The sequence below is a fragment of the Mycobacterium sp. 1274756.6 genome (assembly GCF_001668625.1).
In the GTDB taxonomy this organism is placed as follows: Bacteria; Actinomycetota; Actinomycetes; order Mycobacteriales; family Mycobacteriaceae; genus Mycobacterium.
Genome location: NZ_LZLJ01000027.1, coordinates 1 through 56,005, shown reverse-complemented (window position 1 = coordinate 56,005; position 56,005 = coordinate 1). Strand labels below are relative to the sequence as shown.

At 71.4% G+C, this 56,005-nt stretch carries 48 protein-coding genes and 2 riboswitches; of the genes, 25 read left to right on the top strand and 23 right to left on the bottom strand.

Annotated elements, in window-relative coordinates:
* The first annotated feature begins 496 nt into the window (after window positions 1-496).
* The 3 genes from groES to A5643_RS03950 all read left to right on the top strand — a co-directional run bounded on the left by groES (window position 497) and on the right by A5643_RS03950 (window position 3,762).
* Entirely contained in the window at window positions 497-799 is a 303-nt protein-coding gene (gene groES, locus A5643_RS03960) for a co-chaperone GroES (RefSeq protein WP_066852167.1), read from the top strand.
* Window positions 800-874: 75 nt separating this feature from the next.
* Window positions 875-2,491, top strand: a complete 1,617-nt coding sequence (groL, locus tag A5643_RS03955; RefSeq protein ID WP_066852164.1) for a chaperonin GroEL — start codon at window positions 875-877, stop codon at window positions 2,489-2,491.
* Window positions 2,492-2,661: 170 nt separating this feature from the next.
* Entirely contained in the window at window positions 2,662-3,762 is a 1,101-nt protein-coding gene (locus tag A5643_RS03950; protein ID WP_066852163.1) for a ferritin-like domain-containing protein, read from the top strand.
* Window positions 3,763-3,847: 85 nt separating this feature from the next.
* On the opposite strand, the gene A5643_RS03945 is transcribed toward A5643_RS03950, so the two are convergent.
* Together A5643_RS03945 and A5643_RS03940 are read right to left on the bottom strand one after the other, a co-directional pair.
* The gene (locus tag A5643_RS03945; protein WP_066852161.1) at window positions 3,848-4,207 is read right to left on the bottom strand and encodes a hypothetical protein; all 360 of its coding nucleotides are present in this window, start codon (window positions 4,205-4,207) and stop codon (window positions 3,848-3,850) included.
* Window positions 4,208-4,263: 56 nt separating this feature from the next.
* Complete coding sequence (locus tag A5643_RS03940) at window positions 4,264-4,560, bottom strand: WhiB family transcriptional regulator (RefSeq protein ID WP_066852159.1); 297 nt, start codon at window positions 4,558-4,560, stop codon at window positions 4,264-4,266.
* 301 nt (window positions 4,561-4,861) lie between these two features.
* On the opposite strand from A5643_RS03940, the gene A5643_RS03935 reads away from it, so the two are divergent.
* The 3 genes from A5643_RS03935 (at window position 4,862) to A5643_RS03925 (ending at window position 7,362) form a co-directional block, all read left to right on the top strand.
* On the top strand, window positions 4,862-5,644 hold the full coding sequence (locus tag A5643_RS03935; RefSeq protein WP_066852182.1) for a hypothetical protein: 783 nt from the start codon (window positions 4,862-4,864) through the stop codon (window positions 5,642-5,644).
* Window positions 5,645-5,726: 82 nt separating this feature from the next.
* Window positions 5,727-6,308, top strand: a complete 582-nt coding sequence (locus A5643_RS03930; protein ID WP_066852175.1) for a sigma-70 family RNA polymerase sigma factor — start codon at window positions 5,727-5,729, stop codon at window positions 6,306-6,308.
* Window positions 6,301-7,362 (top strand): anti-sigma-D factor RsdA, encoded by a 1,062-nt coding sequence (locus A5643_RS03925; RefSeq protein WP_156628506.1) that lies wholly within the window; start codon window positions 6,301-6,303, stop codon window positions 7,360-7,362. The genes A5643_RS03930 and A5643_RS03925 overlap by 8 nt, the downstream gene beginning before the upstream one ends.
* A gap of 7 nt (window positions 7,363-7,369) precedes the next feature.
* On the opposite strand, the gene A5643_RS03920 is transcribed toward A5643_RS03925, so the two are convergent.
* Window positions 7,370-7,774, bottom strand: a complete 405-nt coding sequence (locus A5643_RS03920) for a DUF5319 domain-containing protein (protein WP_066852156.1) — start codon at window positions 7,772-7,774, stop codon at window positions 7,370-7,372.
* A 134-nt stretch (window positions 7,775-7,908) separates the two neighbouring features.
* On the opposite strand from A5643_RS03920, the gene guaB reads away from it, so the two are divergent.
* From guaB to A5643_RS03905, 3 genes are all read left to right on the top strand, one after another.
* Entirely contained in the window at window positions 7,909-9,468 is a 1,560-nt protein-coding gene (guaB, locus tag A5643_RS03915) for an IMP dehydrogenase (RefSeq protein WP_066852150.1), read from the top strand.
* Between the two features lie 96 nt (window positions 9,469-9,564).
* Window positions 9,565-10,692, top strand: coding sequence for a GuaB3 family IMP dehydrogenase-related protein (locus tag A5643_RS03910; protein ID WP_197497636.1), 1,128 nt, complete (start codon window positions 9,565-9,567; stop codon window positions 10,690-10,692).
* Between the two features lie 178 nt (window positions 10,693-10,870).
* Window positions 10,871-12,598 (top strand): GMC family oxidoreductase, encoded by a 1,728-nt coding sequence (locus A5643_RS03905; protein ID WP_066852147.1) that lies wholly within the window; start codon window positions 10,871-10,873, stop codon window positions 12,596-12,598.
* On the opposite strand, the gene A5643_RS03900 is transcribed toward A5643_RS03905, so the two are convergent.
* Window positions 12,582-14,966 (bottom strand): glycoside hydrolase family 65 protein, encoded by a 2,385-nt coding sequence (locus tag A5643_RS03900; RefSeq protein ID WP_066852145.1) that lies wholly within the window; start codon window positions 14,964-14,966, stop codon window positions 12,582-12,584. The two genes, A5643_RS03905 and A5643_RS03900, sit on opposite strands and share 17 nt — an antisense overlap.
* Window positions 14,963-15,715, bottom strand: a complete 753-nt coding sequence (locus tag A5643_RS03895; RefSeq protein ID WP_066852143.1) for a beta-phosphoglucomutase family hydrolase — start codon at window positions 15,713-15,715, stop codon at window positions 14,963-14,965. Before A5643_RS03895 ends, A5643_RS03900 begins: the two co-directional genes overlap by 4 nt.
* A 94-nt stretch (window positions 15,716-15,809) precedes the next feature.
* On the opposite strand from A5643_RS03895, the gene guaA reads away from it, so the two are divergent.
* The 3 genes from guaA (at window position 15,810) to A5643_RS03880 (ending at window position 19,900) form a co-directional block, all read left to right on the top strand.
* On the top strand, window positions 15,810-17,366 hold the full coding sequence (guaA, locus tag A5643_RS03890; protein WP_066852141.1) for a glutamine-hydrolyzing GMP synthase: 1,557 nt from the start codon (window positions 15,810-15,812) through the stop codon (window positions 17,364-17,366).
* Between the two features lie 250 nt (window positions 17,367-17,616).
* Window positions 17,617-18,324, top strand: coding sequence for a DnaE2-dependent mutagenesis accessory factor ImuA' (imuA', locus tag A5643_RS03885; RefSeq protein WP_066852140.1), 708 nt, complete (start codon window positions 17,617-17,619; stop codon window positions 18,322-18,324).
* A 49-nt stretch (window positions 18,325-18,373) separates the two neighbouring features.
* Window positions 18,374-19,900 carry a DNA polymerase Y family protein gene (locus A5643_RS03880; RefSeq protein WP_066852138.1) on the top strand — a complete coding sequence of 509 codons (1,527 nt, stop codon included), beginning with the start codon at window positions 18,374-18,376 and terminating at the stop codon, window positions 19,898-19,900.
* On the opposite strand, the gene A5643_RS03875 is transcribed toward A5643_RS03880, so the two are convergent.
* From A5643_RS03875 to A5643_RS03860, 4 genes are read right to left on the bottom strand one after another with little or no spacing between them, the layout of a single operon-like run.
* Complete coding sequence (locus A5643_RS03875; protein WP_286143631.1) at window positions 19,891-20,868, bottom strand: nucleoside hydrolase; 978 nt, start codon at window positions 20,866-20,868, stop codon at window positions 19,891-19,893. The genes A5643_RS03880 and A5643_RS03875 overlap by 10 nt on opposite strands.
* Window positions 20,855-21,610: a YggS family pyridoxal phosphate-dependent enzyme gene (locus A5643_RS03870; RefSeq protein ID WP_066852136.1), complete on the bottom strand. Its 756-nt coding sequence runs from the start codon at window positions 21,608-21,610 to the stop codon at window positions 20,855-20,857. Before A5643_RS03870 ends, A5643_RS03875 begins: the two co-directional genes overlap by 14 nt.
* A gap of 16 nt (window positions 21,611-21,626) precedes the next feature.
* A complete protein-coding gene (locus A5643_RS03865; protein WP_066852134.1) occupies window positions 21,627-23,657 on the bottom strand; it encodes an SDR family oxidoreductase in 2,031 nt (676 codons plus the stop codon).
* A gap of 38 nt (window positions 23,658-23,695) precedes the next feature.
* Window positions 23,696-24,403, bottom strand: coding sequence for a histidine phosphatase family protein (locus tag A5643_RS03860; RefSeq protein ID WP_066852132.1), 708 nt, complete (start codon window positions 24,401-24,403; stop codon window positions 23,696-23,698).
* A gap of 86 nt (window positions 24,404-24,489) precedes the next feature.
* On the opposite strand from A5643_RS03860, the gene A5643_RS03855 reads away from it, so the two are divergent.
* The 3 genes from A5643_RS03855 to brnA all read left to right on the top strand — a co-directional run bounded on the left by A5643_RS03855 (window position 24,490) and on the right by brnA (window position 25,938).
* Window positions 24,490-25,359, top strand: a complete 870-nt coding sequence (locus tag A5643_RS03855) for a MaoC/PaaZ C-terminal domain-containing protein (protein WP_066852129.1) — start codon at window positions 24,490-24,492, stop codon at window positions 25,357-25,359.
* Window positions 25,360-25,447: 88 nt separating this feature from the next.
* On the top strand, window positions 25,448-25,705 hold the full coding sequence (locus A5643_RS17635) for a BrnT family toxin (RefSeq protein WP_197497634.1): 258 nt from the start codon (window positions 25,448-25,450) through the stop codon (window positions 25,703-25,705).
* On the top strand, window positions 25,702-25,938 hold the full coding sequence (gene brnA, locus A5643_RS03850; protein WP_066852128.1) for a type II toxin-antitoxin system BrnA family antitoxin: 237 nt from the start codon (window positions 25,702-25,704) through the stop codon (window positions 25,936-25,938). The genes A5643_RS17635 and brnA overlap by 4 nt, the downstream gene beginning before the upstream one ends.
* A 48-nt stretch (window positions 25,939-25,986) precedes the next feature.
* Here brnA and A5643_RS03845 read toward each other — a convergent pair whose 3' ends face one another.
* Together A5643_RS03845 and A5643_RS03840 are read right to left on the bottom strand one after the other, a co-directional pair.
* Window positions 25,987-28,035, bottom strand: a complete 2,049-nt coding sequence (locus A5643_RS03845) for a CocE/NonD family hydrolase (RefSeq protein WP_066852127.1) — start codon at window positions 28,033-28,035, stop codon at window positions 25,987-25,989.
* A 39-nt stretch (window positions 28,036-28,074) separates the two neighbouring features.
* A complete protein-coding gene (locus tag A5643_RS03840; protein WP_066852125.1) occupies window positions 28,075-29,379 on the bottom strand; it encodes an ATP-grasp domain-containing protein in 1,305 nt (434 codons plus the stop codon).
* Window positions 29,380-29,457: 78 nt separating this feature from the next.
* On the opposite strand from A5643_RS03840, the gene A5643_RS03835 reads away from it, so the two are divergent.
* A complete protein-coding gene (locus tag A5643_RS03835) occupies window positions 29,458-30,363 on the top strand; it encodes an alpha/beta hydrolase fold domain-containing protein (RefSeq protein ID WP_066852123.1) in 906 nt (301 codons plus the stop codon).
* Window positions 30,364-30,379: 16 nt separating this feature from the next.
* Here the strand turns inward: A5643_RS03835 and A5643_RS03830 are convergent, their stop codons facing one another.
* Window positions 30,380-30,586, bottom strand: coding sequence for a hypothetical protein (locus A5643_RS03830; RefSeq protein WP_066852122.1), 207 nt, complete (start codon window positions 30,584-30,586; stop codon window positions 30,380-30,382).
* An 84-nt stretch (window positions 30,587-30,670) separates the two neighbouring features.
* Window positions 30,671-31,882: a trehalose-phosphatase gene (otsB, locus tag A5643_RS03825; protein ID WP_066852171.1), complete on the bottom strand. Its 1,212-nt coding sequence runs from the start codon at window positions 31,880-31,882 to the stop codon at window positions 30,671-30,673.
* Window positions 31,883-32,021: 139 nt separating this feature from the next.
* Here otsB and A5643_RS03820 point away from each other — a divergent pair, with 139 nt between their 5' ends.
* Window positions 32,022-32,909 carry a universal stress protein gene (locus A5643_RS03820; RefSeq protein ID WP_066852120.1) on the top strand — a complete coding sequence of 296 codons (888 nt, stop codon included), beginning with the start codon at window positions 32,022-32,024 and terminating at the stop codon, window positions 32,907-32,909.
* Between the two features lie 13 nt (window positions 32,910-32,922).
* Here the strand turns inward: A5643_RS03820 and A5643_RS03815 are convergent, their stop codons facing one another.
* Entirely contained in the window at window positions 32,923-34,212 is a 1,290-nt protein-coding gene (locus A5643_RS03815) for a D-arabinono-1,4-lactone oxidase (protein ID WP_066852118.1), read from the bottom strand.
* The gene (locus A5643_RS03810; protein WP_066852116.1) at window positions 34,209-35,429 is read right to left on the bottom strand and encodes an amino acid deaminase/aldolase; all 1,221 of its coding nucleotides are present in this window, start codon (window positions 35,427-35,429) and stop codon (window positions 34,209-34,211) included. Before A5643_RS03810 ends, A5643_RS03815 begins: the two co-directional genes overlap by 4 nt.
* A 69-nt stretch (window positions 35,430-35,498) precedes the next feature.
* On the opposite strand from A5643_RS03810, the gene A5643_RS03805 reads away from it, so the two are divergent.
* Both A5643_RS03805 and A5643_RS03800 read left to right on the top strand, forming a co-directional pair.
* On the top strand, window positions 35,499-38,756 hold the full coding sequence (locus tag A5643_RS03805; protein WP_066852114.1) for an error-prone DNA polymerase: 3,258 nt from the start codon (window positions 35,499-35,501) through the stop codon (window positions 38,754-38,756).
* Between the two features lie 159 nt (window positions 38,757-38,915).
* The gene (locus tag A5643_RS03800; protein WP_066852112.1) at window positions 38,916-39,563 is read left to right on the top strand and encodes a nitroreductase family protein; all 648 of its coding nucleotides are present in this window, start codon (window positions 38,916-38,918) and stop codon (window positions 39,561-39,563) included.
* Between the two features lie 4 nt (window positions 39,564-39,567).
* On the opposite strand, the gene A5643_RS03795 is transcribed toward A5643_RS03800, so the two are convergent.
* Window positions 39,568-40,032, bottom strand: coding sequence for a tRNA (cytidine(34)-2'-O)-methyltransferase (locus A5643_RS03795; RefSeq protein WP_502686203.1), 465 nt, complete (start codon window positions 40,030-40,032; stop codon window positions 39,568-39,570).
* Between the two features lie 106 nt (window positions 40,033-40,138).
* Here A5643_RS03795 and A5643_RS03790 point away from each other — a divergent pair, with 106 nt between their 5' ends.
* The gene (locus A5643_RS03790) at window positions 40,139-40,744 is read left to right on the top strand and encodes a class I SAM-dependent methyltransferase (protein ID WP_066852108.1); all 606 of its coding nucleotides are present in this window, start codon (window positions 40,139-40,141) and stop codon (window positions 40,742-40,744) included.
* 39 nt (window positions 40,745-40,783) lie between these two features.
* Here the strand turns inward: A5643_RS03790 and A5643_RS03785 are convergent, their stop codons facing one another.
* Both A5643_RS03785 and A5643_RS03780 read right to left on the bottom strand, forming a co-directional pair.
* Window positions 40,784-43,501, bottom strand: coding sequence for an ATP-binding cassette domain-containing protein (locus A5643_RS03785; RefSeq protein WP_066852106.1), 2,718 nt, complete (start codon window positions 43,499-43,501; stop codon window positions 40,784-40,786).
* A 39-nt stretch (window positions 43,502-43,540) separates the two neighbouring features.
* Window positions 43,541-44,722, bottom strand: a complete 1,182-nt coding sequence (locus A5643_RS03780; RefSeq protein ID WP_066852105.1) for an NADH:flavin oxidoreductase — start codon at window positions 44,720-44,722, stop codon at window positions 43,541-43,543.
* A 48-nt stretch (window positions 44,723-44,770) separates the two neighbouring features.
* Here A5643_RS03780 and A5643_RS03775 point away from each other — a divergent pair, with 48 nt between their 5' ends.
* Together A5643_RS03775 and A5643_RS03770 are read left to right on the top strand one after the other, a co-directional pair.
* Complete coding sequence (locus tag A5643_RS03775; protein WP_066852104.1) at window positions 44,771-45,619, top strand: bifunctional methylenetetrahydrofolate dehydrogenase/methenyltetrahydrofolate cyclohydrolase; 849 nt, start codon at window positions 44,771-44,773, stop codon at window positions 45,617-45,619.
* Window positions 45,616-45,897, top strand: a complete 282-nt coding sequence (locus A5643_RS03770) for a DUF3017 domain-containing protein (RefSeq protein ID WP_066852102.1) — start codon at window positions 45,616-45,618, stop codon at window positions 45,895-45,897. The genes A5643_RS03775 and A5643_RS03770 overlap by 4 nt, the downstream gene beginning before the upstream one ends.
* A gap of 6 nt (window positions 45,898-45,903) precedes the next feature.
* Here A5643_RS03770 and A5643_RS03765 read toward each other — a convergent pair whose 3' ends face one another.
* Genes A5643_RS03765 through A5643_RS03750 form a run of 4 tightly spaced genes read right to left on the bottom strand, consistent with a single transcriptional unit; the run spans window position 45,904 to window position 49,568 of the window.
* Entirely contained in the window at window positions 45,904-46,296 is a 393-nt protein-coding gene (locus A5643_RS03765; RefSeq protein ID WP_066852100.1) for a DUF732 domain-containing protein, read from the bottom strand.
* A gap of 46 nt (window positions 46,297-46,342) precedes the next feature.
* Window positions 46,343-47,095, bottom strand: coding sequence for a class I SAM-dependent methyltransferase (locus A5643_RS03760; RefSeq protein WP_066852098.1), 753 nt, complete (start codon window positions 47,093-47,095; stop codon window positions 46,343-46,345).
* Complete coding sequence (gene metX / locus A5643_RS03755) at window positions 47,092-48,231, bottom strand: homoserine O-acetyltransferase MetX (protein ID WP_066852096.1); 1,140 nt, start codon at window positions 48,229-48,231, stop codon at window positions 47,092-47,094. Before metX ends, A5643_RS03760 begins: the two co-directional genes overlap by 4 nt.
* An 11-nt stretch (window positions 48,232-48,242) precedes the next feature.
* The gene (locus A5643_RS03750) at window positions 48,243-49,568 is read right to left on the bottom strand and encodes a bifunctional o-acetylhomoserine/o-acetylserine sulfhydrylase (RefSeq protein ID WP_066852094.1); all 1,326 of its coding nucleotides are present in this window, start codon (window positions 49,566-49,568) and stop codon (window positions 48,243-48,245) included.
* Between the two features lie 174 nt (window positions 49,569-49,742).
* Window positions 49,743-49,861, bottom strand: a riboswitch (SAM riboswitch).
* Between the two features lie 175 nt (window positions 49,862-50,036).
* Between A5643_RS03750 and A5643_RS03745 the strand changes: the two genes are divergently transcribed.
* Window positions 50,037-52,271, top strand: a complete 2,235-nt coding sequence (locus A5643_RS03745; protein WP_066852092.1) for an NADP-dependent isocitrate dehydrogenase — start codon at window positions 50,037-50,039, stop codon at window positions 52,269-52,271.
* A gap of 147 nt (window positions 52,272-52,418) precedes the next feature.
* Complete coding sequence (locus A5643_RS03740) at window positions 52,419-53,651, top strand: NADP-dependent isocitrate dehydrogenase (RefSeq protein ID WP_066852089.1); 1,233 nt, start codon at window positions 52,419-52,421, stop codon at window positions 53,649-53,651.
* Window positions 53,652-53,802: 151 nt separating this feature from the next.
* Here A5643_RS03740 and ephH read toward each other — a convergent pair whose 3' ends face one another.
* Window positions 53,803-54,645, bottom strand: coding sequence for an epoxide hydrolase EphH (gene ephH / locus A5643_RS03735; RefSeq protein ID WP_231995440.1), 843 nt, complete (start codon window positions 54,643-54,645; stop codon window positions 53,803-53,805).
* A 59-nt stretch (window positions 54,646-54,704) separates the two neighbouring features.
* Window positions 54,705-54,897, top strand: a riboswitch (cobalamin riboswitch).
* Between the two features lie 93 nt (window positions 54,898-54,990).
* Here ephH and A5643_RS03730 point away from each other — a divergent pair.
* Window positions 54,991-56,005 (top strand): PPE family protein (locus A5643_RS03730; RefSeq protein ID WP_156628502.1); only part of this gene is annotated, 1,015 nt, incomplete at its 3' end.

The following is a 56,005-nucleotide window of genomic DNA, read 5'->3' as shown; positions in this document are numbered from 1 at the left end:
CCACCCCACCTCGACCGCGGCCAACCCCGCACCAACCGCTACCACCACCCCGAAAAACTCCTCCACGAAACCGGCGGCGGCGACAACAACGACAACAACGACAACGAAGACGGCAACGGCGACGGCGGGGACGACGGTCCCTGATCCCGAAGCCTCTTCGGTGACCCCGCGGCAATCGGGTGGCCGCTAGCCGTACTGGTCGACATGTCAGCGTCGGGGAGGAGCGCTGCGCCGGCAGCTCGGATATCGGTCCCGGCTGAATCGCGCTGGAGCAATCGCGCCAGAGCAATCCCGCTGGAGCAATCCCGGTAAAGCACGGCCCTCTCTTGAGTGCTAGCACTCTCATGTATAGAGTGCTAGGTGGCAGTCGAACGGTTTCTGTGCCGGCACCCGCGACGACGGTGTGGGGACCCGGACGAATGCCGCAACACCTAATTCCGACGGGTGCGGGGATCCGCCTCGCACCCACACGCTGATCAAGTGGAGGGCTCCAATCGTGGCGAGCGTGAACATCAAGCCACTCGAGGACAAGATCCTCGTTCAGGCCAACGAGGCCGAGACCACGACCGCGTCCGGTCTGGTCATCCCGGACACGGCCAAGGAGAAGCCGCAGGAAGGCACCGTCGTCGCCGTCGGCCCCGGCCGCTGGGACGAGAACGGCGCCAAGCGGATTCCGCTGGACGTCTCCGAGGGCGATGTCGTCATCTACAGCAAGTACGGCGGCACCGAGATCAAGTACAACAACGAGGAGTACCTGATCCTGTCGGCCCGCGACGTGCTGGCTGTCGTCTCCAAGTAAAACCGTGCTCCGCCCCGGCGATCCCCGCGCACGCGCGGGTGATTTCCGGGGCGGACCGCGTTAAAGGAAAAGGCCATGAGCAAGCTAATTGAGTACGACGAAACCGCACGCCGTGCCCTGGAGGCCGGCGTCGACCAACTCGCCGACGCGGTCCGGGTCACCCTGGGTCCGCGGGGGCGGTTCGTGGTGTTGGACAAGGCGTTCGGTGGCCCGACGGTCACCAACGACGGTGTGACCATCGCCCGCGAGATCGATCTGGAGGACCCCTTCGAGGACTTGGGCGCCCAGTTGCTCAAGTCGGTGGCCACTAAGACCAACGACGTCACCGGGGACGGCACCACCACCGCCACGGTGCTGGCGCAGGCGCTGGTCAAGGCCGGGCTGCGCAACGTCGCGGCCGGCGCCAACCCGATCGCGCTGGGCACCGGCATCGCCAAGGGCGCCGAAGCGGTCTCCGAGGCGCTGCTGGCCGCGGCCACGCCGGTCTCGGAGAAGGCCGGGATCGCCGAGGTCGCCACGGTGTCCTCGCGGGACGCCGAGGTCGGCCGGCTGGTCGGCGAGGCGATGAGCAAGGTCGGCGGCGACGGGGTGGTCAGCGTGGAGGAGTCCTCGACGCTGCAGACCGAGCTGGAGATCACCGACGGGGTCGGCTTCGACAAGGGCTACCTGTCGGCCTACTTCGTCACCGACTTCGACCTGCAGGAAGCCGTTCTCGAGGACGCCCTGATCCTGCTGCACCGCGACAAGATCAGCTCGCTGCCCGACCTGCTGCCGCTGCTGGAGAAGGTCGCCGAAGCCGGCAAACCGCTGCTGATCATCGCCGAGGACGTCGAGGGTGAGGCGCTGTCGACCCTGGTCGTCAACTCCATCCGCAAGACCCTCAAGGCCGTCGCGGTCAAGGCCCCCTACTTCGGGGACCGGCGCAAGGCCTTCCTGGAGGACCTCGCGGTGGTCACCGGCGCCCAGGTGGTCAACCCGGACGTCGGGTTGCTGCTGCGGGAGGTCGGCCTGGAGGTGCTCGGCAGTGCCCGCCGGGTCGTGGTCGGCAAGGACGACACGGTCATCGTCGACGGCGGCGGCAGCGACGAGGCGGTCGCCGACCGCGCCAAGCAGCTGCGCGCCGAGATCGAGGCCACCGACTCCGACTGGGACCGCGAGAAGCTCGAAGAGCGGCTGGCCAAGCTGGCCGGCGGTGTCGCGGTCATCAAGGTCGGTGCGGCGACCGAAACTGAGCTGAAGGCCAAGAAGGCTGCTGTCGACGACGCCGTCGCCGCCGCCAAGGCCGCGGTCGAGGAGGGCATCATCGCCGGTGGCGGTGCGGCCCTGCTGCAGACCCGTTCGGCGCTGGAGAAAGTTCGTGCCGAACTCTCCGGCGACGAAGCGCTCGGCGTCGACATCGTCTCGGCCGCGCTGGCCGCGCCGCTGCACTGGATCGCCACCAACGCCGGTCTGGACGGCCAGGTGGTGACCGCCAAGGTCGTGGAGCTGCCGGTCGGGCAGGGCTTCAACGCCGCGACGCTGGAGTACGGCGACCTTGCCGGCGCGGGCATCATCGACCCGGTCAAGGTGACCCGCTCGGCGCTGGAGAACGCCGCCTCGGTGGCGCGGATGGTGCTGACCACCGAGACCGCGGTGGTCGACAAACCCGCCGAGGAGGACGACGGGCACGGGCATCACGGTCACGCGCACTGAGCGATTCCGTCGGAAAGCACCCCTCGGACCTCCCGGCCGGGGGGTGCTTTTCTTGTCCGCCTCCCCGCTGAGTCGACGCGGAATCGTCACCATCTCAGGGTTGACACCGCCGCCTGACCGGCGGAGATTGACAGCAGACCACCTGGTCACACCGCAGAGAGGCGGCCGCTATGACCACGAGGGACAAGTACACCGAGGTGCCCGCGCCCTACTCGTGGCAGGTCCCCTGCACCGGTGACGCCCACTTCACCTGGGAGTACGACGAGGGGCGCGCCCGGCTCCTGTCGCTGTATCAGAAGGGCAAGGACAAGCAGTGGGATGCGCAGTCGCGGATCGACTGGACCCAAGACGTCGACCCGATGAACCCGATCGGGTTGCCCGACGAGATGCATCCGCTGTTCGGCAGCCCGATCTGGGAGGCCGCCGACGATGCCCGCCGCGCCGAGATGCGGCAGCACTCGCAGGCCTGGCAATTCTCCCAGTTTCTGCACGGCGAACAGGGCGCGATGGTCTGCGCGGCCAAGATCGTCGAGGTGGTGCCGGATCTGGACGCGAAGTTCTACGCGGCCACCCAGACCATGGACGAAGCCCGGCACGTCGAGACCTTCGCGCGGTTCCTGCAGGAGAAGGTCGGCCTGGTCTACCCGATCAACACCAACCTGACGGCGCTGCTCGATGACACCCTGCGCGACTCCCGCTGGGACATGCCTTATTTGGGCATGCAGGTCCTCATCGAAGGGCTCGCCCTGGCGGCCTTCGGGGTGCTGCGCGACCTGGCGCCGCCGGGCTCGCTGGCCAAGCAGGTGCTCGCCTACGTCATGCAGGACGAGGCGCGCCACGTCGCATTCGGCCGGATCTCGCTGAAGGACTACTACGCCGCGCTGACCGACACCGAGCGCGCCGAGCGCGAAGAGTTCGTCGTCGACGCCTGCTACCTGATGCGCGACCGGTTCCGCGGCGAGGAGGTGTTCGAGACCCTCGACCTCGACGTGAAAACGTGCGCGGAGTGGGTCGACAACTCGCCGGTGATGGGCCAGTTCCGGTCCCACCTGTTCAGCCGCATCGTGCCGATCGTCAAGGACATCGGATTGTGGGGCGACAAGGTCCGCCGGGCCTTCACCGACATGGGCGTGCTCGACCTGGCCGGCGCCGACATCGAGGCGCTGATGAAAGCCGACGAGGAACAGGCCGAGGCGCTGGACCAGAACCGGTCGGAGCTGGCCGACCGTGCCTCGGAGGTGGACCAGGTGATCGCGGCCGGCGCAAGCTGAGCCGCGGGTGGGGTCTAGCTCGAAGACCGCTGCTACCGGTGGACCTGGAATCACCACGGCGCGGCGCCCGCGGCCTCCCGCCCACTCAGGCGTGCACGTCGCGCAGACCGACCGCGAACCGCAGGCCCGAGCAGTTGTAGCAGCCCACACAGCCCAGGCACCCGGTGCAGCCGAAGCAGCCCAGGCAGGCCACGCAGCGTCGGCAGAGCGCACAGCCGACGCACCCGATGCTTCCGGCGATCGCCGCCGAGGCCGCGGTGAGGATGCTACCGGCGACTCCCGCGCTGCCAGCGGTGGCGATCGATCCGGCGACTCCCGCGCTGCCGGCGGTGGCGATCGATCCGGCCACTCCCGCGCTGGTCGAGGTGGCCACCGACCCGGCGACGCCGGCGCTGGCTACCGTCGCACGCGAGGCGACCACCGTGGTTCCCACGGCGCTCATCATGCCCCGGCCCGGGGCGGGTGTCTCGGCACCGGCGTGATTCGCCGGCGCCGGCTCGCTCAGGCGGTGCGCCGCCGGCGATCCACGCGCCGCAGCATCTGCGCGCGCTCCGATTCCGACAGCCCGCCCCAGATGCCGTAGGGCTCACCCACGCGCAGGGCGTGCGCCCGGCATTCGGTCAGCACGGGGCAGGACCGGCACATCGCCTTGGCGCGTTGCTCGCGCAGCAGCCGCTCGGTGCCCCGCTCGCCGTCGGGGTGGAAGAACACCGACGAGTCGAGGCCGCGGCACGCGCCGTGCAGCTGCCAATCCCACAGGTCGGTGTAGGGGTTGAGATGCGGTTCCGGCACAGCCATGAAAACCCCTTTCGCTCGTCGAATCGAACGTCGAATTGAACGTAGACAGCACGCCGGAAAAGAGTCAATTTCCGGCAAGAGTGTGGGGTTAACAGCGATGACGAAACAATTCACCGTCCGTTCATTTGCCATCCGGCCGACCCGGGCGTAGATGCCGGACCAAAGTCCAGTTCCCCCAGAGGATTTGTCGCCGTACCGCCCGCATGTTGCGGAGCGGGAAACGTCGGGAGAAAATCCGCACCCGGCGCTTAACGCGGCCGTAACACGGCGACCACAAACAATTTACTAAAGTATGGCGGCGATGAGCGTGGACACATTGACCGCCGCCGCATTCGGCGCGGACCCCGGCCGCTGGCCGTTGCCCGCGGCGGCCACCGAGCATCAACTGTGGCTGCGCGCCGTCGCCGCCGGCGGGCAGGGTCGCTACGCCAGCGCGCACGCCGACCTGCTGGCGCTGCACCGCGCCGCGCCGCCCGGACCCTTGGCGTCACTCGCCCTGAGCACCGCGGCGTCGTACTGGCGGCAACTCGGCTGGCACACCCGCGCCCGCGGCTACGACGGTCGCGCCCTGCTGCACGCCGGCGAGGACCCGGAAGCGGCCGCCGACGCGTTGGTCGGGCTGGCCGCCGACGCCCTCGGCGTGGGCCGCTTCGCCGCCGCGGCCGCCCTGTTGGCCCGCGCCGACCGGCTGCCCGCCGCGCCGGTGGCCCGCCTGCCGGTCCGGCGGGCCTGGGTGGGCGCGGAGCTGGCGATGGCCACCGGCGACGGCGCGGCCGCGATAAGGCTGGCCCGACGCGCCCAGGACCTCGTCGCCGACACCGACCTGGCCCGGCACCGTGTCAAAAGCGACCTGGTGGCCGCGGCCGCGCTGTGCACCGCCGGGCGACTCGACGAGGCCCGGCGCTCCGCCGACACCGCCCTGGACGCCGCCGACGCGCTGGGGCTGATGCCGCTGCGGTGGGCGGCGGGGTGCCTGCTCGCCGAGATCGGCAGCGGGTCGCGATCCCGGCAGCAGGTGCGTGACCTGCGCGACCACGCCGCCGAGCGGGTGCGGCACGGCGGCGGGGTGTGGCGCAACCACTGATCACCGGTACCGGCTCGTTATCGTGGACAGTTGCCACCCGCCCGGCATCCGCCGGTCCGTAACGTTGGAGATGCCGCCGTCGATGACTCTTCATGGAGACCATCTCGACGCTGCCGTGGCTGCGGCCGTGGCCGGCGATCGGGATGCGCTCCGGGAAGTATTGGAGACCATCCGCCCCCTGGTGGTGCGGTACTGCCGAGCCCGCGTCGGGGCCGGGGAGCGGAGCGGTCTGTCGGCTGACGACGTGGCACAGGAGGTCTGCTTGGCCACCATAACCGCGTTGCCCCGGTACCGGGACCAGGGACGGCCTTTCCTGGCCTTCGTCTACGGGATAGCGGCGCACAAGGTCGCCGACGCTCACCGCGCCGGAGCGCGCAACCGCGCGTACGCCACCGAGACGGTGCCGGAGCTGGCGGCACCGGCTACGGCCGGGCCCGAACAGCGGGCGATCGACGCCGACGCCACCGAGCGGATGAACCGGCTGCTGCAGGTGCTGCCGGACAAGCAGCGGGAGATCCTGATCCTGCGGGTCGTGGTCGGGCTGAGCGCCGAGGAGACCGCGACCGCGGTCGGCAGCACGCCCGGCGCGGTCCGGGTGGCCCAACACCGCGCGCTGACCCGGTTGCGCTCGGAGATCGTGGCGACCGGAGGTGCGCATGGCTGACGACGGCCGCGCCCCCGACCTGGATGCGGTGGCCCGCAGCGACCGACTGCTCGACGCGCTCGGCGCCGGCCAGCCGCCGCCGCCCGGCGACCCCGCCGACCGGGCGCTGGCCGACCTGCTGGCCGGGTGGCGCGACGAGACCCGCTGGCCACCGGCGACCGGGCTGGTCGCGGAGAACCAGGCCGTCGCCGCCCTGGAACGCGGCCGCCGCCACCCGCCGCACGTGCCGCGTTCGCGGCGCGGGCTGACCCTGGTCGGCACGGTGGCCGCCACCGTCCTGGGGCTGGGCGGCTTCGGCGCCGTGCTGGCGACCGCCCAGCCCGGCGATGCGCTCTACGGCCTGCGCAGCACGCTGTTCGGCGAGCCGCAGCAGGTGCGCGACGACCGGGTCGCGCTGGTCGCGCAGACCGAGTTCGCCAAGGTCCAGCAGATGATCGTCGACGGTCAGTGGGATCTGGCCAAGGACAAGCTCGCCGAGGTCAGCGACACCGTCCAAAACGTCAACGACGCCGGCCGCAAACAGGAACTGCTCGACCAGTGGAACGAGCTCAACGTCAAGGTCGAGCACCGCGACCCCGAGGCGACCGTGCCCCCGGCTCCGGAGTCGGACCCGGCCGTGCCGCCGGGGGAGGCGACCACCTCGGTGACGCTGTCCACCACACCCGGCGCGGAGACCACGTCGCCCGCGGAGCCGTCGGAAACCTCGGAAACCGCCGCGCCCACCGAGCCGTCGGAGACCACCGACGCCCCGACGACCACCCCGACTTCCCCGCCGGCCACCACTCCGGCCCCGACCACGACGGCGCCCACGGCCTCCGCACCGGCTACCACCCACCCGGCGACCGGGCGTGAGACCGAGACGCCCGAGACCCCCGACACCGGGGCGGCTCAAACCCCGCGAGCGGAAAACCCGGCCACGACGGCTCCGGCGAGGAGAGCCCCGGCCACCACGGCCGCGGAGGTCGAGGAGCAGCAGGAGCAGAAGGCCCCGCCGGAAACCGGCGAGCACGCCGCGACCCGGACCGAGTCGACCGACGCCGGCGCGGAGAGCTGAAACCTAGCTAGCGGTAACCCTCGGTTTCCGAGGCCGCCTCGTTGAGCGAGGCGTCGGCGTAGCCGCGGCAGTAATCCCAGGTGACGTAGGCGTCGGGCTCCGGGTCGTACGCCGGCTCGTGCGGGCGCACCGTGCCGTCGACCAGCAACTGCAGCAGGTTCGCGCGCAGCATGTCCCAGTCGTGGTAGTGGTCCTCGTGGCAGTCGTCGCAGCAGACGACCAGGCCGCGGATGCCCTTCGGGGCCAGCAGCGCCTCGTAGACCGCCAGATCGGCGAGATCGGCTTCGACCGCCGTCCGCTCGTGCGGGTCCAGGGGCTGGCCCGGCTCGATGTCGTCCAACGCGGCGGACGGATCATACGGGTCGTCAGCAAACGGGTCCGGCGGCAGACCCGGAGGCAGATGATCACGCACGCCTACACCCTACGCAGCGGGCAGACGGGAAGCCAGCGGCCACAGAATCGCAGCCCGCGGACGGGCCCGCGGAAAACGCATCGCGGGCGCATTAGGATGGCGGTCTCACCCCGCACGGTTATGGAGGCCCATCGATGACCAGTGGCTCGTCCCGACTGACCGATGCCGGCACACCGGTGCCCACCGGCGGCGACGATCCGAACAAGGTCGCGACCCTCGGGCTCACCTTCGACGACGTGCTGCTGCTGCCCGCCGCGTCGGATGTGATCCCCGCGGCCGCCGACACCTCCAGCCAGCTGACCCGCAAGATCCGGCTGAAGGTTCCGCTGGTCAGCTCGGCGATGGACACCGTCACCGAATCCCGGATGGCGATCGCGATGGCCCGCGCCGGCGGCATGGGGGTGCTGCACCGCAACCTGCCGGTGGACGCCCAGGCCGCCCAGGTCGAGACGGTGAAGCGCTCGGAGGCCGGGATGGTCACCGACCCGGTCACCTGCCGCCCGCACAACACGCTGGCCGAGGTCGACGCGCTGTGCGCCCGCTTCCACATCTCCGGGCTGCCGGTGGTCGACGAGGACGGCGCCCTGGTCGGCATCATCACCAACCGCGACATGCGCTTCGAGGTCGACCAGAACACACCGGTCGCCGAGGTGATGACCAAGGCGCCGCTGATCACCGCGCAGGAGGGCGTCACCGCCGACGCGGCGCTGGGACTGCTGCGCCGGCACAAGATCGAGAAGCTGCCGATCGTCGACGGGCACGGCAAGCTGACCGGCCTGATCACGGTGAAGGACTTCGTCAAAACCGAGCAGCACCCGGACGCCACCAAGGACAGCGACGGCCGGCTGCTGGTCGGGGCGGCCATCGGTGTCGGCGACGACGCCTGGGTGCGGGCGATGACCCTGACCGACGCCGGGGTCGACGTGCTGGTGGTCGACACCGCCCACGCCCACAACCGCCGCGTGCTGGACATGGTCGGCAAGCTCAAAGCCGAGGTCGGCGAGCGGGTCGAGGTCGTCGGCGGCAACATCGCCACCCGCGCCGCGGCCGCCGCGCTGGTCGCGGCCGGCGCCGACGCGGTGAAGGTCGGGGTGGGCCCCGGCTCGATCTGCACCACCCGGGTGGTGGCCGGGGTGGGCGCCCCGCAGATCACCGCGATCCTGGAAGCCGTCGCCGCCTGCGGCCCGGCCGGGGTTCCGGTCATCGCCGACGGCGGGCTGCAGTACTCCGGCGATGTCGCCAAGGCGCTGGCCGCCGGGGCCTCCACCGCCATGCTGGGCTCGCTGCTGGCCGGCACCTCCGAGTCGCCCGGCGAGCTGATCCTGGTCAACGGCAAGCAGTTCAAAAGCTACCGCGGCATGGGTTCGCTCGGGGCGATGCAGGGCCGCGGCTCGGGCGGCGCGGCGGCCAAGTCCTACTCCAAGGACCGCTATTTCCAGGACGACGTGCTCTCGGAGGACAAGCTGGTCCCCGAGGGCATCGAGGGCCGGGTGCCCTACCGCGGGCCGCTGTCCACCGTCGTGCACCAGCTCACCGGCGGTCTGCGCGCCGCCATGGGCTACACCGGGGCGTCGACGATCGAGCAGCTGCAGCGCGCCCAGTTCGTGCAGATCACCGCGGCCGGGCTCAAGGAGAGCCACCCGCACGACATCACCATGACCGTCGAAGCGCCGAACTACTACGCGCGCGGATAGGCGCGACACCGTCCGATCCGTGAAGCCGATCCGTCCAAGCCGTAATACTCCGTAGTACAAAGATCCGTAATACAAAGGGGACCTCGCATGCGTGACCTGGTTGAAATCGGCCTGGGCCGTGACGCGCGGCGCACCTACGAACTCGCCGACGTCAACATCGTGCCGTCCCGGCGCACCCGGTCCTCCCAGGACGTCTCCACGGCCTGGCAGCTCGACGCCTACCGCTTCGAGATCCCGGTGCTCACCCACCCCACCGACGCCCTGGTCTCCCCGGAGTTCGCCATCGAACTGGGCCGGCTCGGCGGGCTCGGCGTGCTCAACGGGGAGGGGCTGATCGGCAGGCACGCCGACGTGGAAGCCAAGATCGCCCAGCTGCTGGAGGTCGCGGCCAAAGAGCCCGAACCCACCGCCGCGGTGCGGCTGCTGCAGCAGTTGCACGCCGCCCCGCTGAACCCCGACCTGCTGGGCGCGGCGGTGGCCCGGATCCGGGAGGCCGGGGTGACCACCGCGGTGCGGGTCAGCCCGCAGAACGCCGCTGCGCTCACCCCGGCGCTGGTCGCCGCCGGGGTGGAGCTGCTGGTCATCCAGGGCACGCTGATCTCCGCGGAGCGGGTGGCCAACAACGGCGAGCCGCTCAACCTCAAGACCTTCATCTCCGAACTGGACATCCCGGTGGTCGCCGGCGGGGTGCTCGACCACCGCACCGCCCTGCACCTGATGCGCACCGGGGCGGCCGGGGTGATCGTCGGCTACGGCTCCACCGCCGGGGCGACCACCTCCGATGAGGTGCTGGGCATCAGCGTGCCGATGGCGACCGCGATCGCCGACGCCGCCGCCGCGCGCCGCGAGTACCTCGACGAAACCGGCGGGCGGTATGTGCACGTGATCGCCGACGGCGACATCCACACCTCCGGCGACCTGGCCAAAGCCATCGCCTGCGGCGCCGACGCGGTCATGCTCGGCACCCCGCTGGCGGCATCCCAGGAGGCGCTCGGCGGCGGCTGGTACTGGCCGTCGGCGGCCGCGCACCCGTCGCTGCCGCGCGGGGCGCTGCTGCAGATCGCGCTCGGTGAGCGCCCCGCCCTCGACCAGGTGCTCTCCGGCCCCTCCGACGACCCGTTCGGGTCGCTGAACCTGGTCGGTGGGCTGCGCCGGGCGATGGCCAAGGCCGGCTACTGCGATCTCAAGGAATTCCAGAAGGTCGGGCTGACCGTCGGATCCTGACCGACACCCCGCCCGAAGAGCCATAGCCCCTGAAATCGACGTCCGGATGGCCCTATCGGCCGAAAAATCGGCCTATGAGACCGATTGAACGTCGATATCAGGGACCGCCGGCCGCGCCCCGCGGGTCGGCCCGCACCAACCGGCAGAGTTTCGCCGTACTGGTCAGTAAGCTGAGGCGATGCAGCCTGATTACGACGTGCTCATCATCGGCTCGGGTTTCGGTGGCAGTGTCAGCGCCTTGCGGCTCACCGAGAAGGGGTACCGGGTCGGGATCCTGGAAGCCGGCCGCCGCTTCGCCGACCACGAGTTCGCCAAGAACTCCTGGCACCTGCGCGAGTTCCTGTGGGCGCCCAAACTGGGCTGTTACGGCATCCAGCGCATCCACCTGCTCGACAACGTCATGGTGCTCGCCGGGGCGGGCGTCGGCGGGGGATCGCTGAACTACGCCAACACCCTCTACGTCCCGCCGGAGCCGTTCTTCGCCGACCCGCAGTGGCGCGATATCACCGACTGGCGTGCCGAACTGTCCCCGCACTACGAGCAGGCGGAGCGGATGCTCGGGGTGGTGCGGAACCCGACCTTCACCGACGCCGACCGCATCGTCAAGGAGGTCGCCGACGACATGGGCGTCGGCGAGACCTTCGTGCCGACCCCGGTCGGGGTGTTCTTCGGCCCCGACGGGGAGAAGACCCCGGGCAAGACGGTGCCCGACCCCTACTTCGGCGGGGCCGGCCCGGCCCGCACCGGCTGCATCGAATGCGGCGAATGCATGACCGGCTGCCGCCACGGCGCCAAGAACACCCTGGTGAAGAACTACCTCGGGCTGGCCGAATCGGCCGGCGCGCAGGTGCACCCGATGACCACCGTGACCGGGTTCGAGCAGCGCCCCGACGGGCTGTGGGAGGTCACCACGGTGCGCACCGGGTCCTGGCTCCGGCGCCGCAAGCGCACTTACACCGCCACCTATCTGATCCTGGCCGCCGGCACCTACAACACCCAGCGGTTGCTGTTCAAGATGCGCGACACCGGCAGGTTGACCAAGCTGTCCGACAAGCTCGGCGTGCTGACCCGCACCAACTCCGAATCCATCGTCGGCGCAGCGACATTGAACGTCAACCCGGAACTGGACCTGACCCACGGGGTGGCGATCACCTCGTCGATCCACCCCACCGCCGACACCCACGTCGAGCCGGTCCGCTACGGCAAGGGCTCCAACGCGATGGGCCTGCTGCAGACGCTGATGACCGACGGGGCCGGCCCGCAGGGCACCGACGTGCCGCGCTGGCGGCAGCTGATCGACCAGGCCCGGGAGGACCCGAAGCACATCCTGCGGCTGCTCAACCCGAAACAGTGGAGCGAGCGGACCGTGATCGCGCTGGTCATGCAGCACCTGGACAACTCGATCACCACGTTCACCCGGCGCGGCCGGCTCGGCGGGCGCCGGTATTCCAGCAAGCAGGGCCACGGCGAGCCCAACCCCAGCTGGATCCCGGTCGGCAACGAGGTCACCCGCCGCATCGCCGCCAAGATCGACGGGGTGGCCGGCGGCACCTGGGGCGAGCTGTTCAACATCCCGCTGACCGCGCACTTCCTCGGCGGGGCGGTGATCGGCAAGGACGCCGACCACGGCGTCATCGACCCCTACCACCGGGTGTACAACTACCCGACCCTGTACGTCGTCGACGGCACGTCGATCTCGGCGAACCTCGGGGTGAACCCGTCGCTGTCGATCACCGCGCAGGCCGAGCGGGCCGCGGCGCTGTGGCCGAACAAGGGCGAGGCGGATCTGCGGCCCACGCAGGGGGAGCCGTACCGGCGGCTGCACCCGGTCGCGCCGAACCACCCGGTGGTGCCGGCCTCGGCGCCCGGCGGGCTGCGGTGGCTGCCGATCACCCCGACGGGCTGACCGCGTCGCCGCCGCGCCGGATATGGCGGCGAAGCGGTTGACGGCCCGGCGGCTGGGTCGGCGTGGGCAATAGCGGCTCGCACGGCTCGATCGGCAGCGTCGTCGGCTCGGCGGTCGACAGTTCCACCTCGGATCCGGCGTGCCGGATCACCAACGGCCCGTCGGAGCCGTCGCGCAGCGTGTAGGTCACCTCGTCGTGGGTGATGGCGACGCTGAGCCGAAAGTTGCGCCAGCGCAACCCGAACCGCAGTCCGGCGATGCCGTCGGGCAGGTGCGGGTTGAGGGTGAGGACGCCTTCGTCGTCGCGCAGGCCGCCGAAGCCGGCCACCAGCGCGGTCCACGCCCCGGCCAGCGACGCCATGTGCAGCCCGTCGCGGGTGTTGTCGTGCAGATCCCGCAGGTCGATCAGCGCGGCCTCGAAGGCGTAGTCGTGCGCCAACTCCAGATGCCCGACGTGGGCGCACATCACCGCCTGGGTCGCCGCCGACAGCGACGAGTCGCGCACCGTGCGCCGCTCGTAATAGTCGACGTTGCGGGCGATCTGCTCGTCGGTGAAGGCGTGGCTCTGCCACTGCATCGCCAGCACCAGGTCGGCCTGCTTGACCACCTGCGCCGGATACAGCCGCACGTAGGGCGCGTGCAGCAGCAGCGGATAGCGGTGGTAGGTCTCGAAATCCCACTCCGCCAGCGTGGTGAAGCCCTCGGATTGCTGGTGGACGCCCAGCTCCTCGTCGTAGGGCAGATAGACCGCGTCCGCCGCGTCGCGCCAGGCGGCCGCCTCCTCGGTGCTGACACCCAGCTCGTGGGCGGCCTGCGGATGGCGGTTGCACGCCTCGGCGGCGGTCCGCAGGCCGTGGGCGGCCATCAGGTTGGTGAAGATGTTGTCGCGCACCACCGCGGTGTACTCGTCGGGGCCGGTGACCCCGTTGAGATGCCACACCCCGTGCCGGTCGTGGTGTCCCAGCGACAGCCACAGCCGCGCGGTCTCCACCAGCACGGTCAGCCCGCATTCGGCCTCCAGCGACCCATCGCCGGTGACCACCCGGTAGCGCTCGAAGGCGGCGGCGATGTCGGCGTTGATGTGCCAGGCCGCGGTGCCGGCCGGCCAGTAGGCCGAACACTCCTGACCGCGGATGGTCCGCCACGGAAAGGCGGCGCCGCGCAACCCCAGCTCGCGGGCGCGCTGGCGCGCCGGCTCGAGCGTGGCCGCCCGCCACCGCAGCGCGTCGGCGGCGGCGCGCGGAGCGGTGTAGGTCAGCACCGGCAGCACGAATCCTTCGCTGTCCCAGAAGGTGTGGCCGTCATAGCCGGTCCCGGTCAGCCCCTTGCTGGGAATCGCGCGGCGTTCCGCGCGGGCGCTGGCCTGCAGCACGTGGAACAGCCCGAACCGCACCGCCTGCTGGATGGCCGAGTCGCCGTCGATCTCGACGTCCGCGCAGTCCCAGAAGTCGGCCAGGAAGTCGCGCTGGGAGGCCAGCAGGCCGCCCCAGCCGCAGTAGCGGGCGCCGGTCAGGGCGGCGGCGACCTGGTCGCGCAGGGCGGGCCGGGAGCGCAGGCTCGACCAGCCGTAGGCGATATATTTGACGATGCGCAGCCGCTGCCCCGGCCGCAGACCGCAGACGATGCTGGTGCGGGCCAGATCCTCCCGGGCGACCGTGGCGACCTCGACCCGGCCGGGCACCTCCACGTCGTGATCCATCTCGGCGGCCATCATCAGCCCGCTGGCGCGGGTGCGGTGCATCAGCAGCGCGCGGTGGTCCTCGGCCTCCCATTCCACCGCTTCCAACGGCTTGTCCAGGATCGCCGAAACCCGCGGGTCACCGGAGGTCTGCGGCTGATCCTCGTTGGCGACCAGCTCGGATTGCACGGTGATCCGGGCGAACTCGTCGACGGCCTCCACGACGTACTCGATGGCGGCGATGCTGCGCTGCACCAGCGACACCAGCCGCGTCGAGGTGAGCTTGACCTGCCTGCCGGCCGGGGACCGCCAGTGGGCGTGGCGGGTCAGTGTCCCGGCGCGCAGGTCGAGTACCCGCTCGTGTTCGAGCAGCGCGCCGTAGCGGATGTCGAACGGCTCGTCGTCGACGGTCAGGCGCATCAGTTTGCCGTTGGTGACGTCCACGACCGTCTGGCCGGCCTCGGGGTAGCCGTAGCCGGCTTCGGCGTAGGGCAGCGGCCGCACCTCGTAGAAGGAGTTCAGGTAGGTGCCGGGCAGGCCGTGCGGTTCGCCCTCGTCGAGGTTGCCGCGCAGCCCGATATGGCCGTTGGACAGCGCGAACAGCGACTCGGATTGGGCCAGCAGGTTCAGGTCCAGGGCGGTCTCCCGCACATGCCAGGGCTCGATCGGAAACGTCTCCTCGCTGATCACCGGCGGACCTCGCACAGGTCGGCGAGGTCGCTGACGACGACGTCGGCGCCGTTGTGCAGCAGGTCCTCGGCGTGGGCCGCGCCGCCGCGGTTGACCCCGACCACGTAGCCGAACCGGCCGGCCCGCCCCGCGGCCACCCCGGAGAGCGCATCCTCGAACACCGCCGCGGCGGCGGGGTCGACGCCGAGCAGTTCGGCGGCCCGCAGGAACGAATCCGGCGCCGGTTTGCCGGCCAGCTTCTCCTCGCGCAGGGTCACCCCGTCGACGCGGGCGGCGACGAAGCGGTCCAGCCCGGTGAGCGCGAGCACCTCGCGGGTGTTGGCGCTGGAGGAGACCACCGCCACCGCGAGCCCGGCGTCGGCGACAGCCTGCAGGTAGCGCCGGGAACCGTCGAACACCTTCACCCCCTCGGACTGCAGGGTCTGCTGGAACGCGGCGTTCTTGCGGTTGCCCAGCCCGTAGACGGTCGCGGCGTCGGGCGGGTCGTCGGGGTCGCCGTCGGGCAGGGTGATGCCGCGGCTGGCCAGAAACGACGCCACCCCGTCGTGGCGCCGCTTGCCGTCGACGTAGCGCAGGTAGTCGTCGACCGGGTCGAACGGCACGAACTGTTCGCCGCGTTCGGTGGCGCGTTGCTTCAGGTAGGCGTCGAACATCGCCGTCCACGCCTTGGTGTGCACGCTGGCGGTGTCGGTCAGCACGCCGTCGAGATCGAACAGCACGGCGCGCACCGCATCAGGTAGTCCCAGCACGGCGGACCTCCTCGGGTTTTCTGCTCACCTCACCGGGGTAACCACCGCGACGGCGGTCGAACCACAGCGACGCGCGCCGTTAGACTTCGTGTCCGTGACAGCCTCCTCGCCGCGCCCGGTCCTGGTCGTCGATTTCGGCGCCCAATACGCCCAGTTGATCGCCCGGCGGATCCGGGAGGCCCGGGTGTTCTCCGAGGTGATCGCCCATTCCACCCCGGTCGAGGAGATCAAGGCCCGCGACCCGCGGGCGATCGTGCTCTCCGGCGGGCCGGCCAGCGTCTACTCCGAGGGGGCGCCGCAACTGGACCCGGCGCTGTTCGAGTTGGGGGTGCCGGTATTCGGCATCTGTTACGGCTTCCAGGCGATGGCCCGGGCGCTGGGCGGCACCGTCGAGCGCACCGGCGGCAGCGAATACGGGCGCACCGAGATGCGGGTGCTCGGCGGCGAGCTGCACTCGGGCCTCACCGAGATCCAGCAGGTGTGGATGAGCCACGGCGACGCGGTCACCGCCGCTCCGGCCGGGTTCGAGGTGGTGGCCGCCACCGCCGGCGCCCCGGTGGCCGCGTTCGAGGACCGCGCCCGGCGGCTGGCCGGGGTGCAGTACCACCCGGAGGTGCTGCACACCCCGCACGGCCAGCAGGTGCTCAGCCGGTTCCTGCACGACTTCGCCGGGATCGGCGCGGAGTGGACCACCGCCAACATCGTGGAGGGGCTGGTCGAGCAGGTGCGGACCCAGGTCGGGGACGGCCACGCCATCTGCGGGCTCTCCGGCGGGGTGGACTCCGCGGTGGCCGCCGCGCTGGTGCAGCGGGCCATCGGCGACCGGTTGACCTGCGTGTTCGTCGACCACGGGCTGTTGCGTTCCGGTGAGCGCGACCAGGTGCAACGCGATTTCGTCGCCGCCACCGGGGCGCGGCTGGTCACCGTCGACGCGGCGGAGACGTTTCTGACGGCGCTGAGCGGGGTGACCAACCCGGAGGGCAAGCGCAAGATCATCGGCCGCCAGTTCATCCGGGCCTTCGAGCGGGCGGTGCGCGAGGCGCTCGCCGGGGGCGCCGAGATCGAGTTCCTGGTGCAGGGCACGCTGTACCCCGACGTGGTGGAGTCCGGCGGCGGCGCGGGCACCGCCAACATCAAAAGCCACCACAACGTCGGGGGGTTGCCCGACGACCTGGCGTTCACGCTGGTCGAGCCGTTGCGGCTGCTGTTCAAAGACGAGGTGCGCGCGGTCGGGCGGGAGTTGGGGCTGCCCGAGGAGATCGTGGCCCGCCAACCCTTCCCGGGGCCTGGGCTGGGCATCCGGATCGTCGGGGAGGTCACCGCGGAGCGGCTGGACACCCTGCGGCGCGCCGATGTGATCGCCCGGGAGGAACTGACCGCGGCCGGGCTGGATCAGCAGATCTGGCAGTGCCCGGTGGTGCTGCTGGCCGACGTGCGGTCGGTGGGGGTGCAGGGCGACAGCCGCACCTACGGGCATCCGGTCGTGCTGCGGCCGGTCTCCAGCGAGGACGCGATGACCGCCGATTGGGTCCGGGTGCCCTACGAGGTGCTCGAACGGATCTCCACCCGGATCACCAACGAGGTGCCCGAGGTCAACCGGGTGGTGCTGGACGTCACCAGCAAGCCGCCCGGCACCATCGAATGGGAATGAGCCGCAGCGCCCCGCCCGGGCCGGCGCGAGCCCGCTGACGGGTGCGGTAGCGCCGCCGGACCGGTGGCGCGGAGCGGCGCTACCGGTGCGTTTTCCGGGAGCAAATTTCCCGCTTTTTTCGAAACTCGTGGGGCCGCTGAGTCGGGTGATACGGCAGCGAAAGCATCGGGTTGACGGTGTCGGTGGGCCGGTGTTTACTCGCCTGTATCGAACACACATTCGATTGATTTGAGTGCTCTGGAGGTGGGGGATGACGGCGGCGGCTGCCCTGAACCGACACCAGCCAACCCGCGCTGACCAGCTCCGCGAGCTGCGCCAACGGATGGCCGCGATCACCGGCAAGGCGACCGGCGGCCGGGCCGGCGCCGCGCCGCAGGCGGAGGTGCTGCCGGCCTCGGGGGGCGTGCTGGCGGTGCCGGAACTGCTGGCCGAGACACTGCCCGCCGGGCTGCCGCGCGGGGTGGTGGCGGTGCTGGGCGGGGCGCGGTCGTTGCCGGTGAGCATGGTGGCCGCGGCGACGGCCGCCGGTGCGCACGCGGCCATCGTCGGCCAGCCGGACATCGGGCTGCTGGCGGCCGCGGAGATGGGAGCGGATCTGAGCCGGCTGGCGGTGATCCCCGACCCCGGCGCCGATCCGGTGGAGATCGCCGCGGTGCTCATCGACGGCATGGACCTGGTGGTGCTCGGCCTGGGCGGGGTCACCGTGCCCCCGGCCCGGGCGCGGGTGGTGGCCGCCCGGGCCCGCAGCCGCGGTTGCACCCTGCTGGTCAGCGGCGGGGACTGGCCGGAGGCGACGCTGCGGCTGACCGCCCGGGTCTGCGGCTACGACACCGCCGGGGCGGGGGAGCGGGCCCGGCCCGGCTGCGGGCGCATCGGCGCGGTGCGCCTCGCGGTTCGGGGCGCGGGCCGCGGCCGCACCGGTGCGGGGATCGGCGTGGCCACCGCCGCGGCGGGCTGAGGTCTGTGGGGGAGGCGACGTGGGTTCGCGGGTACTGGCGTTGTGGTGCATGGATTGGCCGGCGGTCGCGGCCGCCGCCGCGGCGGGGCTGGCCGCGGCCGCGCCGGTCGCGGTCACCCTGGCCAACCGGGTGATCGTCTGTTCGGCGGCGGCCCGCGCCGCCGGGGTGCGCCGCGGCCTGCGCCGCCGGGAGGCCTCGGCGCGGTGCCCGGCGCTGCACGTGGTGGCCGCCGACACCGACCGCGACGCCCGCCACTTCGAGGCGGTGATCGCGGCGGTCGACGATCTGGTGCCCCGCGCCGAACTGTTGCGGCCGGGCTTGCTGGTGCTGCCGGTGCGCGGCGCCGCCCGGTTCTTCGGCTCCGAGCAGCAGGCCGGTGAGCGGCTGGTCGACGCGGTGGCCGCCGCCGGGGTGGAATGCCAGGTCGGCATCGCCGATCAGTTGGCGACCGCCGTCTTCGCCGCCCGGACCGGTGCGGTGGTGGCAGCGGGTGGCGACGCGGAGTTCCTGGCCGGGTTGTCGATCCGGCAGCTGAGCGCCGAACCCAGCCTGGCCGGCGCGGGCCGCGACCAGCTGGTGGACCTGTTGTGGCGGATGGGGATTCGCACCATCGGGCGGTTCGCCGCGGTCTCGCGCACCGACGTGGCCTCCCGGTTCGGCGCCGACGCGATCACCGCCCACCGGTTCGCCTGCGGCGAGCCGCAGCGCGGCCCGGCCGGACGCGAACCGCCACCGGAACTCGACGCCGTGCTGGACTGCGACCCGCCGCTGGAGCGGGTCGACGCCGCCGCCTTCGCCGGGCGCTCCCTGGCCGCCGCCCTGCACCGGGCGCTGGCCGGGGCCGGGGTGGGCTGCACCAGGCTGGAGATCCGGGCCCGCACCGCCGACGGGGACGAGCTGAGCCGGGTCTGGCGCTGCGCCGACCCGCTGACCGAGGACGCCACCGCCGACCGGGTGCGCTGGCAGCTCGACGGCTGGCTGACCAGACGGCGGGTGGCGCCGGTGACCCAGCTGCGCCTGCAGCCGGTCGAGGTGATCTCCGCCGAGGCGCTGCAGCTGCCGCTGTGGGGCGGGGTCGGGGAGGAGGACCGGCTGCGCGCCTGCCGGGCGCTGGTGCGGGTCCAGGGGCTGCTCGGCCCGGAGGCGGTGCAGGTGCCGGTGCTCTCCGGGGGCCGCGGGCCGGGCGAGCGCATCACGCTGACCCCGCTGGGCGATGAGCCGGTGCCGCACGCCGACCCCGGCCAGCCCTGGCCCGGCCGGCTGCCCGAGCCGGCGCCGACGGTGCTGCTCGACGACCCGGTGGAGCTGGTCGACCGCCACGGCAACCCGGTGCGGGTGACCAGCCGGGGCCTGTTCTCCGCCGACCCGGCCCGGCTGATCGCCCGCGGCCGCGACGACCCGCTGCGCTGGTGGGCCGGGCCGTGGCCGGTGGACGAACGCTGGTGGGACCCGCAGCGCAGCGCCGGGCGCACCGCCCGCGCCCAGGTGCTGCTGGAGCGCCGCGCGGAGCCGGGTCCCGCGCTGCTGCTCTGCTACCGGCAGCGCCGCTGGTATCTGGAGGGGAGCTATGAGTAGGTCAGCCGGGCGGCGAACTCCCCGACCCGGCGCACGAACCGGGCGAAGAACACCGTCGGATCGACCTGCACCCCGATCCGGGCGTTGGCGGCGCGGCCGCACCGCCCGGACCAGTCGACCGCCGTGACCCCGCGCCGCTCGGTGTCGGCCAGCTCGACGGCCACCGTCGCCGGCCGGGTGACGATCAGCGCCGGATCCAGCGCCACCGCCGCAGCCAGCGGGTCGTGCAGGTGGGCCAGATAGCCGTACCCGCGGTCGCGGTGGGCCTCGAAGTAGAACCGCATGGCGTCCTCGAGCACCGCCAACAGCGGGTTGGTCGGCGCGCCGGCCACCTCGGCCAGCTGGGCGAAATGCGCTGGCGTCATGGTGATCTGCGCGGTCAACTCCAGCCCGCACAGGATCGGCGGGGCCACCGGCGCCCACGCGGCGAGCACCTCGTCGGCCGCCTCCGGGTCCACGCTGAGGTTCCACTCGGCCGCCGCGGGCGGCTCGCCGGGACGGCCGTAGGCCCCGCCCATGACGACCAGCCGGTGCAGCAGACGCGGCAGCTCGGGTTCGGCGCGCACCGCCAGCGCCAGGTTGGTCAGCGGGCCGGTGACCACCCCGATCAGCCGGCCCGGATGGGTGTGGGCGGCGCGCACCCAGGCGGTGGCGGCGTCGTGGCCGGTGAGCGGTGTCGCCGCGGCCGGCAGGCGCGCATAGCCCAGCCCGCTCGCGCCGTGGGCCGCGCCGGTGGGCAACGGCCCGGCCAGCGGACCCTGCGCGCCGCGGGACACCGGGACGTCCGCCCCGCAGAACGCCAGCAGGTCGAGGTTGTTGCGGCACACCTGATCCACCGCCACGTTGCCCGCGGTGGCGGCGACCCCGACCAGGTCGGCTTCCGCGCTGGCCAGCAGGTACACCAGCGCCATCGCGTCGTCGACGCCGGTGTCGGCGTCGAGGAACACCGGCTGGCTACCCGCGGGCACCGCCGCGTTCCGGCCAGTAGTAGGAGTCCGGGTACGGGCGCGGCCCGAAGATCGCGGTGCCGATGCGCACCTGGGTGGCGCCTTCGGCGATCGCCAGCGGGAAGTCCCCGCTCATGCCCATCGACAGCTCGGGCAGGTCGTGACCGTCGGCGGCCGCGCGGTCGCGCAACTCGCGCAGCCGGCGGAAACAGGCCCGCACGGTGTCGGGATCGGCGGTGTGCACCGCCAACGTCATCAAGCCGCGCACCCGCAGACTGGGGTACTCGCCGAGCTGCTCGAGGAAGGCCGGCAGCTGCTCGGGCGGCAGCCCGTACTTGCTGGGCTCGTCGGAGGTCTTCACCTGCACCAGCACGTCGATGGCGCGGCCCTCCCGCTGCAGCCGACGATCCAGTGCCGCAGCCAGTTTCGGCCGATCCAACGACTGCACCTCGCTGGCCAGCCGGGCCACCAGGTTGGCCTTGTTGGTCTGCAGGTGCCCGATCATCACCCAGTCGATGGCGCAGTCGGCCAGCGGTTCGGCCTTCTCCCGGATCTCCTGAACCTTGTTCTCGCCGAAGCGGTGCAGCCCCAGCGCCACCGCGTCGCGGATCACCGGCGGACCGAAGGTCTTGCTCACCGGCAGGATTCGCACCTCGGCCGGGTCGCGGCCGGCAGACCGGCAGGCCTCGGCGACCCGGTCACGGACCCGGTTCCAGCGCTGCTCCAGTGTCTCGTCGGTGTCGTGCTCCGCCGACCGCGCCATTCGATCGCCTCCCGGCTCACCAATGTACGCCGGGCACCATCCGCACCACCTGCTTGACCGGTCGCGGTGCGCGCATCCGGGAGACCGCCCGCACCGGCCGTTTCGGGCGCCGGCGCACCGGCGGGCGCGGCGGGTCGACCGGTCGCGGTTCCTCCCCGCGGGCCGCCGGCGAATCGGGGTAGCCCAGGTAGAGCTGGTGGAGGATCCGCCGGGTCAGCCGCGGGGTGAAGTAGTGGCCGAGTTCGGCCAGCGTCCCCGACGGGGTGTCGATCCGGGCGGGCTTGTCGACCAGCGCGCGCACCACCATCGCGGCCGCGTGCTCCGCGCTGATCGGGGGCACCGGGTTGAGCCGGCGCGACGGGGCGATCATCGGGGTGGCCACCAGCGGCATGTGGATGTTGGTGAACGTGATGTGGTCGGAGAGCGTCTCGGTCGAGACCACCTCGGCGAACGCGTCCAGCGCCGCCTTGCTCGGCAGGTAGGCACTGTATTTGGGGCTGCGGGCCAACACCCCGGCGCTGGAGACGTTGACCACGTGGCCGAATCGCCGCTCCCGCCAGTGCGGCAGCAGCGCCAGGGTCATGCGCACCGCGCCGAAGTAGTTCACCGCCATCACCCGCTCGTAGTCGTGCATGCGGTCGGTGGCATTGACCACCGAGCGGCGGATCGAACGCCCGGCGTTGTTGACCAGATAGTCGACGTGGTCGAAGCGGCCCAGGATGTCTTTGATCGTGGTCTCCACCGAGGCGGCGTCGGTGACATCGCAGCTGAACGCATGCGCCCGGCCGCCGGCCGCGCGGATCTCGCCGACCAGCTCGTCGAGCGCCGCGCCGTCGCGGGCCAGGGCGAACACGGTGGCGCCGCGCTCGGCGACCGCGATCGCCGCGGCGCGCCCGATGCCGCTGGAGGCGCCGGTGATGATCACGTGCCGGCCCACCAGCGGCCCGCCGGGGTCGTCGCGGCGCGCCCGGTCGGGGTTGAGATGGGCGGCCCAGTACCGCCACAGCGCCGGTGCGTAGTCACCGAACGCCGGGACCGTCAGGTCGGCGTGCCCGGCCCGGCGCAGCGCGGCCCGGGTCGCCTCGGCGATGAAGGTCGGCCGCAGGCTGACCACGTCGAGCACCTCCGGCGGGATGCCCAGCTGGGTGGCGACCATGTTGCGCCACACCTTGGCCCGGCCGCGCACCTGCAGCACCGGTGCGGCCACCACCGCGGGCAGCCGGCCGCGCAGCGGCGGCAGCCCGGCCGCCTTGGCCACCCCGCGGTAGATGTCACGCAGACTCACCGTCGCCGGCGCGGTCAGGTGGAAGGTCCGCCCGTCCCAGGAGTCCGGGCCGTCGCGCAGCAACGCGACCAGAGCGTCGACGACGTAGTCGACCGGCACGATGTTGGTGCGCCCGACATCGGGCAGCAGCACCGGGGTCAGCGTGGGCAGCGCGGCCAGCCGGGCCAGCATCGGGAAGAAGTAGTAGGGCCCGTCGATCTTGTCCATCTCACCGGTGCGCGAGTCGCCGACCACCACCGCGGGGCGGTAGATGCGGTAGCGCAGGCCGGGGGCCGACCGGACCGCCAGTTCGGCTTGGAACTTGGTCTGGTGATACGGGGTGGGCAACTCCTGGCCGACGTCGAGGTCGTCCTCGGTGAACTCGCCGCGGAAGGTGCCGGCCACCGCGATCGAGGACACGTGGTGCAGGGTCGCGTCCAGCCGTCGGGCCAGCGCGATCACCGCCTCGGTGCCCGCGACATTGGTGCGCTGCTGGTCGGTGGCCTCAGCGGTGATGTCATAGATCGCCGCGCAGTGCACCACGTGGTCGACGGCACCCAGCTCGGTGACGGCGGCGTCGGTCAGGCCCAGGTCGGCGGCGGCGAGGTCCCCGACCAGGGCGTGGACCCGCTCGTCCCAGTGGTCGCGAACGAGTTGTTCGAAGCGGCTCAGCGACGGCCGGCGCACCAGGACCCAGATGCGGGCCTGCGGATCGGTCTGGAGCAGTCGGGCCACGACCCGCCGGCCAATAAACCCGGTACCGCCGGTAACGACATAGCGCATGGGGACATGGTGGTCGCTGCCCGCGGGAAGGTCAATAGTCAGCTGAAGTCGCGGACGCCGTCCCAATCGATCAGTTTCCAGCCGGTGATCGGGTTGCCGGTGATCACCACCCGGCCCATGTTGGGCAACGGGTGGCGGGTCACCAGATCGCTCGCCGGATTGCTGACGTTCATCAACGTCCAGACCGCGATCGCGATCCCGTGGGAGAACGCCACCGGTTTGGCGTCGCCGCGCACGTAGATCTTGCGCACCGCCGCCCGGAACGCGTCGTCGAACTCGTTGCCGTTCACCGAGCCGGGGATCGTGGCGTCGCGGTCACTGTCCAGCCAGGCCAGCGGCGCCAGCAGGTAGGTCGCCTGCGCGACGGTGTCCGACCGGCCCTCGAACCAGCCGGCGTCGATCTCGTTGAGGCCGGGCAGCACCTCGACCTGGCGGCCCAGCGCCGCCGACAGCGGATCGGCGGTCTGCTGGGACCGCAGCATCGCCGAGGCGTAGATGCCGTCGTAGCCGTTGTCGACCAGCTGACGGGCGCCCTCCAGCGCCTGCTCCATCCCCTTCTCCGACAGCGACGGCCCCGGCACCGTGGTGTCGATGATCTGGGCGGCGTTGGCCTCGGACTCGGCGTGCCGGATGAACGTCAGGGTGATGTTGCGGGGATGGTTGCCCGACGAGCAGCCACTGAGCAATCCCACCGCGACGAGCAGCGCGGCGATCCCGCGGAGGCTCCGACGGCCGGGTTCACGCATCTGATTCGACCTCCCGGGTAGCGTTCGGTTGACACGCTACCCAGCGCGAGACCGCTATGAACAGCTTTTGACCGGGAGGTTTGCTCATGCCGATCGATCCGAACGCCATCGGGGCCACCGCCGAGCCGACGCTGACGAAGTGGTCCGAGCGCGACACCATGCTCTACGCGCTCGGGGTCGGCGCCGGCGTCGACGACCTGGCGTTCACCACCGAGAACAGCCACGACATCCCCCAGCAGGTGCTGCCCACCTACGCGGTCATCTGCTGCATCGGTTTCGGCGCGGTCGGCAAGATCGGCGAGTTCGACTTCAGCAAGCTTCTGCACGGCTCCCAGCAGATCCGGTTGTTCGCGCCGCTGCCGCCGTCCGGCCGGCTCAGCGTGGTCTCCGAGGTCGCCGACATCCAGGACAAGGGCGAGGGCAAGAACGCGATCGTGGTGATGCGGGCCCGCGGCAGCGATCCCGACACCGGCGAGGTGCTGGTGGAGACGCTGGCCACCGCGGTCATCCGCGGCGCGGGCGGCTTCGGCGGGCAGCCCGGGCAGCGGCCGGCCGCACCGGAGTTCCCCGACCGCGAGCCCGACGCCCGGATCGCCTACCCCACCCGGGAGGACCAGGCGCTGCTCTACCGGCTCTCCGGGGACCGCAACCCGCTGCACAGCGACCCCTGGTTCGCCCAGACGTTGGCCGGGTTCCCCAAACCGATCCTGCACGGGCTGTGCACCTACGGGTTCGCCGGTCGCGCCCTGGTCGCCGAACTCGGCGGCGGCGACGCGACCAAGGTCACCGCGATCGACGCCCGGTTCACCTCGCCCGTGTTCCCCGGCGAGACGCTGACCACCTCGATCTGGCGCACCGAGTCCGGCCGCGCGGTCTTCCGCACCGAGGCGTCCGGCGCCGACGGCGGGGAGGCCCGGGTGGTGCTCGACGACGGGGCCGCGGAGTACACGCCGTAGCGCCCCGGCACTGGCGTCTGGGCGACTCATGGCCGCAGTCAAGTGGGCCGGTGCCGCATTGTGAGTAATTACGGTATGGTTTTTATACATGCCAGAGTTTGAGTTCGACCCGGGCAAAAGCGCGGCGAACCAAACCAAACACGGGATCGACTTCGTGGCGGCGCAGAACATTTGGCGCGACCTCCGCCGCATCGAGGTTCCGGCGCGAACGAGCGATGAGTCGAAGTGGATGGTGATTGGCAGAATCGCTGACCGATGTTGGTCGGCGGTCGTTACCTACCGCGACGACCGGGTTGCGCATCATCTCGGTGCGGCGGTCCCGAGACGAAGAGGTGGCGATCTATGAAAGCTAGCGATTTCGCTGAACGGTTCGATGCCGGTCAGGACGTGAGTGCCCGGCTCGACACTGCGCGGGCGCGGCGTCCCGGTGAGGAACCTCGACGGGTCAATGTCGATTTTCCGGCCTGGATGATCGCAGAACTTGACCGGGAAGCCACCCGACTCGGCGTCACCCGCCAGTCGCTGATCAAGGTGTGGATCGCCGAGAAACTCGACCGAGGCGATCCGCCCGCCGCGTAGCGACAGCGCACACTCCCGAGGACCGCCCAAGCTGCCTAGCGCCGCCCCTCAGACCAGATCGCGCGGTATCTCGCGCGTCCAACTCTGCGCATACACCCGCCGTCGGCCGTGCCGGGCGTCGGTCTCGTAGGCGTCGAGTTGCGCGGTGACCACGAAATCCGTCTCGGTACAGGTCAATACCGTCACCGTGGCGACCTCCACATCCCAGTCGTCGCGCCGCAGGCCGCGCAGGGTGCGGGTTTCGCCGCGCACCGAGGTCGGGTCGTTGCCGCAGAAGCTGAACCACTCGGTGGTGTTGGACCGCACCGCCGTGTCGGTCTCGTCGATGACGAACTCGCCGTGATCGTCGGCGATCTCCAGGGTCGTCATGCCGCTGGCCAGATCTCGGGTGATCCGCCAGTGATGCTCGCCGGTCGCCAGCGGTGTCACCGCCAGCGGCGGCGCCGCCTCCGGCGGGCCGAACGCGGGCAGCGCCGCGTCGGCGTCGTCGCGGCGCGGACGCACCGGCACGTGGAGGCTGCAGCGGCCGGTGAACAGGGTGAGGGTCGCCGCCTCGGGGGCCGGCCACACCAGCGGGAAGTACGAACTCGACACCGACAGTCGCAGCCGGTGACCGGCGGGAAACACCTGCGCCATCCCGTTGAGCGGTACCTGCACCCGATACCGCTGCCCGGGGGTCAGCGGCTGCGGGTCGGCGCTGCCGTCCCGGTGGGTCAGGTTGAGCAGGCCGTAGGTGACCCGGGTCGCCTCGCCGTCGGGTGCGACGTCGGAGAGTCGCGCGGCGACCATGGCGACCGGTTTGTCGGCGGTGATCTCCAGGTCCAGTTCGGGCAGGCCGAGCACCTCGAGCGGCTCGGTGAGCGGCTCGGTGTCGAAGACCAGCGCGCCGCCGTCGCTGTCGCGCTGATCGGTCGGCAGGTCCGGGGTGGCCGCATACGACGCCCACTTGCCGCCGGAAAGACCCACGCTCAGTGGGGAGTTGATGGTCAACGACCGCTCCGGCGTCTGCTCCGCATCCGGTCGCTCCGCCAGCCCGCGGGGGGTGAGGGTGTAGCGGAGGTCGTCGGTGTGCGGGCTGGGCCAGCCGGGCACCCCCACCCAGCGGCCCGGGCGTTCCGCGTAAGTGGGGTGGGGCGCCACGCTGTCCTGCATCCAGGCGCGCAGCATCGGCTCGTCCATGACCCCGTTGTCGATGCCCTTGAGCCAGTGATCCCACCAGCGCACCACCTCCTGCAGGAAGCCGATCGCCGGTCCCGGCACGCCCAGATGCGGATACTTGTGGCCCCACGGGCCGATCAGTCCCTTGCGCGGCACCTCGAGATGCTGCAGCAGCCGGAAGATCGCGTTGGTGTAGCCGTCCGCCCAGCCGCCGACCGCCAGCACCGGACACTGCAGCGCCGAGTAGTCCTCATCGACCGACGCGCGTTTCCAGTACTCGTCGCGATGCTGATGCTCCAGCCACTTCTCCACCCATAACCCGCTGCCGTCCAACCGTTCCAGCCACATCTGGCGCCAGCGGTCACCGACGATCTCGGGATCGGGCGGCAAACTGTTGTTGGCGAACATCACCGTCGCCTCCGACAGGTTGTCCGAGAGCAGGCAGCCGCCCATGTAGTGCATGTTGTCGACGTAGAGGTCGTCGGTGGCCGAGGCGCTGATGATCGCCTTGAGCGCGGGCGGCCGGCGCGCCGCCACGTGCAGGCTGTTGAAACCGCCCCAGGAGATGCCCATCATCCCGACATTGCCGTCACACCAGGGCTGTTCGGCGATCCAGGCGATGACGTCACAGCCGTCGTCCTGCTCGGCGGGCAGGTATTCGTCGGTCAGCAGCCCGTCGGAGTCGCCGCTGCCGCGCATGTCCACCCGCACGCAGGCGTAGCCGTGGCCGGCCAGATACGGGTGGTTGAGGGTGTCGCGCTCCCGGGTGCCGTCGCGTTTGCGGTACGGCAGATACTCCAGCACGGCCGGAACCGGACGCTGCTCCGCGTCGCGGGGCAGCCAGATGCGGGCCGCCAGCCGGCAGCCGTCGGCCATGGTGATGAAGACGTTCTCGATCGTCTGGACGTCGTGCGGAAACGATGTCACCGCGGTGGGCATCGGAACCTCCTTTCTCCCCTGCGCACCGGGCGGGATCGGTCAGGTGTTCGCCGTGTCGGTGATCGTGAACGGCAGCAGTTTCTGGGCGCGGTCGAAGTTTTCGGCGAGTTCCTCGGAGTCCGCCGCCCCCATGTATAGGGTGGCCAGCGCGTACCGGTAGGGATCCTGGTTGGGCAGTTCGGACAGCCGGTCACCGGGCGCTACGGCGAGTTCGACGATGGTGTCCGGGTAGTGTTCGGCGACCTTGGCGATGTCGGCATCGGCGGGCACCGCCTCGACCACCCCGTCGCCGCGATGGCCCATCGTGCATTTGGCGGCGGCGCCGAACCGGCCCGCGCGCGCACCGGGGCGGGGCCGGTTGCCCAGCGCGATGTCGATCGCGTACTCGTGGTTGGACATCCCGTCGACCTTGGCGAACAGGTTGCTGTGCGACTGGGAGATACGGGTGTTGATCTCGATCAGCCACAGCTGGTCGCTGTCGGGATCCCACATGAACTCGACGTTGAAGCAGCCGTTGTCGAATCCGGTGTGGCGCATGAGCCGTTCGGTCACGTCGATCATCCGCTGCTGCACCGGTTCGCTCACCGAAGCGGCCGGATAGTCAAGGCGGTCGAAGCTGTGGCCGTCGGCGGTCTTGTGCATGTCGACCAAGCCGTGCACCAGGAACTCACCGCGATACATCGACCCTTCCGGTGCGGCCTGGATACCGTCGATGATCTCCTCGGCCAGACACCAGGTCCCGGTCACCTTCGCGACCTCGTCGGGCAACTCCACCATGGCCAGCGCCTCGTCGAAGGCCTCGCCGTACCGGCCGATGTCCGCCCGGATCTCGCCGAGCGCCCGGGTGAACTCCTCGGCGTTGTGGATCTCGAAACCGAGTTGGGAGGAATGCGATTTGATCGGTTTGATCCAGAACGGGAAGTCCAGCTCGCCGGAGTCCAGGACGGCGTCCAACGCGTCGTCGTCGAACGGGTCGAAGGCGGCGAAGCCGGGCACGCAGTCGGGCGCCGCCGCGCGCTGCATCAGCCGGGACCAGTATTTGTGTTCGCAGGCGAGCACACTGCGCAGGCTCGGGGAGGGGATGTCGTACTCCGCGGCGAGGACGGGCCCGAGCACGCTGGTGGGAAAGTCCCAGTGCGCGATGATCGCGTCGACGCTGCCGTCGAAGCCGGCGAGTTCGGCCCGGGCGTCGTCGAGCAGGGGCGCCAACTCGTAGTGCTCGGTGGCGATGAGCCGGTCGTGGTCGAGCAGGCCGTGGAAGCGCAGGTCCTGCGCGTCGGCCACGGTGTCGAGCTCACCGCGCTGGCGCTCGCTGAGACCGAGCACGAAAATATTGCGGGGCATGCGCGCAGGGGTGCCCGGTTTGCGGGCCGACAAACGACTCGATGTTGGGACGAACCGAAACCGGGGTACTCGGGGTGCATGGTGTCTTTTGCCGCCCGTCGCGAGATGGCGTCGCTGCGCGCCAGCCACAGCAAACGGTTCTACGCCGATCCGGGCACCATGCGGGCCAAGTTGGCGAAGCATCAACACCCCCGCAAGACGCGGCCGCCGCGGTGGGCGCGGCGCGGGGTGCGGTTCGACGCCGAACTGGTCGGCGGGGTGCGCTGCTACATTTTCGCGCCGCGCTCGGATAACGGGGCCACCCACCGCATCGTGCACTTCCACGGCGGCGGCTTCGTCGAGGAGCCCGAAGCCCATCACTGGCGGTTCATGCGGTGGCTGGTGCGGCACACCGGCGCCATGGTCGTCTTCCCGATCTATCCGCTGTGCCCGACCGCCGAGCATCAACGCATCCGGGCCTGCATCCACGCCGTCTACGACCGGTTCCTCGCCGACTACGACGGCCCGCACTTCGTCTTCGGCGATTCGGCCGGCGGCGCCCTCACCCTCGACCTGGTCGACACGCTGCGCACCGATCGGCAGCGGCTGCCGACCGGGTTGGGGCTGTTCTCACCCTGGCTGGATTTGGGGGTCAGCGATCCGCGCTCGGAGAAGATCGACCCCGCCGACCCCGAACTCGGCGTCGCCGGGCTGCGGCAGGCCGGGCACTGGTACGCCGGGCCGGAACCGCTCGACAACCCCGCGATCAGCCCGGTCTACCAGGATCTGGCCGGGTTCCCGCCGATGGCGGTCTTCACCGGCACCCGCGACATCCTCAACCCGGACGCCCACCGGGTCGCCGACGCCGGCAGCCGGCGCGGGGTGCGGGTGGACGTCCACGAGTACGACGGCATGTTTCACAACTGGGTGATGCAGAAGATCCCCGAGGGGGCCCGGGCGCGCACCGAGGTGGCCCGCTTCCTCGAGCAGACCCGCGACAGCTGAGCCGCGCTCGGGGGTTCTACTCGTCGCGGGCCATGCGCAGCGCGGTGGCCATCCCGTCGATCCAGACCTCCAGCAGGTATTCGGTCGCCGGCGGGTGATCGGCGGGCATGAACGTCCGCATCAGCGTGCGGACCCGAGTGCGGGCCAGGTCCTGGAAGTCGGGATCCTCCAGCTCGGGGAACTCGTCGTACTCGCTGCCGATCGCCGCGTTCTCGACACTCATCGCCAACCCTTCCTCGCGCCGGACCCTCGCCGCGTGCAACCGCGCCAGCGGCGGGGTTGTTTCCGCGCGCCCTGACGGGCCGGGTCAGCGCCGGCCGGCCGGCCCGCCGGCGGCGGCGATCGCTGCCGCGAGCCGCTCGATGAACTGCCGGGCCCGGCGGGGACTGTCGAGCGCGAAACGCGCCGCGGTGGCCCGGTCACCGTCGTCGCCGTGGCGCACGATGATGCCCAGCCCGTCGTCGGCGACGGCGTCGAACGCGTCCTCGTCGGTGATGTCGTCGCCGAGGAAGATCGGGAACAACCGGTCGGTGCCCGCGCCGGCCATCCGGTCGGTCACCCAGCGCAGCGTGCGGCCCTTGTCCCAGTCGATGTCCGGTCGCAGTTCGATCACCTCGCGCCCGGTGGTCACCCGCAGCCCGCTGTCGCGGCCGGCGGCGCGTACCGCGGAGGTGACCTCGGCGACCCGGTCGCGGGCGGCGTTGCGGTAGTGCACCGCGACCGCGAAGGTCTTGTGCTCGACGGCGGCGCCGGGAACCTCGGCGAGCCGGTCGCGCAGGGCGCCGGCGGCGCGCTCCAGCACCGGGATCGCCTCGGCGGCGGTGTCGTTGCGGTGCCGGGCGCCGTCGGGGCCGGCCAGCTCGAAGCCGTGGCTGCCCGCGTACCACAGGTCGGGCACCCCGACCCGGTCGGTGACATCGGCCAGGTCGCGGCCGCTGAGGATCGCCACCGGGCAGACCCGGGCCAGCGCGCGCAGGGCGGCGTCGGCGCCCGGGGTGAGCGCAGCGGCGTCGGGATCGTCGACGATGTCGGACAGGGTGCCGTCGAAGTCGAAGAACACCGCCGGGGACCGGTCGGTGACCACCTCGGTCAGGTCCAGCGCCGCCATCGCGTCGGGCAGCCCCGACATGCGCCGGTCCCCGGTCCGGACGCCGATCTCGCCCAGGCCGGTGACCACCGCATCGGCGCCGCCGCGGCGCAACCCCGCCCCGTCGCCCGCCCGGTCCAGGCCGATCACCAGCGCGAACCCGCCGCGGCGGGCGGCGACGACACCGTCTTCGCTGGTCGTGAGCACCACCGCGCGATCCGGGCGCACCCGCAGCCGGTCGGCCGCGGCCTCGGGGGTGCCGTCGACGTAGACGTCGAACGCCACCGCGCCCTCGGCGGGGTGGTCCGCCAGGACGGCGGTGCCCAGCCGGGTCCGCTGCAATTCCCCCACGAGCGCCGCGAGATCGGGACCGGCCGCAGCGGGGTCGAACACCACCCCGTCGTGGCGACGCGGGTCGATGATCACCGGCACCTCATCCACCTCCTCGGCGCGCGACGCGCACCTACGACGATGCCACAACCGGCCGGCAGCCGGGATCGGCCCGCCGCGGCGTGGTATGTCTTGGGGGACAGCAGGCCGGGCCGCGGTGGCCCGGTGAGAGGAGACCGTCATGGCCGCGCCGGAAGAGCACCGAGGGATTGTGGTCGCGGTCGACGGGTCGCCGTCGGCGCGGGTGGCGGTCGACTGGGCGGCCCGCACCGCCGGGCTCCGCGGCGTGGACCTCACGCTGGTGCACGTGCTGGCCTCGCCGGTGGCGATGACCTTCCCGGAGACCCCGATGCCGCCCGGCTACGCCCAGTGGCAGGAGCAGCAGGGCCGCGAGTTCGTGCAGGCCGGGGTGGACCTCGTCGACGAGATCGAGGCCGACGCCCGACCCACCCGGGTGCGCGGCGAGATCGTCACCGGATCGGTGATCCCCACCCTGGTCGAGATGAGCAAGCACGCCACCATGCTGGTCGCCGGATCGCGCGGGCACGGCTGGCTGCGCCGCCGGCTTCTCGGCTCGGTCAGTTCCGGGCTGCTGCACCACGCGCAGTGCCCGGTGGCGGTCATCCACGACGAGGACATGCCGGCGCCCAACCCGGCGGCTGCCCCGGTGGTGGTCGGGGTCGACGGCTCCCCGGTGTCGGACGCCGCGGTCGCGCTCGCGTTCGAGGAGGCCTCGTTCCGGCGGGTGCCGCTGGTGGCGGTCAACGCCTGGACCGAGATGACCCCGGATCTGGTTCCCGGGCTGGACTTTCCGGCGATGGCCGCGGAGGCCGAGCGGGTGCTGGCCGAACAGCTGGCGGGCTGGCAGGAGCGGTACCCCGACGTCGAGATCCGCCGGGTGGTGGTCCCGGGCCGGCCGGCCGACCGGCTGCTCGAGCAGGCCGAGTCGGCGCAGCTGCTGGTGCTGGGCAGCCACGGCCGTGGCGGGTTCACCGGGATGCTGCTGGGGTCGGTGAGCGCGGCGGTGGTCCAGTCGGCGCAGACCCCGGTTGTGGTGGTGCGCCGCTGAGGATTTCGCCGGTTCAGGGCCCCAGCACCCGGCGGGTGTAGTCGTTGGCGAACACCCGGTCGGGATCCAGCCGGTCGCGCACCGCGGCGAACCGGTCCCAGTGCGGGTAGCGCTCGCGCAGGGTCGCGGCGGTCAGATAGTGGTGTTTGCCCCAGTGCGGGCGGCCGGCGTAGCCGGCCATGATCTCCTCCACGCCGCGGAAGAACCGCTCGAATTCCATGCCGCGGTACTGGTGGACCGCGAGGTAGCAGGTGTCGCGGCCGTGGGCGGTGGACAGGAACGCCTCGTCGCCGGCGGCGAACCGCACCTCCAGCGGGAACAGGATCGGCAGCCGCTGGCGGCGCACCAGGTCGATGACCGCCCGGATCGCCGCGGCGGCGTGCTCGCGGCCGATGGCGTACTCCATCTCGGTGAACTTCACCCGGCGCTCGGTGGCGTAGACCTTGTAGGCGTGGTCGCAGGTGGTGGCCGGCGACATCAGCGCGGTGATCAGCCGGTTCAATTGCGGTGCGGCGGCGGGGAACCGGCGTCCGGCCCGGCAGATCGTCTCCAGCCCGCCGTTCTCGACCGCCGCGTTGAGCCGCCGCCGCCAGCGCGGGGTGGGGGTGGGCGGCTCGGTGCTGCGCCGGGTGGTGCGGGTCAACGCGGTCCGGGTGTGGGGGAACACGAAGAACTCGAAATGGTCGTTGCCGTCGACGTATTCGTCGAGCCGGTCGAGGGTGTCGGTCAGGCTGCGCGGTTCGTCGCGCCGGTGCAGGGTGTACAGCGGCACCGTCTGCACGGTGACCTGGGAGATCACCCCCAGCGCCCCGAGCGACACCCGCGCCGCGAGGTAGTCGTCGCCGTCGGCGACATCGAGGACCTGCCCGGTGGCGGTGATCAGCCGCAGCGAGACGATCTGCGCGGACAGGTTCGGGAACGCGATCCCGGTGCCGTGGGTGGCGGTGGCCGTCGCCCCGGTGATCGACTGGGCGTCGATGTCGCCCTGGTTGGCCAGGCCCAGCCCGCAGGCGGCCAGTTGCGCCCCCAGGGCGTGCAGCGTCGCGCCGCCCTGGATGGTGACCAGGCCGGTGGTCGGGTCGGCTTCGAGCACCCGCTGCAGGCCGGTCATGTCGATCATCACGCCGTCGGTGCAGGCGCAGTCGGTGAAGGAATGTCCGCTGCCGACCGCCCGGACGGGCCGGCCGGCCTGCGCGGCGCGGGCCACGGTGTCGGCCAGCTCGGCCTCGGAGGTCGGGCGCGCCAGCGCGACCGGGGTGCAGCGCTGCTCACCGGTCCAGTTGCGCCAGCTCGTCGGGGTCACAGGAACGTCTGCCTCTCGCCGCGGTAGGTCGGGACGCAGTCGACGATCTCCGCGCCGCGGACCAGATACAGCCGGTCGAACCGCTCGCACAGCTCGCCGGCCTTGGCGTGCCGGAAATAGACGGGGTCGCCGACGCGCAGCCGCCGCGCCGGCTCCCCGTGCAGCGGGGTCTGGACCTCACCGGCCCCCTCCATCGCGTCGAGGCGAAGCCCGGGCGGCAGGTAGGGCACCGGCATCCGATCCTTGCCGCCGACCCCGCTGGCCAGATAGCCGCCGCCGAGGGCGGTCACCCCGGTCGGGGCGAACCGGCGCGCCACCGGCAGGGCGAACATCGCCGCCGGCTGCAAGGTGAACGCCGAGTAGGAGTCGAACAGCGCCGGGGCGTAGAACCCGGAGCCGGCGGTGGCCTCGGTGATGGCCGGCTCGCCGGCGACCAGCTGCAGATCGCCGGTGCCGCCGGCGTTGACGATGCGCAGATCGGCGACCTCGCGAACCAGCTCCACCGCGCGGGCGCGGCGCTCCCGCAACTCGGCGAACGAGGCGCGCTGCAGCCAGCGGATCACCCGGTTCTGCACGGGTTTTCCGGCGACGTCGTCGCCCACCCCGGCGATGTGGCCCTCGTAGCACATCAGGGCGACCAGGGTGAGGTTTCGGCGCCGGGCGATCTCCTCGGCGAGGGCGCGGGCCTGCTCGGGGGTGCGCAGCGGGGAGCGTTTGGGGCCGATCTTCAGCCCGACCCGGTGGTAGCCGGCGTCGAGGTCCAGGCCCACGCGCACCGGATGGGGGGTGGTCGCCTCGATGAGGTCGAGGTGCTCGACGCTGTCGACCATGACGATCGGCGCCCCGTCCGGGTCGGCGGCGGTGAGTTCGCCCAGGGCGCCCAGCCCCGCCCGGTCGGTGGTCGGGTAGGCCAGCAGGAGGTTGGTGAAGCCGCGCCCGGCCAGCCAGAGCGTCTCGGCCAGGGTGAAGGTCAACAGCCCGTCGAACCGGGCGTCGGCGTCGAGGATCTCGCGTTGCAGGAACCGGCAGCGCAGTGACTTGGAGGCCACCCGGATCGGTTTCGTCCCGGCCAGGGTGAGCAACCGCCCGGCGTTGCTCCACAGGGCGTCGAGGTCGACGAAGGCGAACGGCGCGTCCCGATCGGCGAAGGCGGCCTGGTAGCGCTGTAGCCGGCGGTGCGGATCCAGACCCGGCGGGGGACCGGTGACGTCGGGCACGTCGTCACCCTACTGAATCCGTTCCCCCATCACGACCGGAATCGAATGTCCGTTCGATATGATCGGGCGATGGGGTGGAGCACCGGGCCGCCGAGCTGGGCGGAGATGGAGCGGGTGTTGGACGGCAGGCCCCGCCCTGCCGCCGCGGAGCGCCCGCAGCCGCCGCCGCGGCCGGCCCGCGACCGCGCCCGGGCCCCGGGTGCGGCGGTGCCCTACGCCGAACTGCACACCCACTCGGCGTTCAGTTTCCTCGACGGGGCCGACACCCCTGAAGCCCTGGTGGCCGAGGCCGACCGGCTGGGCCTGCGCGCCATCGCGCTGACCGACCACAACGGCCTCTACGGGGTGGTCCGGTTCGCCGAAGCGGCCGCCGAAACCGGCATGGCCACCGTGTTCGGTGCGGAGCTGACACTGGGCGCGGCGGCCCGCACCGACGACCCCGACCCGCCCGGCCCGCACCTGCTGGTGTTGGCCCGCAGCCCCGAGGGCTACCGGCGGTTGTCGCGGCAACTGGCCGCGGGGCATCTGGCCGGCGGGCAGAAAGGTGAGCCGCGATTCGACCTCGACGCGCTCACCGAGGCGGCCGGCGGGCACTGGCACATCCTGACCGGCTGCCGCAAGGGGCAGGTGCGCCGCGCGCTGGCCGAGGGCGGCCCCGCCGCGGCCGAGGCGGCGCTGGCCGACCTGGTGGACCGGTTCGGGGCCGACCGGGTCGGCGTCGAACTGACCCACCACGGCCACCCGCGCGACGACGAACGCAACATGGCGCTGGCGGCGCTGGCGCCGCGCTTCGGTGTCGGGGTGGTGGCCACCACCGGGGCGCACTTCGCCGCGCCGGAGCGGGGCCGGCTGGCCATGGCGATGGGCGCCATCCGGGCCCGCCGGTCCCTGGAGACCGCCGCCGGCTGGCTGGCGCCGCTGGGCGGGGCCCACCTGCGCTCCGGGGCGGAGATGGCCCGGCTGTTCTCCTGGTGCCCGCAGGCGGTGACCGGCGCGGCCGACCTCGGCGCGCAGTGCGCGTTCCCGCTGCGGCTGATCGCGCCGCGCCTGCCGCCGTTCGACGTCCCGTCCGGACACACCGAGGACAGCTGGCTGCGGGAGCTGACCCTGGCCGGGGCCGCCGAACGCTACGGGCCGGCCTCTCCGGCGACGGCGGCGCGGGCCCACGCGCAGATCGACCACGAGCTGGCCGTCATCTCCGAGCTGGGCTTCCCGGGCTACTTCCTGGTGGTGCACGACATCGTGCGGTTCTGCCGTCGCCGCGACATCTTGTGCCAGGGCCGGGGCTCGGCGGCCAACTCGGCGGTCTGCTACGCCCTGGGCATCACCGCGGTCGACCCGATCGTCAACGAGTTGCTGTTCGAGCGGTTCCTGTCCCCGGCCCGCGACGGCCCCCCCGACATCGACATCGACATCGAATCCGACCGGCGTGAAGAGGTCATCCAGTACGTCTACGACCGCTACGGACGCGACCACGCCGCGCAGGTCGCCAACGTCATCACCTACCGGCGGCGCAGCGCGGTGCGCGACATGGCCCGGGCGCTGGGATATTCACCGGGCCAGCAGGACGCCTGGAGCAAGCAGATCGTGCGCTGGTCGGATTCCGATTTCGCCGACATCGACGGTCTGCCCCGCCAGGTCGCCGAACTCGCCGGCCAGATCGTCGGGCTGCCAAGACATCTGGGAATCCACTCCGGCGGCATGGTGATCTGCGACCGTCCGATCGCCGACGTCTGCCCGGTGGAGTGGGCCCGGATGGAGAACCGCAGCGTGCTGCAGTGGGACAAAGACGACTGTGCGGCAATCGGATTGGTCAAATTCGACCTGCTCGGGCTGGGCATGCTCTCCGCGCTGCACTACGCCCGCGACCTGGTCGCCGAACACGAGGGCATCGACGTCGACCTCGCCCGCATCGACCTCTCCGAGCCCGCGGTCTATGAGATGTTGTCCCGCGCCGACAGTGTCGGGGTGTTCCAGGTGGAATCCCGCGCCCAGATGGCGACCCTGCCGCGGCTGAGGCCGCGGGTCTTCTACGACCTGGTGGTGCAGGTGGCGCTGATCCGACCCGGCCCGATCCAGGGCGGTTCGGTGCACCCCTACATCCGGCGCCGCAACGGCCTGGACCCGGTGGTCTACGACCACCCGTCGATGATCCCGGCGCTGCGAAAGACGCTGGGGGTGCCGCTGTTCCAGGAACAGCTGATGCAGCTCGCCGTCGACTGCGCCGGGTTCTCCGCCGCCGAGGCCGATCAGCTGCGCCGGGCGATGGGCTCCAAACGCTCCACCGAGAAGATGCGCCGGCTGCGCACCCGCTTCTACGACGGCATGCGCGAGTTGCACGGCATCACCGGCGAGGTCGCCGAACGCGTCTACGAGAAGATGGAGGCCTTCGCCAACTACGGCTTCCCGGAGAGCCACGCGCTGTCCTTCGCGTCGCTGGTGTTCTACTCGGCGTGGTTCAAACTGCACCACCCGGCGGCGTTCTGCGCCGCCCTGCTGCGGGCCCAGCCGATGGGCTTCTACTCCCCGCAGTCGCTGGTCGCCGACGCCCGCAGGCACGGGGTGCCGGTGCACCGGGCCTGCGTCAACGTCAGCGCGGTGCACGCCACCTGCCAGGACGGCGGCACCGCGGTGCGGCTGGGCCTGGGCGCCATCCGCCACCTCGGCACCGAGCAGGCCGAGACGCTGGTCGCCGAGCGCACCGCCGCCGGCCCGTTCACCTCCCTGACCGACCTGACCTTCCGGGTGCAACTGTCCACCCCGCAGGTCGAGGCGCTGGCCACCGCCGGCGCCCTGGACTGTTTCGGGATCTCCCGGCGGGAGGCGCTGTGGTCGGCCGGGGCGGCGGCCGCGCAGCGACCCGACCGGCTGCCCGGGGTGGGTGCCCCGACCCACATCCCGGCGCTGCCCGGGATGAGCGACGCCGAGCTGGCCGCCGCCGACGTCTGGGCCACCGGGATCTCCCCGGACAGTTTCCCCACCCAGTTCCTGCGCGCCGACCTCGACGAGCTGGGGGTGGTGCCCGCCGAGGGGCTGCTGAGCGTCCCCGACGGCACCCGGATCCTGGTGGCCGGGGCGGTCACCCACCGGCAGCGCCCGGCCACCGCGCAGGGGGTGACGTTTCTCAACCTGGAGGACGAGACCGGGATGGTCAACGTGCTGTGCACCCCGGGGGTGTGGGCGCGGCACCGCAAACTGGCGGCCACCGCCACCGCACTGCTGGTCCGCGGCCGGGTGCAGAACGCCAGCGGGGCGGTGACCGTGCTCGCCGACCGGATGGGCCACATCCCGCTGGCGATCACCACGAAATCCCGCGACTTCCGCTGAACCGGTGCCGTAACGTCGCCCCGACGCCGAACGTGTCGCCACTGCGAAAAACTCGCCGAATCCTCGCAGGGATTACACGTTGGCGGTCGGAGGAGGGCGGGACGAGTGCGGGACGCTGACGCGGATCGCGCGGGCGCGACCCGGCGGTAGGGTTCGACCATGACCCTCAACTTGTCTGTCGACGACGTCCTGACCACCACCCGCGCGGTCCGCAAACGCCTGGATTTCGACAAGCCGGTGCCGCGTGAGGTGCTCACCGAGTGCCTCGAGCTGGCGTTGCAGGCACCGACCGGGTCCAACGCCCAAGGCTGGGAATGGGTGTTCATCACCGATCCGGAGAAGAAGAAGGCGATCGCCGACATCTACCGCGACAACGCGATTCCGTATCTGGACCTGCCCAAGCCGCAGTACGAGAGCGGCGACGTGCGTGGCGAACGCCAAGCCCTGGTCACCGACTCGGCGCGCTACCTGGTCGACCGCATGCACGAGGCGCCGGTGCTGCTGATCCCGTGCCTGAAGGGCCGGGTCGAGGACGCGCCGCTGGGGTTGAGCGCCTCGTTCTGGGCGTCGCTGTTCCCGGCGGTGTGGAGTTTCTGCCTGGCGTTGCGCTCCCGGGGGCTGGGGTCGTGCTGGACCACCCTGCACCTGCTCGGGGAGGGGGAGAAGCAGGCCGCCGACGTGCTGGGCATCCCGCACGCCGAGTACAGCCAGGGCGGGCTGTTCCCGATCGCCTACACCAAGGGCACCGACTTCAAACCGGCCAAACGCCTCCCGGCGGATCAGGTCACCCACTGGGACAGCTGGTAAGGGCTCACACCGCGCCGGGGAACCGGTGCTGGCGCCACGCCTCGTAGGCGGCGACCGCCGCGGCGTTGGACAGGTTCAGGGACCGGCGCCCGGGCAGCATCGGGATGCGCAACCGCTCGGTGATGTGCGGGTCGGCCAGGGTCTCGGCGTCCAGCCCGGTCGGCTCCGGCCCGAACAGCAGGACATCACCGGGGCGGTAGGCCACCTCGGTGAACACCGTCGTCGCGCCGGTGGTGAACGCGAACACCCGCGGCGCCACCCCGTCGACGGTCAGCGCCTGCCAGGCCGCGGGCAGGGATTCGTGCACCACCACCGACGCCAGATCGTGGTAGTCCAGCCCGGCGCGGCGCAGCTTGGGCTCGGACAGGTCGAAACCCAGCGGCTGCACCAGGTGCAGTTCGGCGCCGGTGCCCGCCACCATCCGGATCGCGTTGCCGGTGTTGGGGGCGATGCGCGGCGAGTAGAACATCACTTTGAACACGGCACGCTCCTGCGCTGTCGGGGCGCTTGGCAGGTTACGCCCCGCCGCCGAGGGGAGCCCCCACCCCGGCCGGGCGGCCTGCGATAATCGGCGCATGGTCGAACCGAGCATCTGGATGCAGAAGGTCGAGGAAGACCCGGGCCACTCCGAGTGGTACATCGAACGGTTCCGCGCCATGGCACGCGCCGGCGACGATCTGGACGGCGAGGCCCGCATGATCGACGCGATGGCCCCCCGCGGCGCGCGCATCCTCGACGCCGGGTGCGGGCCGGGCCGGGTGGGCGGCCGGCTGGCCGAACTGGGCCACCGGGTGGTCGGCGTGGACGTCGACCCCGCACTCATCGAGGCCGCTGAGGCCGACCACCCCGGCCCGCAGTGGCTGGTCGGCGATCTCGCCGAACTCGACCTGCCCGCCCGCGGCATCCCCGACCCGTTCGACCTGATCGTCTCGGCCGGCAACGTCGTGACGTTCCTCGCACCGAGCACCCGCGGCCGGGTGCTGGAGCGGTTGCGCGCCCACCTGGCCGCCGACGGCCGGGCGGTGATCGGGTTCGGCGCCGGCCGCGACTACCCGTTCGCGCAGTTCTTCGAGCACGCCGCGGCGGCCGGGTTCGCCACCGACCTGCTGTTGTCGACCTGGGATCTGCGGCCGTTCCACGAGGACGCCGACTTCCTGGTCGCCGTGCTCAAGCCCGCCTGAGGCCCGCCCGAGACCGCCGGCGACCCACCCCTAGTCGCTCTACCGGTGCAGGCGGATCTTCCACCGCACCACGCCGCTGTACAGCACCGACAGCGCCACCAGCATCGCCATGTCGAACACCCAGGTGCCCGTCGTGTGCTTCCACAGCGAGTCCTGCGGGATTTGCTTGACATCCAGCGCCGGGGTGCAGCCCTCCGGCACCGCCGGTTCGGGCACCTCGGGGGTGGGCAGCGGCATGCAGTTCGGCGGCGACGCGTCGTGGTGCAGCAGGTGGTTGAAGTCGATCGTCGAGGCGCTCGCGGCATAACCCCAGCGCGCCGGGGTCAGCCAGGACACCTGGTCCAGCCCGAGCCGCCCGGTCACCGGGATCATCCCGCCGGAGAGCACCAGCTGACCCATGATCGCCACCACCAGCATCGGCATGATCTGCTCGCTGGACTGCGCGAACGACGACAACGCCAGGCCCAGAATCGCCGAGGCCACACAGGTGCCGGCCACCGCGAGGAACAACTCGATGTTGGCGGCGGCGTTGGAGTGCCCGAACAGCAGCGCGCCCTGGGTGGGGCCGCCCTTGCCCAGGATCACGATCGTGGTGGCGATGGCGGCCTGCACGGTGGCGAACACGCAGAAGACCGCCACCTTGGCCATCAGGTAGGCGGTGGTCGAAAGCCCCACGGCCTGTTCGCGTTTGAAGATGGGCCGCTCACCGATCAGGTCGCGGATGGTCAACGCGGTGCCCATGAACACCGCACCGATATTGAGCAGCACCATCACGTATTGCGGTTCGGTGGGGGCGTCCATCCCGGGCATGCCGAGCCCGCCCTTGCCTTTCACCGTCAGCGACAGCGCCCCGATCAAGAACGGCAGCAACGCCAGGAACACCGTGTACCCGCGGTCGGAGACCACCAGCCGGATCTGTCTTCGCGCGATCGTGGACAGCTGGCGCAGCACGTCGGTGCGTGGCGGATCGCCCAGATCCGCCGGGCTCTGGGCGTCCGGCGTCGGCTGGGGCCGGTGACTGCTTTCCAGGAAGCGCTGGTTGGCCGCGTCCGGGTCGGCGCCCACCTTGGCGAAGATGTCGGCGTAGTTGGTCGAGCCCATCGCGGCACCGATCTGCGACGGCGGCCCGCAGTAGGCGGTCTTGCCGCCGGGCGCCAGCAGCATGATCTGGTCGCAGACGTCCAGGAACGACACCGAGTGGGTGACCACCAGCACCACACGCCCCGCGTCGGCCAGCTGGCGCAACATCAGCATGACCTGCCGGTCCAGCGCCGGGTCCAGACCCGAGGTCGGCTCGTCGAGGATCAGCAGCGACGGCCCGGTCAGCAGCTCGAGGGCCACCGAGGCGCGTTTGCGCTGCCCGCCGGAGAGCTTGTCCACCCGGGTGTCGGCGTGCTTGGTCAGCTCCAGCTCCTCGAGCACCTGCGCGACCGCCTGATCCCGGTCGGCCTTGGTGCTGTCCGGGGGCAGTCGCAGCTCGGCGGCGTAGCCCAGCGCCTGGTTGACGGTGAGCTGACGGTGCACCACGTCGTCCTGGGGCACCATCCCGATCCGGGAGCGCAGCACCGCGTAGTCGGTGTGGATGTTGTGGCCCTCGAAGGTCACCGACCCGCTGCTGGGGGTGGTGTAGCCGGCGATCAGCCGCGACAGCGTCGTCTTGCCCGCCCCGGAGCCACCGATGATCGCGGTCAGCGTGCCGGGCCGGCAGGTCATCGACACGTTGGAGATCAGCTGCTTGCCGCCCTCGACGGTGAAGTTGACGCTGTTGACCTCCAGCCCGCCGGTCTTGGTGGCCGCCTCCGTGCTGCGCACCAACGTGCCGTTGGTGAACAGCAGGTCGACGTTGCCGATGGTGACCACGTCGCCCTCGGTGAGCACCGCGGAGCCGACCCGGACCCGGTTGACGAAGGTGCCGTTGATGCTGCGGTTGTCGCGGATCTCGGTGCCGATCGGCGTCGGGACCAGCATCGCGTGGTGGCGGGAGGCCAGCACGTCGGGGATGACGATGTCGTTGTCGGTGGCGCGGCCGATCGTCAACGCGTTCGACGGGGTCTCCGGGGTGTGCCGCAACCCCAGGATGTCGACCATCCGGGTGGCGACGTTGGATTCCACCGGCGGGGTCGCCGCCACCGGGGCCCGGTGGGTCTGCGGCGCCCAATCGGGCGCCGAGTGCGCCGGCGGCGCCGCCGGGGCGGGGCGCGGCGGGGCGGCGGGAGGCGGTGGCGCGCCCGCGGACGGGCCGGAGTAGATCTGCGGGCGCGGCGCGCTGGGCGGCGGACCCTGGTGCGGTGGCCACGACGGCGGGGGAGTCCCGGGCGCATGGGGCACGCCGGGCGCGTGCGGCGCGCTGGGCGCATGAGGCGCGGCCTGCGGATGGGGTGCGGGCGGGCCGGGCTGCGCCGCGGCGCGCATCATCGCCGTCGCCGGGGGCCGGCCGGCCGCCCCCTGGTGGCGGCCCACCTCGAAGGCGAGCCGGGGCCCGTCGGGGTTGCCCAGGTTGATGCTCTGGCCATCGCCCAACGTGGCCACCGGAACCCGGTGCCCGTTGACGAACACCCCGTTGAGCGAGTCGTTGTCCACGGCGAGCCACCGGCCACCGTCGAAGCGCAACAGCAGATGGGTGCGGGAGACCAGCGGGTGGGCGATCCGCACGTCGGCGCGCAGGTCGCGGCCGACGACCACGTCGTGGCCCGGGGAGAAAGTGTGCTGGGTCCCGTCATACCGGACGGTCAGGGCCGGCGCGCCTGGTTGGTTCATCGGATCAACTGTATCGGGTGATCGGGACCGGTCGCCGCATCAGTCGGGCGCGCCGGTCACCACGCAGTGCGTGCGGGTATAGATGCTGGGCATGCACAGATTGCAGTGCGTGCACGCCGAGTGCACCGCGGCCCCTTCGGCGGCGATCCGGTTGACCAGATCCGGCTCGGCCAGCAACGCCCGGCCCATCGCCACGAAGTCGAAACCCTCGGCCATGGCCTGATCCATGGTCGCCCGGGAAGTGATCCCGCCGAGCAGGATCAGCGGCAGCGACAACTCGGCCCGGAACAGCCGCGCCTCGCGCAGCAGGTAGGCGTCCCGGTAGGGGTAGGAGCGCAGGAACCTGCCGCCCACCATGCGCATGCCCCAGCGCATCGGCGGGGCGAACACCGCCGCGAACTCCTTGACCGGCGCTTCCCCGCGGAACAGGTACATCGGGTTGACCAGTGAACTGCCCGCGGTGAGCTCGATGGCGTCCAGCCCGCCGTCGTCCTGCAGCCAGCGCGCGGTGGTCAGGGCCTCGTCGGTGTTGATGCCGCCGCGCACCCCGTCGGACATGTTGAGCTTCGCGGTCACCGCGATGGCGTCGCCGACCGCGCGGCGCACGGCCAGCACCGTGCCGCGGGCGACCTTGGCCCGGTTCTCCAGCGAGCCGCCGAACTCGTCGGTGCGGCGGTTGATCAGCGGGCTCAGAAACGAGCTGGCCAGATAGTTGTGGCCCAGGTGGATCTCGAGCGCGTCGAACCCGGCGTCGACGGCCAGCCGCGCCGCGTCGGCGTGCGCGGCGATGACGTCGTCGATGTCGTCGCGGCTGGCCCGGCGGGCGAACTTCATCGCGATCGGGTTGAAGAACCGGATCGGCGCGAGCGCGGGCGCCTTGTTGGACCGGGAGTCCGCGACCGGGCCGGCGTGCCCGATCTGGGCGCTGACCGCGGCGCCCTCGGCGTGCACCGCCTCGGTCAGCCGCCGCAACCCGGGTAGCGCCTCCGGGCGCATCCACAGCTGGCGCCGCTCGGTGCGGCCGCCGGGGGAGACCGCGCAGTAGGCCACCGTGGTCATCCCGACCCCGCCGGCGGCGTGCACGCGATGGAATTCGATCAGGTCGTCGGTGACCAGCGCGTCGGGGGTGCGGCCCTCGAAGGTGGCCGCCTTGATGGTCCGGTTGCGCAGCGTCACCGGACCCAGTTGAGCGGGACTGAAGACGTCCGGGGCCGCGGCCATGGGGGCTAGCCTGCCACAGCGGGGTGGGGCCGATGCCAGAATGTGTCCATGGGTGCGATCACGCTGGACGGCAAGGCGACACGTGCGGAGATCTTCACCGACCTGGAAAAGCGGGTCGCGGCGCTGACCGCGGCGGGCCGCACCCCCGGGCTGGGCACCGTGCTGGTCGGCGACGATCCGGGCTCGCACGCCTACGTGCGCGGCAAGCACAACGACTGCGCGAAGGTCGGCATTACCTCGATCCGCCGTGACCTGCCCGCCGACGTCAGCGCCGCCGAACTCAACGACACCATCGACGAGCTCAACGCCAACCCGGAGTGCACCGGCTACATCGTGCAGCTGCCGTTGCCGCGCCACCTCGACGAGAACGCCGCGCTGGAGCGCGTCGACCCCGCCAAGGACGCCGACGGGCTGCACCCGACCAACCTGGGCCGGCTGGTGCTGGGCACGCCCGCGCCGCTGCCGTGCACCCCGCGCGGCATCGTGCACCTGCTGCGCCGCTACGACATCGCGATCGCCGGCGCCCACGTGGTGGTCATCGGCCGCGGGGTGACGGTGGGCCGGCCGCTGGGCCTGCTGCTGACCCGCCGCTCGGAGAACGCCACGGTCACGTTGTGCCACACCGGAACCCGCGACCTGCCCGCGTTGACCCGCCAGGCCGACATCGTGGTCGCCGGGGTGGGGGTGCCGCACCTGCTGACCGCGGACATGGTGCGTCCCGGCGCGGCGGTCATCGACGTCGGCGTCAGCCGCACCGACGACGGCCTGGTCGGCGACGTGCACCCCGATGTGTGGGAGGTCGCCGGGCACGTCTCGCCCAACCCCGGCGGGGTGGGCCCGCTGACCCGGGCGTTCCTGCTGACCAACGTGGTGGAGTTGGCCGAGGCCGCGTCGTGACGCTGCGCAAGGTGGTCGCGGCGCAGTGGCCCATCCTGCTCGTCGGGCTGGTGTTCGTGGCCGGGCTGGCGCTGGCCGGGGCCAACTACTGGCGTCGCGGCGCGCTGCTCATCGGGATCGGGGTGGCGGTGGCGGCGGCGCTGCGGCTGCTGCTCTCCGACGAGCGGGCCGGGCTGCTGGTGGTCCGCGACAAGGGCCGGGATTTCGTCACCACCGCGGCGGTTGCCAGTGCGATGGTTTACATCGCCTTCACGATCGACCCGCTGGGCACCAGCTGAGGTCCGTCACGGTCGAGGCGGCGGCATCCCCGGGATCTGCTGCAGGAACGGCAGATCGGGCATCGAGCCGTCGGCGAGCGACGCCATCGCCGACGGGCAGTACATCGAGATCGCGATGCTGGTGAACATCCCGGCTAGCGCCGCCTGGATGCCGCCGCGCCCGGCGACGGTGGCCGCGGTGGAGGCGGCGGTGGCGCCCGGCTCCTGCAGCCGGGTGCAGACCGACTGGCCCAGCCGGACCGCCTCGGCCGGGTCGTCGTAGCCGAGTCCGGCGTTGTCCAGGGCGTTGAGGAAGGTGTCATCGACCGGGTCGGCGGCGGCGGGCGCGGCCAGCGCGGTCGACGACAACGCCGCCGCGACGATCAGGGCAGCAGCCGATACCGGGGCGCGAAAAGTCATGGGTGAAACAGTGGTCTACCGCGGTGACGTTCGCACAACGGTCCGGTCACGATTGCGATTCGGGTCGGAGTGTCGCTCGCACCGCGACGGTGATGTAGGGCAGCGCCAGCCCGGTGGCGTTGGCCAGGGCCGGGTGGCTGGCCAGCAGTCGGCGCACCTCGTCGAGGGTGCGGGTGCGCACCTCGCTGGGGGAGGTGATGCAGTAGCTGCGGGAGGCGACCAGGTCGATCAGCGCCTGCGGGGTCAGGTAGTTGGTCCACTCCACCTCGTGGCGCTCGATCGCGCCGAACGGCGCGGGCAGCGCCACCCCGGCGTCGACGACGTCGCGGGCGTCTTCCCGGCCGATGATCGCGCCCAGTTCCTTGACCCAGCCGAGCCGTTCGTCGCGGGTGTTCCACACCAGTCCCAGCCGGCCGCCGGGCCGCAGCACCCGCACCACCTCGGCGATGGCGCGCTGCGGGTCGAACCAGTGCCAGGCCTGCGCCACCAGCACCGCGTCGACGCTGTTGTCCGGCAACGGGATCTGTTCGGCGGTGCCCAGCAGGGCCGGGGTGTCGGGCAGGGCGCCGCTGAGCACCTCGAGCATCTCGGCGATCGGGTCGACGGCGATCACGTCCAGCCCGCGTTCGACCAGCCGGGTGGTCAGCTTGCCGGTGCCTGCGCCGAGGTCGAGTACGTCGCGGGCGCCGGCGGGCAGCAGCCAGTCGATCGCCTCCGGCGGGTAGGACGGGCGGCCCCGCTCGTAGGCGGCGGCCTGCGCGCCGAACGACAGCGAACGGTCCTGCCGGGTGCCGGTCACCGCTGCTGTGCACCCCGCTGCTCGGCCAACTCCAGGGTCCGGCGGATCAGTTTGCCCACCGCCTCGGTCTCCAGCAGGAAGCTGTCGTGGCCGCGGTCGGAGTCCAGCACGTCCAGCCCGTCGCAGCCGGGCAGCAGATCGGCCAGTTCTTGCTGCAGCCGCAGCGGGTAGAGCCGGTCGGAGGTGATCCCGCCGACCACCGCGGGCACCGGGCAGCCGCGCAGCGCCGCCGCCACCCCGCCGCGGCCGCGGCCGACGTCGTGGCTGGACAGCGCATCGGTCAGCGCCACGTAGCTGCCGGCGTCGAACCGGGCCACCAGCTTGCCGCCCTGGTGCTCCAGGTAGCTCTGCACCGCGTAGCGCCCGCCGGCGGCGGGGTCCTCGTTGCCCTGCCGGTCGTTGCCGAACCGCTCGTCGAGCTCGGCTTCGCCGCGGTAGGTCAGGTGGGCGATGCGCCGGGCGATGTCGAGTCCGGTGTCGGGGGTGCGGCCGGTGCCGTGGTAGTCCCCGCCCTGCCAGTTCGGGTCGGCCTTGATCGCCGCGACCTGGGTGCTCTGGGTGCCGATCTGGTCGGCGGTGGCCCGCGCGCCGACCGCCAGCAGCAGCCCGGCCGACACCGTGGTCGGGTGCCCGACCATCCACTCCAGGGCCCGGGCGCCGCCCATCGACCCGCCGATCACCGCGGCGACCTCGCTGATGCCCAGCGCGGCCAGCGCGGCGCGGTCGGCGGCCACCTGGTCGCGGATGGTGGTAGCCGGGAACCGGGCGCCCCACGGCCGGCCGTCGCGGGCCAGGGCGGCCGGGCCGGTGGAGCCGCGGCAACCGCCCAGCGCGTTGGTGGCCACCACACACCAGCGGTCGGTGTCGATCGGTGCGCCGGGGCCGACCACGTCCGCCCACCACCCGCCGGTGGGATGGCCGGGGCCGGCCGGGCCGGTGACGTGGGAGTCCCCGGTGAGGGCGTGCAGCACCATCACCACGTTGTCGCGGGTGGGGGCGAGCTCCCCCCAGCGCTGCACGGCGATGCTGACGTCGTCGAGCACCGCCCCGCTCTCCAGCGGCAGCGATCCGATGTCGACCACGCCGAGCTCACCCTGCGGCGGCAGGGTCTGGGTCGGTACTTCGGAGATCGTCACCCGCGGTCTCCTCAACGGGCGGCCACCGCGGCGGCCGCGTCGAATCCGCGCTCCAGGTCGGCCAGGATGTCGTCGATGCCCTCGATGCCCACCGCCAGCCGCACCAGTCCGGGGCTGACCCCGCTGGCCAGCCGCTCCTCGGGGGTCAGCTGCGCGTGGGTGGTCGAGGCGGGGTGGATCACCAGCGAGCGCACGTCGCCGATGTTGGCGACGTGGCTGTGCAGGGTGAGCGCGTTGACGAACGCCCGGCCCGCCTCCACGCCGCCGGCCAGCTCGAAGGAGAGCACCGCGCCGGTGCCCTTGGGGGCCAGCTTCTGGCCCAGCTCGTACCACGGGGAGCTGGGCAGGCCGGCGTAGTTGACCTCCAGCACGTCGTCGCGGGCGGCCAGGAACTCCGCGACCTGCTGGGCGTTGCCGACGTGGCGTTCCATGCGAAGGCTCAGCGTCTCGATGCCCTGGGCGATGAGGAAGGCGTTGAACGGCGAGGGCGCCGACCCGTAGTCGCGCAGCAGCTGCACCCGGGCCTTCAGCGCGAACGCCGGCGCCCCCAGGTCGGCGTAGACCACGCCGTTGTAGCTGGGGTCGGGGGTGGTGAAGCCCGGGTGGCGGCCCTGCGTCCAGTCGAAGGTGCCGCCGTCGACGAGGATCCCGGCGATGGTGGTGCCGTGCCCGCCGAGGTATTTGGTGGCCGAGTGCACCACGATGTCCGCGCCGTGCTCGATGGGCCGCAGCAGGTACGGGGTGGCGATGGTGTTGTCCACGATCAGCGGCACCCCGTTGTCGTGGGCCACCGCGGCGATGGACGGGATGTCCAGGACGTCGATCTTCGGATTCGAGATGGTCTCGGCGAACAGCGCCTTGGTGTTGGGCCGGATTGCGGCGCGCCAGGACTGCGGGTCGTCGGGGTCCTCGACGAAGCTGAACTCCAGGCCCACCTTCTGCAGGGTGTGGTGGAACAGGTTGTGGGTGCCGCCGTAGAGCCGCGGGCTGGACACGATGTGGTCGCCGGCACCGGCGAGGTTGAGGATCGCGAAGTTGCTCGCCGCCTGCCCCGCCGACAGCATCAGCGCGGCCACCCCGCCCTCGAGCGCGGCGACCCGCTTCTCCACCACGTCGGTGGTGGGGTTCATGATCCGGGTGTAGATGTTGCCGGGCACCTCCAGGCCGAACAGCGCGGCGGCGTGGGTGGTGTCGTCGAAGGTGTAGGAGGTGGTCTGGTAGATCGGCAGGGCGCGGGCGTTGGTGACCGGATCGGGGCTCTGCCCGGCGTGGACCTGCTTGGTCTCAAACGACCAGTGCGCGGTGGGGTCCGGATCGTTGGGGGTCTCGGAACTCATCTCGCTGGCTGCTTTCTGTTCGGGTGGGCGATGGTTGTGTGGTCGGCCGGTGGGCGCGCCCGGTGACGGTGCGGAGACCGGCGGTCACGGTTCAGTGGCTACAACACATCGCGGACCAGCCCCGATTGGCATGCATCAGGCTCCCCTGTCTGCTCTGGGGGCCCGTCGATCGCGGACCCGCGCTTGCCGCGTAGCCGTTCCGGCCACTCAACCTGGTCATCACCCGGGGCACCCCACCGCGGTTGGAGGGTTGCCGGCCAGCAAGCCGGGGCTTGACGCTGGCGCTCATGACCAGACGCCAGCCTATCGCACCCCCGTAGGCTCCGCCACCGGCCCGGGGCCGACCCGAACCCCCCGCGACGCCGCGGGGTGGTTGCGGGATACTGGCGGGCAGTGCCAACCACACAGTGATCTGCGGAGCCTCGCAAGCCCCGCAGAATCGACCGATCGCGACGCTGGGAGACGACGATGAGCGCCGAGCAGCCAACCATCATCTACACGCTGACCGACGAGGCGCCGCTGTTGGCGACCCACGCGTTCCTGCCGATCGTGCGCGCGTTCACCGGTCCGGCGGGCATCAAGGTCGAGACCGCCGACATCTCGCTGGCCGCCCGCATCCTGGCGCAGTTCCCCGACTACCTGACCAAGGACCAGCAGCTCCCCGACACGCTCAGTGAGCTGGGTCAGCTCACCCACGACCCGGACACCAACATCATCAAGTTGCCCAACATCAGCGCCTCGATGCCGCAGCTGATGGCGGCGATCCGCGAACTGCAGTCCAAGGGCTACCGGATCCCCGATTACCCGGACAACCCGCAGACCGACGAGGAACGCAAGATCCGCGACCGCTACGCCAACGTGTTGGGCAGCGCGGTGAACCCTGTGCTGCGCCAGGGCAACTCCGACCGGCGGGCGCCCAAGGCGGTCAAGGAGTACGCCCGCAAGCACCCGCACAGCATGGGCGAGTGGTCGATGGCCTCGCGCACCCACGTCGCGCACATGCGCCACGGCGACTTCTACGACAGCGAGAAGTCGATGACGCTGGACAAGGCGCGCGACGTGAAGATGGAGTTGGAGACCAAGAGCGGCGAGACGATCGTGCTCAAGCCCAAGGTGTCCCTGCTCGAGGGCGACGTCATCGACTCGATGTTCATGAGCATCCACGCGCTGCGCGAGTTCTACGAGGAGCAGATGGAGGACGCCCGCAAGACCGGCGTGATGTTCTCCCTGCACGTCAAGGCGACCATGATGAAGGTGTCGCACCCGATCGTGTTCGGCCACGCGGTGCGGGTGTTCTACAAGGACGCGTTCGCCAAGCACGGCAAGCTCTTCGACGAGCTGGGCATCAACGTCAACAACGGCATGGTCGACCTCTACGACAAGATCGAGTCGCTGCCCGGATCGCAGCGCGACGAGATCATCGAGGACCTGCACGCCTGCCACGAGCACCGCCCCGAGCTGGCGATGGTCGATTCCGCGCAGGGCATCACCAACTTCCACTCCCCGTCGGATGTCATCGTCGACGCGTCGATGCCGGCGATGATCCGCGCCGGCGGCAAGATGTACGGCGCCGACGGCCGCCAGAAGGACACCAAGGCGGTCAACCCGGAATCCACGTTCGCCCGCATCTACCAGGAGATCATCAACTTCTGTAAGACCAACGGGCAGTTCGACCCGGCCACCATGGGCACCGTCCCCAACGTCGGGCTGATGGCCCAGCAGGCCGAGGAATACGGTTCGCACGACAAGACTTTCGAGATCCCGCAGGACGGTGTCGCCAACATCGTCGACCTCGACACCGGCGAGGTGCTGCTGACCCAGAACGTCGAGGCCGGCGACATCTGGCGGATGTGCATCGTGCACGACGCGCCGATCCGCGACTGGGTGAAGCTGGCCGTCACCCGGGCCCGGCTGTCGGGGATGCCGGTGCTGTTCTGGCTGGACCCCTACCGCCCGCACGAGAACGAACTGATCAAGAAGGTCACCACCTACCTGAAGGACCACGACACCGAGGGCCTGGACATCCAGATCATGTCGCAGGTGCGGTCCATGCGTTACACGCTGGAGCGGTTGATCCGTGGGCTGGACACGATCGCGGCCACCGGCAACATCCTGCGCGACTACCTCACCGACCTGTTCCCGATCCTGGAGCTGGGCACCAGCGCCAAGATGCTCTCGATCGTGCCGCTGATGGCCGGCGGCGGGCTGTACGAGACCGGGGCGGGCGGCTCGGCGCCCAAGCACGTCAAGCAACTGGTGGAGGAGAACCACCTGCGCTGGGATTCCCTCGGGGAGTTCCTCGCTTTGGGCGCCAGCCTCGACGACATGGGCATCAAGGGCGACAACCAGCGGGCCAAGATCCTGGCCGCCACCCTGGACACGGCGATCGGTGAGCTGCTCGACAACGACAAGAGCCCGTCCCGCAAGACCGGTGAGCTCGACAACCGGGGCAGCCAGTTCTACCTGGCGCTGTACTGGGCGCGGGCCCTGGCCGCTCAGGAGGAGGACGAGGAGCTGCGCAAGCACTTCGCCGGGATCGCCGAGCAACTGGGCGCGCAGGAGGAGGCCATCGTCGCCGAACTCAATGGGGTGCAGGGCAACCCGGTCGACATCGACGGCTACTACTACTCCGACCGGGAGAAGACGACCGCGGTGATGCGGCCCAGCAAGACCTTCAACGAGATCATCGGCGCGCAGAGCTGATCCCGGGCGCGTCGGGCCGGGGCGGGGCGGACCTCTTATAGGGTTGGGCTGCGGGTGACCGCCCGTGACGCCCCGCACCGTGGCACTGCGGACGGCGGGGTTGCGGCCGTGAGTCGGCCGTGAGTCGGCCCCGAGAGGAGAGCCCGCATGCCGCCCCAAGCCAAGACCCGCGTCCAGGGTACGGTCGTCGAACTCGACGGGGATGAGATGACCCGGGTCATCTGGAAGTTCATCAAGGACATGCTGATCTTCCCGTACCTGGACGTCGACCTGGACTACTACGACCTGGGCATCGAGCACCGCGACGCCACCGACGACCAGGTGACCGTCGACGCGGCCCGGGCGATCAAGAAGCACGGCGTCGGCGTCAAATGCGCCACCATCACCCCGGACCGGGCCCGGGTGGAGGAGTTCGGGCTGAAGAAGATGTGGAAATCCCCGAACGGGACTATTCGGAACATCCTGGGCGGCACCATCTTTCGCGCCCCGATCGTCATCAACAACATTCCCCGGCTGGTGCCCGGCTGGAGCAAGCCGATCGTCATCGCCCGGCACGCGTTCGGCGACCAGTACCGGGCCACCGACGCGCAGATCGACCGGCCCGGCACCGTCACGTTGACCTTCACCCCCGAGGACGGCAGCGAACCGATCGTGCACGAGGTGGTGCGCATGCCCGAGCACGGCGGGGTGATCATGGGGATGTACAACTTCACCGACTCGATCCGGGACTTCGCCCGCGCGGTGTTCACCTACGCGCTCGACGTCAAATACCCGGTCTACCTGTCGACGAAGAACACCATCCTGCAGGCCTACGACGGCAAGTTCAAAGACGAGTTCCAGAACATCTTCGACGACGAGTACAAGGCGGACTTCGAGGCCGCCGGCCTGCACTACGAACACCGCCTCATCGACGACATGGTCGCCCAGTCCCTCAAATGGGAGGGCGGGTATGTGTGGGCGGCCAAGAACTACGACGGGGATGTGCAGTCCGACATCGTCGCACAGGGCTACGGCTCGCTCGGGCTGATGACCTCGGTGTTGATGACCGCCGACGGCAAGACCGTCGAGTCCGAGGCCGCGCACGGCACCGTGACCCGCCACTTCCGGCTGCACCAGGCCGGGAAACCGACCTCCACCAACCCGATCGCGTCGATCTTCGCCTGGACCCGCGGGCTGGAGCATCGCGGCAAGCTCGATGACACCCCCGAGGTGATCGAGTTCGCCCAGAAGTTGGAGCAGGCGGTCACCGGCACCGTCGAGGGCGGCCGGATGACCAAGGACCTGGCGCTGCTGATCGGCTCGGATCAGGAGTGGCAGACCAGCGAGGAGTTCCTCGACGCCATCGCCGAGAACCTCGAGAAGACCCTCGCCGAGAGCTGATCCCGGCCGCGCCGGCACCGAGCGTGCACAGGCTGCGATGGCTCGGCGATTTTTTCGCCGTGATTACGCGCTGGGCGCACCCGGCAGGCGGGGTGCCGTGCCAGGGCGCGCCGGGTAGTCGGGGCGCGCGGGCAGGGGGTGCGGGGCGCGGTCAGCCGGTCGGGGAGTCCACCGCCCGCAGCGGCGGGATGTGCTCGTTGAGGAAGCCGGTGATCACCTCGCTGACCCGCCCGGGCGCCTCGAGCATCGGCACGTGCCCGACGCCGTCGAGGGTGGTCACCCGCAGGCCGGGGACCTGGCCGGTGAACAGCTTGGTGAACCGCGGCGAGGGCACCACCCGGTCCTTGGCGCAGTTGACCAGGTGCGCCGGGACGGCGGTGTCGGCCAGCTTCGCCAGCCCGGGCTGCAGCAGGGTTTTGACCAGCAGCTGGATGTAGGCCGGGCAGTGCGCCAGGTCGTCGACGCAGTTGCGCAGCTGCTCGTCGGTGACGGCGTCGGCGTCGGCGCTCAACGGCAGGCTGGCCAGCTGCCGGCTGAACGGCAGTCGCAGCACCCGCTGGCCGAGGGCCATCGTCAACAGCCACAGCGGAAACCCGCCGAGGAACTTCGCGATCACCTCGAATTTGGCGGGAGTCCAGCGGGTCCAGCCGCCGGCCGGGGCGATGCCGGTCACGGTCCGGGCCCGACCCCGCGATGCCAGTTCGTAGGCCACCCAGCCGCCCAGCGAGTTGCCGACGATGTGGGCGGTGTCCCAGCCCAGGGCATCGAGCTGCTCTTCGACGTGGTCGGCCAACACCGCCGAGCTCAGCAGCCAGCTGTGCGGTTTGGGTCCGCCGTTGTGACCGGCCATGGTGGGGGCGAACACCTCGAAGCGGCCGGTGTCGGCCAGCCGGGGGGCGACGTCGTCCCACACCGACTGCGACAGCAGGAACGGGTGCAGCAACAGGACCGGTTCGCCGGTGCCCAGATGGATCGGGTCACGTGTGGTCGTCACCGTGTCGAGAGTAGGCCATACCGCCGGTACCGCATAGTCTTGGCCGTCACCGCTGGTCCGGCGGCCCGCCGACATGCCATAATCGCGCGGTAAGGCGATGACGATGCAGGAAGCCGGTGCGAATCCGGCGCGGTCCCGCCACTGTCATCGGGGAGCAACCCTCATCGGCCACGGCCCGCTTTTCCAGGGGCTGGAAGGCGAGGGAAGCGCTGATCCGAGAGCCAGGATACTCACGTCATCGCGTCCTGCGACCCGGGGCGGTGTACCCCGAGAGAGCTGGCGAACATCCATGTCACGCCCCCCATGGACGTCCGCACCGGCCGGTGGCCGCCGAGGTGATCGACGATGACCTCAGCGACCGCCCCGGTGTGGTTTGCGTTTCCCCCGGAAGTGCATTCGGCGCAGCTATCCGCCGGCCCCGGCCCCGGCCCGCTGCTGAGCGCCTCGGCGGCATGGACGGCCCTCAGCGTGGAGTACGCCGAGATCGCCGGCGAGTTGACCGCGGTGCTCGCCGCGGTCGAGTCCGGCGCCTGGGAGGGCCCGAGCGCGCTGTCCTACGTGGCCGCGCACGGACCGTATCTGGCCTGGCTCAACAAGCAGAGCGTGAACAGCGCCGCGATGGCCGCCGAACAGCAGGGCGCCGCCCTGGCCTACAGCACCGCCCTGGCCGGAATGCCGACGCTGGGGGAGCTGGCCGCCAACCACGCCACCCACGCGGTGCTGGTGGGCACCAACTTCTTCGGGATCAACACCATCCCGATCGCGCTCAACGAGGCCGACTACGCGCGGATGTGGATGCAGGCCGCCACGATGATGGCCGTCTACGACACCACCGCCGGTGCGGCGGTGACCGCCGCACCCCCATCCGAACCGGCGCCGACGATCATGACGGCGTCGGCGGCCCCCGCCGAGGCAGCTGAACCGGCGCCGCAGCAGCCGCCGTCGTGGTTCACCGACCTGCAGAATTTCCTGTACGGCTTTTTGAGCCAGCCCGACTGGCCACAGCAGAACGTCCCGCTCTACAACGCGATCATGGAGTTCTTCGACTCGATCGGGCTGGGCAACGTCACCGACCCGTTCGGGGACTTCTTCGCCGGGCTCAACGGGCTGTTGCCGTGGCTGCCGCTGCACGGCGAGTGGCTGTGGATCACCGGCAATCCGTTCAGCTACCTCAACCCGGGATTTTTCGCCTACATCCTCTCGGTGCCGCTGGATCCGGGGTCGTTCATCGCGTTCACCACCAAAGTCATCATCGACGATCTGCTGCTGATCCTCTACACCGCCGTGACCAACCCCGCCGCGCTCATCTACGTCGCCCCACTGGCCATGGTGGAGATGGTCGGCTCCACCTTCGGCAACG

Bases quoted from the DNA above. Each gene is read 5' to 3' on its own strand.
- groL (WP_066852164.1), top strand. From the start codon at position 875: ATGAGCAAGCTAATTGAGTACGACGAAACCGCACGCCGTGCCCTGGAG.
- A5643_RS03950 (WP_066852163.1), top strand. From the start codon at position 2,662: ATGACCACGAGGGACAAGTACACCGAGGTGCCCGCGCCCTACTCGTGG.
- A5643_RS03945 (WP_066852161.1), bottom strand. From the start codon at position 4,207: ATGATGAGCGCCGTGGGAACCACGGTGGTCGCCTCGCGTGCGACGGTA.
- A5643_RS03940 (WP_066852159.1), bottom strand. From the start codon at position 4,560: ATGGCTGTGCCGGAACCGCATCTCAACCCCTACACCGACCTGTGGGAT.
- A5643_RS03935 (WP_066852182.1), top strand. From the start codon at position 4,862: ATGAGCGTGGACACATTGACCGCCGCCGCATTCGGCGCGGACCCCGGC.
- A5643_RS03930 (WP_066852175.1), top strand. From the start codon at position 5,727: ATGACTCTTCATGGAGACCATCTCGACGCTGCCGTGGCTGCGGCCGTG.
- A5643_RS03925 (WP_156628506.1), top strand. From the start codon at position 6,301: ATGGCTGACGACGGCCGCGCCCCCGACCTGGATGCGGTGGCCCGCAGC.
- guaB (WP_066852150.1), top strand. From the start codon at position 7,909: ATGACCAGTGGCTCGTCCCGACTGACCGATGCCGGCACACCGGTGCCC.
- A5643_RS03905 (WP_066852147.1), top strand. From the start codon at position 10,871: ATGCAGCCTGATTACGACGTGCTCATCATCGGCTCGGGTTTCGGTGGC.
- imuA' (WP_066852140.1), top strand. From the start codon at position 17,617: ATGACGGCGGCGGCTGCCCTGAACCGACACCAGCCAACCCGCGCTGAC.
- A5643_RS03880 (WP_066852138.1), top strand. From the start codon at position 18,374: ATGGATTGGCCGGCGGTCGCGGCCGCCGCCGCGGCGGGGCTGGCCGCG.
- A5643_RS03870 (WP_066852136.1), bottom strand. From the start codon at position 21,610: ATGGCGCGGTCGGCGGAGCACGACACCGACGAGACACTGGAGCAGCGC.
- A5643_RS03865 (WP_066852134.1), bottom strand. From the start codon at position 23,657: ATGCGCTATGTCGTTACCGGCGGTACCGGGTTTATTGGCCGGCGGGTC.
- A5643_RS03860 (WP_066852132.1), bottom strand. From the start codon at position 24,403: ATGCGTGAACCCGGCCGTCGGAGCCTCCGCGGGATCGCCGCGCTGCTC.
- A5643_RS03855 (WP_066852129.1), top strand. From the start codon at position 24,490: ATGCCGATCGATCCGAACGCCATCGGGGCCACCGCCGAGCCGACGCTG.
- A5643_RS17635 (WP_197497634.1), top strand. From the start codon at position 25,448: ATGCCAGAGTTTGAGTTCGACCCGGGCAAAAGCGCGGCGAACCAAACC.
- brnA (WP_066852128.1), top strand. From the start codon at position 25,702: ATGAAAGCTAGCGATTTCGCTGAACGGTTCGATGCCGGTCAGGACGTG.
- A5643_RS03845 (WP_066852127.1), bottom strand. From the start codon at position 28,035: ATGCCCACCGCGGTGACATCGTTTCCGCACGACGTCCAGACGATCGAG.
- A5643_RS03840 (WP_066852125.1), bottom strand. From the start codon at position 29,379: ATGCCCCGCAATATTTTCGTGCTCGGTCTCAGCGAGCGCCAGCGCGGT.
- A5643_RS03835 (WP_066852123.1), top strand. From the start codon at position 29,458: ATGGTGTCTTTTGCCGCCCGTCGCGAGATGGCGTCGCTGCGCGCCAGC.
- A5643_RS03830 (WP_066852122.1), bottom strand. From the start codon at position 30,586: ATGAGTGTCGAGAACGCGGCGATCGGCAGCGAGTACGACGAGTTCCCC.
- A5643_RS03820 (WP_066852120.1), top strand. From the start codon at position 32,022: ATGGCCGCGCCGGAAGAGCACCGAGGGATTGTGGTCGCGGTCGACGGG.
- A5643_RS03805 (WP_066852114.1), top strand. From the start codon at position 35,499: ATGGGGTGGAGCACCGGGCCGCCGAGCTGGGCGGAGATGGAGCGGGTG.
- A5643_RS03800 (WP_066852112.1), top strand. From the start codon at position 38,916: ATGACCCTCAACTTGTCTGTCGACGACGTCCTGACCACCACCCGCGCG.
- A5643_RS03795 (WP_502686203.1), bottom strand. From the start codon at position 40,032: ATGTTCTACTCGCCGCGCATCGCCCCCAACACCGGCAACGCGATCCGG.
- A5643_RS03790 (WP_066852108.1), top strand. From the start codon at position 40,139: ATGGTCGAACCGAGCATCTGGATGCAGAAGGTCGAGGAAGACCCGGGC.
- A5643_RS03785 (WP_066852106.1), bottom strand. From the start codon at position 43,501: ATGAACCAACCAGGCGCGCCGGCCCTGACCGTCCGGTATGACGGGACC.
- A5643_RS03780 (WP_066852105.1), bottom strand. From the start codon at position 44,722: ATGGCCGCGGCCCCGGACGTCTTCAGTCCCGCTCAACTGGGTCCGGTG.
- A5643_RS03775 (WP_066852104.1), top strand. From the start codon at position 44,771: ATGGGTGCGATCACGCTGGACGGCAAGGCGACACGTGCGGAGATCTTC.
- A5643_RS03765 (WP_066852100.1), bottom strand. From the start codon at position 46,296: ATGACTTTTCGCGCCCCGGTATCGGCTGCTGCCCTGATCGTCGCGGCG.
- A5643_RS03750 (WP_066852094.1), bottom strand. From the start codon at position 49,568: ATGAGTTCCGAGACCCCCAACGATCCGGACCCCACCGCGCACTGGTCG.
- A5643_RS03745 (WP_066852092.1), top strand. From the start codon at position 50,037: ATGAGCGCCGAGCAGCCAACCATCATCTACACGCTGACCGACGAGGCG.
- A5643_RS03740 (WP_066852089.1), top strand. From the start codon at position 52,419: ATGCCGCCCCAAGCCAAGACCCGCGTCCAGGGTACGGTCGTCGAACTC.